The sequence below is a fragment of the Pantoea endophytica genome (assembly GCF_002858935.1).
Classification (GTDB): domain Bacteria; phylum Pseudomonadota; class Gammaproteobacteria; order Enterobacterales; family Enterobacteriaceae; genus Pantoea; species Pantoea leporis.
The window spans coordinates 1-57,671 of sequence record NZ_PJRT01000017.1 but is presented as its reverse complement, the minus strand read 5'-3'; the positions used below and the strand labels follow the sequence as shown (position 1 = coordinate 57,671).

Here is a 57,671-nt window from a genome sequence, read left to right as displayed (position 1 = left end):
CGCATTACGCCACACCACGCACTGAAATCCTCCATCGGCTCCTGAAGCCTGTAAACAAAAACGCCGCGATAATCGCGGCGTTTTTCATGGTGTCTCAACTAGATGTGCAGCTCTTTCAGCTTTTCCGCTGGCAGCTTCAAATCTTCGTTGCGGTTCACGCCGATGTCGTGCGCCAGCACATTGCGCGCGATCTGCTGCGCTTCATCCAGTGAGTGCAGTTTGTAGCTGCCGCACTGGTATTCGTTCAGCTCTGGAATCTGGCCCTGCTCTTTGACTTTCAGGACATCTTCCATCGCGCCTTTCCAGGCTTTCGCTACACGCTGCTCGTCAGGCGTGCCAATCAAACTCATGTAGAAGCCGGTGCGGCAACCCATTGGCGAGATGTCGACGATTTCAACGCCATCACCATTCAGATGATTACGCATGAAGCCAGCAAACAGGTGCTCCAGCGTATGAATGCCACGCTCAGTCAGAATTTCAATATTCGGACGGCAAAAACGCAGGTCGAAAACGGTGATGGTATCGCCATGCGGAGTTTTCATGGTTTTTGCTACGCGTACTGCAGGTGCGCCCATGATGGTGTGATCAACAGTAAAACTATCCAGTAGTGGCATACGTCACCTCCTGTTTTGAGATTTTTTTTTAAAACGATGAAACTTTTCTGTTCGTCCAGCGTCTGAATATATGAAAGACGCGCATTTGTTATCATCATCCCTGACAACAGAGATGTTTATTTTGGCCACATTGATGTGGCCATTTTCTTTTCTAGCCTTCGCGACCCGCAAGGTAGCTTTCGAAATCCAGCGTATCGCTCTGTTCCAGCTTCTCTTGTGCCTGCACCGACTCCAGCGCCTGACGACTAAAATCTTCTTCAGTCAGAATCTCTAACGACTCTTCACACAGCAGATGACGATATTGCTCTGCCAATGCCACGCCCGCGCCGGTCAAACCGTTTTCTTTGATCGCATGCAGGATGCGCGCCGAATAGGTTAGCTCAGGATCGTCGAAAGATGCCACCAGTTGATCGCAAACCTGTTGATATTGCGTGTTGCCGTGATTGCTGTCGAGCACTTCCGCCACGCGACGCAGATCGGCAAACAGCGCTTTACCCACTTCAACCAGCGTATGTTCTTTTTCGCTGCAACCTACTGCAATGACCTGGCCAGGCTTACGCCCTTCCATCACCACGCGATTCCAGTTTTTACGCGTACACAGCAGCTCATCCGCGCTCATTTCTGGCGCATCAGCCAGCGTACACCAAATCAGGAACAGATCGAGGAAGCGCGCCTGATCGGCATCTACGCCAATCGCGGAGAATGGGTTGATGTCCAGCGAACGCACTTCAATGTATTCAATACCGCCACGCAACAGCGCATCGGATGGTGCCTCGCCTGAACGCGTAACGCGTTTCGGACGAATCGGCGCATACAGCTCGTTTTCAATTTGCAGCACATTGGTGTTCAGCTGCAGCCAGTTGCCTTCGGCATCTTTGGTACCCATGGCGGCATACTCTTCCGACGGCGTTTTAATCGCTGCCTTCAGTGCTGCAACGTAACCTTCCAGCGAGTTAAAAGTGATACCCAAACCGCTCTGCGATTTGTTGGTATAACCAAGGTCGCTCAGGCGCAGTGAGGTGGCGTGAGGCAGCCACAGCGTACCCTTGCCATCACCTTCAAACGGCAAATTGCTTTCGCGCCCTTGCAGGAAAGAGGAGCAGATCGCTGGCGATGCACCGAACAGATACGGAATGACCCAGCCAAAACGATAGTAGTTACGAATCAGACGCAGATAGCCGGCAGAGATGGTCTCTTTGCCGCTTTCGGCATCTTTTACATCCGCCCACTCCTGCCAAAACGACAGCGGCAACGAGAAGTTGTAGTGCACGCCAGAGATAATCTGCATCAGCGCGCTATAGCGATTCTTCAGCCCCTGACGATACAGCGTTTTCATTTTGCCAATGTTCGAGCTGCCATACTGCGCCAGCTCGATGCTATCAACGTCATCAATGAAGCCCGGCATGCTGAAAGGCCACAAGCGCTCCTCGCCTAACTCACGCGCCACATGACGGTGAATATCGCGCAGGAACGCCAGTGAACGATCGATGCTCTGATCAACTGGCGTGATGAACTCCATCAGCGTTTCGGCAAAATCGGTGGTGATCCAATCATGCTTAAGCGCCGAACCGAGTGACTCAGGATGTCCTGTGGTTGCCAGGTGACCATCGGGTTTTACGCGTAATGATTCGCGCTCAATACCACGGCCGATACCCTTTAACGCGTCAGGATGCGCCTCCAGCCAGGAAAGTGCCTTAGATACGTCCGGGATCACGTTAACCTCCCGCTGTGTTAATAATTTATTTTTGTTCAGCATAATGTTAGCCGTAGCCTCGAATCTGTGCGAATCAATGCCACCATTGCATTGTTTGCAATGTGGCGGTCGCGATAACGATATAACGCAGCGTTTTACCCATGGCGAGGAACAGCACTGAAGGTAGCCAGGCAAAGCGCAACCAACCTGCGAGCACGCAGAGTAAGTCGCCCACTACCGGCAGCCAGCTAAAAATCAGTGCTGCAGGTCCTAATCGGTGTAACCACGTCATTGCTGTGTCGTGCCATCGCCCTTGCCCTTTTGGCGGCATCAGGCGACCAAGAAGAATGTTGGTCAGGCCACCCAGCGTGTTTCCCACTGATGCAGCCAATAACAATCCATAAACCGAACCTTTTTGGGCGATCAGCAGTGCAACCAGCACCGCTTCCGAGCTTCCTGGTAACAGAGTCGCGCTAAGAAAGCTGCTGCCGAATAACGATCCATAGGTCAGAAATTCATTCACAGTAAACGGACATCAACCACGTCCATGCCTGCTGCTTTGGCGGCTTGTACGCCGAAGTCAGCATCCTCAAACACTACACAGCGCTCGGGTGCGATACCCATTAATTCAGCGCAGCGTAAAAAGGTATCCGGCTGCGGCTTATGACGCTGTACGTCATCCGCTCCGACCACCGCATCAAACAGGTGGTAAACACCTAACTCTTCGAGTAAGGCTTTTGCCAGGCTGTGTTCACTGCCGGTGCCCACCGCCATCGGACGGCGACCATGATAAGCCTTTACCACGTCCATCAACGGCAGCGGACGCACGTCATCCAGCAACATCGCTTTCAGTGCAGCGGTTTTTTCCGCCGCCAGCAGATGCGGATCGTGCGTTGCATTGTTCTGCTCAAGAATGAACTGCGCCAGTTGCCAGGTTGGAGCGCCATTGAAGCCCACCATTTTTTCTTCATCCATGGTGAAACCATAGCGGCCAAGCACCTGCTGCCAGGCTTTTCGATGTGTCGGCTCAGTATCCAGAATTGTGCCGTCCATATCGAAAATCAGGGCGTCATATTGGTCGTACATTGTCACTCCATCGAGCACCACAAAATGAGCCATTACTTTAGCGTAATGCGCTCAGGTTGTCGCCAGGCACGCTTAACCGCAAATGCTTTGAAAGCATTAGTTTTTTTCGTTTTCAGAAAAAGGTCAGAGTGCAATGCCGTGGATAAACGCCGGTAAATTCAGCGATTTTTTTACAAATTGATTTGATTGCTGCAGGATTCAGAAACTGAGAGTCAAAAAAAGAAAGGTATCGAAGAAGAGATGGTGCATCCAGGAGGATTCGAACCTCCGACCGCTCGGTTCGTAGCCGAGTACTCTATCCAGCTGAGCTATGGATGCATTGAGTTACTGCTGAAGAAAATTTTGAGAAGTTTGAAGAGGAATGGTGCATCCAGGAGGATTCGAACCTCCGACCGCTCGGTTCGTAGCCGAGTACTCTATCCAGCTGAGCTATGGATGCATTGAGGTTTTCTTACGATGGACTAACTGAAACAACCTGAGGATGATACGAAGAATGGTGCATCCAGGAGGATTCGAACCTCCGACCGCTCGGTTCGTAGCCGAGTACTCTATCCAGCTGAGCTATGGATGCATCGAGTTAATTCTTGTACAACGCAGGGTGCTAACAACTCACCATGAAAGGAACTGCTCGTTCACTCTTACTTCACCTTTCCAAATGGTGCATCCAGGAGGATTCGAACCTCCGACCGCTCGGTTCGTAGCCGAGTACTCTATCCAGCTGAGCTATGGATGCATCGGAAATGGCGGTGAGGCGGGGATTCGAACCCCGGATGCAGCTTTTGACCGCATACTCCCTTAGCAGGGGAGCGCCTTCAGCCTCTCGGCCACCTCACCTTACGCGTTCTTCCGAACCGTGCTTCTGAACTTGTTTCTGCTCATCGGCACTGCGTGGCGCACATATTACTTTCCCGGACTTATAAGTCAAACATTTATTTCCAGCCTTTTGTTTGATTGCACAAATGACACTCAATTCGGATGCTTTAGCGACAAAAAGAGTGATTTATCAACAAAGAAAGCCTGCTGGAGAACAGAAATGGGCGTTAAAAGAATTGGGAATTGAGAGCGAAAAGCGTGAGATGTGCGGGACTGGAGAGGAAAAACCGGTAGCGCCTCGCTCAGGAGCGAGGCGCTGAATCCGTTAGTAACTCGAGGCTTGAGTTTTTTCGGCTTGAATTCGCTGATAGATCTCTTCGCGATGTACCGAAACTTCTTTAGGCGCGTTAACTCCAATGCGGACCTGGTTACCTTTTACACCCAGCACCGTTACAGTCACCTCATCGCCAATCATGAGGGTTTCACCAACTCGACGAGTTAGAATAAGCATTCTTTGCTCCTTGAAAGATTAAAAGAGTCGGGCTTGTTAGGTCTCCCGGCCGTATCCATCATATAACGCTGAACAATGCCTATGACAAATACACCATTGTGCTTCGCCATGCCAATACATTCTGCTGATAGTTAGTTTAGCCGAAATACACTACATCAACCGGACTTTGTCATTACCTGGTGTGCACCGCGTTAAAAAAGCGCCAGAAAACGGGCTTCTGGCGCTTATCACAATGCGAAGTTTTATACGTTACAGTCGGTTACTGACCCATTCCTGCACGCCTGCCAGCGCGCCCGCTAGCGCCTGCGGATTTGTACCGCCGGCCTGAGCCATATCTGGGCGACCACCGCCTTTACCACCAACCTGAGAGGCCAGTTCGCCAATCAGCTCGCCGGCTTTTACACGGTCAGTAAGATCTTTGGTCACGCCAGCAATCAGTGAAACTTTGCCATCATCAACCGTTGCCAGCACGATAATGGCAGACGTTAACTGGTTCTTCAGATCGTCAACCATGGTACGCAACATTTTCGGTTCAACGTTGCTCAGTTCACTGACCAGCAACTTCGTGCCTTTAACGTCAATCGCCTTACTGCTTAGTGACGCGCTTTCCTGCGCAGCTTGCTGATCGCGCAGTTGCTGCAACTCTTTTTCCAGCGCGCGGACGTGATCAACTAAGCCGCGCACTTTCTCATTCAGGTTACTGCTATTGGCTTTCACCAATTGCGCCACATCCAGCAACTGTTGGCTCTGCGCATTCACTTGTGCCAACGCACCTTCGCCGGTTACAGCTTCAATGCGGCGTACACCTGCAGCAGTACCCGATTCAGACTGAATGCGGAACAGGCCGATATCACCGGTACGCAGCGCGTGAATACCACCACAGAGTTCGGTAGAGAAATCGCCCATGGTCAGCACACGTACGCGCTGATCGTATTTCTCACCAAACAGCGCCATTGCGCCCTTCTGTTTTGCATCATCGAGATCCATGATTTCGGTCTCAACGACAAGGTTGCGGCGAATCTGCGCGTTAACAATATCCTCAACCTGACGGATTTCCTGCGGTTTCATGGCTTCAAAATGAGAGAAGTCGAAACGCAGATATTTATCGTTAACCAGCGAGCCTTTTTGTCCTACGTGATCACCCAACACCTGACGCAGTGCTGCATGCAGTAAGTGCGTGGCGGAGTGATTCAAACGGATGCGCGCGCGACGCGTTTCATCAACCTGCGCATGCAAACGGTCACCAACGCGTAACTGACCGCTGCTCAGCTTACCGATATGACCAATCGCTTTACCATACTTCTGCGTATCCTGAACGCTAAATTCAGCATTCTGCCCAGCCAACACGCCGGTATCGCCAACCTGTCCACCTGACTCGCCGTAGAACGGCGTTTCGTCCAGTACGACCACCGCGTCCTGACCCGCTCTGATCTGCTCAACTTGCTGACCGTCGACGAACAGTGCTTCGACTGTCGCGTTCAGTTCCAGATGGTCATAGCCTTTAAAGTCGGTTGCGGCATCAATGCGAATGACATTGTTATAGTCGGCACCAAAACCGCTGGCTTCACGCGCACGCTGACGCTGCTGCTCCATCGCGGCTTCAAAACCCGCTTCATCAATCTTCAGATTGCGCTCACGGCACACGTCAGCGGTCAAATCCGCCGGGAAACCGAAGGTGTCGTACAGACGGAACACCGTTTCGCCATCAAGCGTATCGCCCTGCAGCTTGGCCAATTCTTCATCCAGCAGCGCGAGTCCACGCTCCAGCGTTTTAGCAAACTGCTCTTCTTCGTTTTTAAGCGCGTTTTCAACATGCTTCTGCTGACGCTTCAGGTCTTCGCCTGCAGCCCCCATCACTTCAATCAGTGGCGCAACGAGTTTATAGAAGAAGGCTTCTTTCGCACCCAGCATATTGCCGTGTCGTACCGCGCGACGAATGATGCGACGCAACACATAGCCGCGGTTTTCGTTTGATGGGATTACGCCATCAGCGATCAGGAAGGCACAAGAGCGAATATGGTCAGCGATAACGCGCAGCGACTTGTTATCCAGATCGGTTGCGCCAGTTACCTGCGCAACTGATTTGATCAATTTGGCAAACAGATCGATTTCATAGTTGGAGTTAACGTGCTGCAACACGGCAGCAATACGCTCCAGACCCATGCCGGTATCCACTGACGGTTTAGGCAGCGGCTCCATGGTGCCGTCGGCCTGACGGTTGAACTGCATGAAGACGATGTTCCAGATCTCGATGTAACGATCGCCATCTTCTTCCGGGCTGCCCGGTGGGCCGCCCCAGATATGATCGCCGTGATCGAAGAAAATTTCGGTACAAGGACCGCAAGGTCCGGTGTCGCCCATCTGCCAGAAGTTATCTGATGCGAAAGCGCTGCCTTTGTTGTCACCGATACGGATAATGCGCTCGCGCGGCACACCAATATCGTTAGCCCAGATTTCGAAGGCTTCATCGTCTGTTTCATAGACGGTCACCCACAGGCGCTCTTTAGGCAGCTTGAACCACTGCTCACCCGTCAGCAGTTCCCATGCATAAGCGATCGCTTCTTTCTTGAAGTAATCACCAAAGCTGAAGTTGCCCAACATTTCAAAGAAGGTGTGGTGACGTGCCGTGTAGCCCACGTTTTCGAGGTCGTTATGCTTGCCGCCGGCACGCACACAGCGCTGCGACGTCGTTGCACGCGCATAGTCGCGCTTATCCTGACCGAGGAAAACGTCTTTAAACTGGACCATCCCGGCATTGGTAAACAGTAAAGTCGGGTCGTTGTTCGGTACGAGGGAGCTGCTGGCTACAACCTGATGTCCCTTGCTATGAAAAAAGTCGAGAAACGCTTGACGGATCTCAGCAGTGCTCTTGCTCATAAAATTCCTGGAATCACGCTAACGAACGTTCCCTTTCGCTGGCAAACCCTATCCATCCGGCCTGCCGCTGACTGAGGAACAAAAAGTGGGAATAAGATAAATTTTCTTCAGTGTGAAGTAAAATCACATCGCCTTTCAGTCGTCACTATTTCTGAAAACAGCCTGAATATCTTCCATCATAAAGCCTTTCGACATTAAAAAACGCTGTACCTTGCTTTTCTCAGTCCAGGTTTGCGGTAAGGGTTCGCCAAATTTGCGTTTGGCAAGATCGGCTGCGCACTGGCTCCAGTCTACTTCGGTATCGAATAGCGCCTGATTGATCTCCTCACGGCCAATGCCCTTTTGCTGCAATTCCATACGCACGCGCTGTGGACCATATCCTTTACGCGCACGGCTTTGAATAAAGCGTTCGGTAAAGCGCTCATCGTTGAGCCAACCGCTCTCCTGACACCAGTCGAGCACTTTTTCCAGTAACTCGTCGGGAATGGGCGTGTTTTCCTGCTGCTGCAGATAAGCCGCACGTTGGGAAGAGAGCTGCAATTTACGCTTCAGCTCTTCACGGCTATGGTCGCGCTGCGAAAGGATGCGCATAGCGCGGTCGAGTAAACGGGAATATGTTGGCACTGGTGCCGCAGATGGTGATGATGACATAGGATCAACCTTGTTCTAACAGTCGTGCAGGGTCGCAGGGTAAAGCAAGAAGGCAGAGAGGAAAAGCGCTGGCGGGGAAAAGCAAAACGGGAGCATCTCGGCTCCCGTTAATATTTTAGAAATCTTCGTTGGTTTCGCTGGCTTCTTCGCGATCATCCGCGGAGATTTTCGCGGTGTCTGCGGCGGCGACATCACCACTTAGCAGTAAGTCACGCAGCTTCTTGTCGATTTCATTCGCAATCGCCGGGTTCTCTTTAAGGAAGTTGGTGGAGTTAGCTTTACCCTGACCAATCTTCTCACCGTTGTAGCTGTACCACGCGCCGGCTTTCTCAACCAGTTTGTGCTTCACGCCAAGATCCACCAGCTCGCCAAAGGTGTTGATACCTTCTCCGTACATGATTTGGAATTCAGCCTGCTTAAACGGTGCCGCAACTTTGTTCTTCACGACTTTCACCCGGGTTTCGCTACCTACCACTTCGTCGCCCTCTTTAATCGCACCGATACGGCGGATATCCAGACGAACAGAAGCGTAGAATTTCAGTGCGTTACCGCCTGTTGTGGTTTCCGGGTTACCGAACATCACACCAATCTTCATACGAATCTGGTTGATGAAGATCAGCAGCGTGTTGGACTGCTTCAGGTTACCCGCCAGCTTACGCATTGCCTGGCTCATCATACGAGCGGCCAGACCCATGTGCGAATCGCCAATCTCGCCTTCGATTTCCGCTTTCGGCGTCAGCGCCGCCACGGAGTCGACGATGATGACGTCAACTGCGCCTGAACGCGCCAGCGCATCACAAATCTCAAGCGCTTGCTCACCGGTATCCGGCTGTGAACACAGCAGGTTATCGATATCAACGCCCAGTTTTTTCGCGTACACCGGATCCAGTGCGTGCTCAGCATCGATAAAGGCACAGGTTTTACCTTTACGCTGTGCAGAAGCAATAACCTGCAGCGTCAGCGTGGTTTTACCCGAAGATTCTGGTCCGTAAATCTCAACGATACGGCCCATCGGCAAGCCACCCGCGCCCAGCGCGATATCCAGTGACAGTGAGCCGGTAGAGATGGTTTCGACATCCATTGAGCGGTCTTCACCCAAGCGCATGATGGAGCCTTTACCAAATTGCTTCTCAATCTGGCCCAGTGCGGCAGCTAAAGCCTTCTGTTTGTTCTCGTCGATCGCCATTTCCACTCCTAATCATGCTGGGTGAGTCGACATCAAGTATGTCGCTCGTTCTGTTGCCGCTAATTATACTGTATAGTCATACAGTATCAAGTTTTAATTTATCAGAAATTCATCAAGCAGCGTTTGCAGCGCCCAAGCCACTGACTGACGGCGTACCGCATCACGGTCGCCAGCAAAGATCTGGCGCTGCGCTAGTACGCGCCCCTCTGGACCCACAATCGCAAACCACACGGTGCCCACCGGTTTATCGGGCGTGCCACCTTCAGGACCGGCAATACCGCTTACGGCGATGGCGTATTCTGCCGCTGCCGCTTTAGCCGCACCGGTAGCCATCTCACGCACCGTCTGTTCACTTACGGCGCCATGCTGCTGCAACGTTGTGTCCTGTACGCCGACCATCTGCTGCTTAGCTTCATTGCTGTAAGTAACGAAACCGCGCTCAAACCAGGCAGAGCTACCGCTGATATCAGTAAATACTTTCGCAATCCAGCCGCCGGTGCAGGATTCTGCAGCGGTCACCGTGGCCTGACGTCTCTTCAGCTGTTCGCCAATACGGTGACTTAGCTGCTGTAACTGTTCATCGTTCATCGCCTTCTCCCGTTGTGGCGCTTCACGTTAGCAGTATATGGTGCGCTGAAAAGCCCTTTTCAACCTTCAGCCATCATTTCTGCGCAGTGGCTTCCAGATACCTTAGCCAGTTTTCACTGCAACCATAAACAGACGCGGGAAGGCTAACAAAACCTGGCCGTTACTGCGTGCGGGGTAAGCCGGAATGAGGGCCTGATGATAATCATGAAGAAATGCTGCCTGCTGCGTTTCATCCAGCCCCGCGAGGAAAGGACGCAGCCCGGTGGCACGCAACCAGGTAATGATGCCCTGCGCATCTGCCATCGGGTGATAATAAGTAGTGCGCCAGACATCAACCTGGCAACCCGCATCGGTCAGCAGATCGTAATAGCGATCGGTGGTTAGCAGGCGTTTGCGATCCGCCGCTTGTGGCGAAATCAGCGCCTGCCATTTTTCATTCGCCGCCACTTCGCGCATCAAACGGTGCGATGGTTCTTCAAGATTATCGGGCATCTGAATCGCTAGCGCGCCACCGATGGCCAATTGATCAACCAGATGCGGCAGCAAGGTGTGATGCTCGGTCAACCACTGCAGCGAGGCGTTGGCATAGATAACCTGCTGCGGCTGTTCAGCCTGCCAGCGACGAATATCGGCCTGCAGGAAATGGCAGTTGGGGAGACGTTCGCGCGCCTGCTCTAACATTGCCGCAGAACTGTCAATGCCGGTTATCTGCGCCTCAGGCCAGGCTTGTGCCAGTAGCTCGGTGCTGTTGCCAGGTCCGCAACCAAGATCGGTGGCAAAGCGCACATCATCGAGCGGAATGCGATCCAATAGCTCGCGCGCCGGGCGGGTTCGCTCTGATTCGAATTGGCGATACAGTTGTGGATTCCAGTCTTGCATGGCAGTGCTCCTGTCTTGGCTGAGGGGTTAAACACTACCTGCTTTTCATGCTTTCATAGAAAGAGAAAAGTGCGATATCTCACCTTTTTGCCCTCGTTAGCTGGTTAGCCTGCGCAGATAGCATTAAGTTAAAACGACGTTTCATTTTCCAAGCAAGGAGCTTGATATGTCTGCACAACCCGCATTGCCCGGCGTATGGTGTCCGTCAGTAACGCCCTTTGATAGCAACAATAATCTGGATATTGATGCGCTTGGCCGCCATTTTTCTCGCCTGAGCCAATCAGGCATTGATACCTTGCTGCTGATGGGCAGTATTGGCGAATTTGCCTCGCTCTCGCAGCAGGAGCGCCTGTTACTGATCCGCGAGGCGCGTCAACTCTCGCCCCTGACCATGGTGGCAAATGTCTCCAGCACCTGTATTGCGGACATGCTGCAACTGGCAGATGCGGCCTGGCAGAACGGATTTGATGCTGTAATGGTGCTGCCTCCTTACTATTACGGGCAGACACATAAACAGCTGCTGCGCTATTTCAAAGCGCTGGATACACAGCTGGGCGGCAAGTGGTTCGCCTACAATTTCCCCGCACGCACCGGCTGTGATTTAACGCCTGCGTTGGTCGCAGAACTGGCGGCAGAGCTGCCCAACTTTATTGGCATCAAAGACACCATGGATTGCTTGTCGCACAACCGCGCAATGATTGAAGAAACGAAGCAGGTGCGCAGCGATTTCACCGTGCTTTCCGGCTATGACGAATATCTGTTGCCCAATCTACTGGCTGGCGGTTCAGGTGTGATTTCCGGCTTGAACAATATTGTGCCGGAGCTATTTGCCCGTGCGATGCAGGCCTGGCGGGCGGGCGATGTAGCGCAGCTCAGTGAGATTCAACAACGTATTGGTAAACTGATGGCGATTTACACTATCGGCGATGATTTTGTTACCACCATAAAAACGGCTGTTGCACGTCGATTTGATTCAATGCGCAGCAACTCGCGCAATTATGGTGGCGAGCTAACAGCGGAACAGTGCGAGGAAGTGGATCGTTTACTGAGTTGAAACAAACAGGACGGCGCAAAGCCGTCCCATAATTAGTTCTTTTTGACGAACTCAGATTTGAGTTTCATCTGGCCAAAACCATCAATTTTGCAATCAATGTTGTGATCGCCTTCGACCAGGCGAATGCTTTTGATTTTGGTACCAATTTTCAACGTCGAAGAGCTGCCTTTAACCTTAAGATCTTTAACGACAGTGACGCTGTCGCCATCGGCTAACAGGTTGCCGTTGGCATCGCGTACCACCAAACCGTCCGATGCATCATCGGCGTTTGCCGTCCAGATATGGCCGCAAGATGGGCAATTCAGGTTCTCGCCATCTTGCCAGGTGTAATCGGCGTGGCAGACAGGACAGGCAGGTAAGGTACTCATAAGCGCTCCTCAGAAGTCGGATGCGGTGAAGATGGCACCGCAAATGGGGGGCCATCTTATACCCTCACACTTTATATGGACAGCATTAAAACAGGCTGCCCTGACGTGCTTTAGCCACGGCTTCACCCAACTGCCACACCGCCATTGCATAGTGGGTGCTATGGTTATAGCGCGTAATGGCATAGAAGTTGGGCAGACCATACCAATATTGATAGCTGGTGCCGAGATCCAAACGCAGCAAACTGACCTGAGTATTACCGTCCAGCGATCCCTGCGGCGTTAAACCACTCGCAGCTAAGGTGCTGACTGGGTACTTGGTTTTAAAGCCATTCTCCAATGCCGGAGCCTGCCCGCTGGCCGGCACCGCAACGTTCTCGCCCGCACGCCAGCCATGTTCTTTGAAGTAGTTGGCTACGCTACCAATCGCATCAACCGGATCCCAAAGGTTGATATGACCATCGCCATTAAAATCGACTGCGTATTGCTTATAAGAGGATGGCATGAACTGTCCATAACCCATCGCACCGGCAAAGGAGCCGCGCAGATCCAGCGGATCGTCTTGCTCTGTTCGCGCCATCAGCAGGAAGGTCTCCAGCTCACCGCTGAAGTAAGCTGCACGACGCGGATAGCTAAATGACAAGGTTGCCAGCGCATCCAGCAAGCGCGTTTTGCCCATTACCCTGCCCCAGCGCGTCTCAACGCCGATAATGCCAACAATGATTTCCGGCGGCACGCCGTAAACCTGCTGCGCACGCTGTAGCGCATCCTGATACTGATTCCAGAATGCCACGCCGTTCTGCACGTTATCCGGCGTAATAAACTTGTTGCGATAGCGAATCCACGCGCCATTCGGTCCGGTTGGCGGCGTATAGCTCGGGGCTTGCTGATCCATCAAACGCAGCACGTAATCCAGACGCTTCGCCTGGCCGATAACCGCATGCAATTGCTCACGGTTAAAACCGTGTTTTGCCACCATTTGATCAATGAACTGTTCAGCTGCGGGGTTACCCGCAAAATCGCCAAACATCGGTTGAACCGCGTGCGAAGGTTCCAGCAAAAAACCGCCTTTCGGTGCAGGCACAACGGCGGGCTGCTGATGGGATGCAGGCTTACTGCTGCAGGCAGCAAGCAGAGTAATAAGCGGAAGAAGAGCAACCTTAAAACGCATTGGATATCCATAAGCCAGGTGAAACCGGAAGCACTCATGGTAATCGTTCATCGGGGTGACATACAGAGCAATATCTTAAAATTTAGCCGTTTCCCGCCCGTTTCAGCCGGTTGCAACGCGAATTTGCGAAACCGCTCCACACTTTACCTTTTTCATTAAATTTTGCTTTTTACCGTTTGCGGCAATTTGTTATGGTCGGCAGCCATAAAGCCCTGCTGGCGGATGAAGGTTACGCGGCAAAAATGGTAATATCCCGCTTTCGTTATCCGCCCAAGTGATAACGACACTTCCGGGCTGCATTGACCCAGCCTCAGGTAATTAAAAGAATGAATGTTGAGTGAGAATGAGATGAAAGGAGCAGAGCAAATGGACTTTAGTGGCCATACGCCGATGATGCAGCAATACCTGCGCCTGAAGGCCGATCATCCTGACATCCTGCTGTTTTATCGCATGGGCGATTTTTACGAGCTGTTTTACGATGACGCGAAACGCGCCTCGCAACTGCTGGAAATCTCTCTGACCAAACGCGGCGCCTCTGCTGGGGAACCGATTCCGATGGCGGGCGTGCCTTACCATGCGGTTGAAGGCTATCTGGCGAAACTGGTCCAGCTCGGCGAATCGGTGGCGATCTGTGAGCAGATTGGCGACCCAGCCTTGAGCAAAGGCCCGGTTGAGCGAAAAGTGGTGCGTATCGTTACACCCGGCACCATCAGCGATGAAGCGTTGCTGCAAGAGCGCCAGGATAACCTGCTCGCCGCCATCTTCCAGAGCCAGCGCGGTTTTGGTTATGCAACGCTGGACATCAGTTCTGGCCGCTTCCGCCTGAGTGAACCCGGCGATCTGGAGACGATGGCAGCAGAACTGCAGCGCACCAATCCGGCTGAACTGCTCTATCCCGAAGATTTCCAGGCAATGACGTTGATCGATCAACGCCGTGGCCTGCGTCGCCGCCCGCTGTGGGAATATGAAATCGATACGGCGCGCCAGCAGCTCAATCTGCAATTTGGCACCCGCGACTTAAGTGGTTTTGGCGTTGAGCAGGCGCATCTGGCGCTACGCGCTGCAGGATGTCTGCTGCAATATGTTAAAGACACGCAACGCACGTCGTTACCGCATATTCGCTCGCTGAGCATGGAGCGTCAGCAGGATAGCGTGATCATGGATGCTGCTACGCGCCGCAACCTGGAAATAACGCAAAACCTGGCCGGCGGCATCGAGAACACACTGGCGGCGATACTGGATAAAACCGTCACGCCGATGGGCAGCCGTATGCTGAAACGCTGGCTGCATATGCCGCTGCGCGATGTCACTACCATTGCCCGGCGTCAGGAGTCTATCGCAGAACTGCAATCACTTAGTCAGGAGCTGCAGCCGGTGCTGCGCCAGGTGGGCGATCTGGAGCGTATTCTGGCGCGACTGGCACTGCGCACCGCGCGCCCACGCGATTTGGCACGTATGCGCCATGCCTTCCAGCAGTTGCCCGAGTTAAACCAACAACTCGAGGGCGTTGAGGCCACGCAGTTAATTAATCTGCGCTCTCAGATGGGCGAATTTACCGAACTGCGTGAGTTGCTGGAACAGGCGATCATTGAATCGCCGCCAGTGCTGGTGCGCGACGGTGGCGTGATCGCTTCGGGATACAACGCTGAACTCGACGAGTGGCGTGCGCTAGCCGATGGTGCCACCGATTATCTTGATCGTCTGGAAATCCGAGAGCGCGAGAAACTCGGGCTGGATACGCTGAAAGTCGGCTTTAACGCGATTCACGGCTACTACATTCAGGTCAGCCGTGGTCAAAGCCATCTGGTGCCGATTCATTACGTTCGCCGCCAGACGCTGAAGAATGCTGAACGCTATATCATTCCTGAACTAAAAGAGTATGAAGATAAGGTCCTGACGTCGAAGGGCAAAGCGCTGGCGCTGGAGAAAGGTCTCTACGATGAGCTGTTTGATCGCTTGCTACCACATCTTGAAGCCCTGCAAATCAGTGCGGCTGCACTCTCTGAGCTGGACGTGCTAGCGAACCTGGCCGAACGTGCATGGACGCTGAATTATTGCCGCCCGGTGCTGCAAGAAAAAGCCGGCATCCGTATTACTGCAGGCCGCCATCCGGTGGTCGAGCAGGTATTGAAAGAGCCGTTTATCGCGAATCCGCTGTCACTCTCACCGCAGCGTCGCATGCTGATCATTACCGGCCCCAATATGGGCGGTAAAAGTACCTACATGCGCCAGACAGCGTTGATCGCGCTGATGGCGTGGATAGGCAGCTATGTGCCAGCAGAAGAGACCGTCATCGGCCCTATCGATCGCATCTTCACGCGCGTCGGGGCTGCTGATGATCTGGCTTCCGGACGCTCAACCTTTATGGTGGAGATGACGGAAACCGCCAACATTCTGCATAACGCTACCGAAAACAGTCTGGTACTGATGGATGAAATCGGGCGCGGCACCTCGACTTATGATGGTTTGTCGCTGGCATGGGCCTGCGCTGAAAGTTTGGCGAATCGCATTAAGGCCATGACGCTGTTTGCCACCCACTATTTCGAGCTGACCACGCTGCCGGAAAAAATGGAAGGTGTCGTGAATGTGCATCTGGATGCGGTCGAACACGGAGACACCATCGCCTTTATGCACAGCGTGCAGGATGGTGCAGCAAGCAAAAGTTATGGTCTCGCGGTGGCGGCGCTGGCGGGCGTGCCGAAGGAAGTGATTAAGCGCGCGCGTAACAAGCTGAAGGAGCTGGAAGCGTTATCTGGCAGCTCCGCCGCATCCACAGTGGAAGGTTCGCAAATGCAGTTGCTGGTGGCAGAAACCTCACCGGCGGTTGATGCGCTTGAGGCACTGGACCCAGACAGCTTAACGCCGAAGCAAGCGCTGGAATGGATCTATCGCTTGAAAACGCTGGTGTAGTTATTCGCCCGCCCAGAAGCAACGTTCTGTGCGGGCCATTTTTTTTACAATTCCCTGGTGTTAAGCAATTTTAGCGGGCTCATTCCAGTCAACTCGCCCGGCTTTAAATCACACTATATCCCCCATCGATCACTAAATTCTCGCCATTGACCATTGCCGCTTCATTGCTGCTGAGATACAACACCGTACTCGCGACTTCGTCAGGTGTGGCAAAACGTCGTGATGGGATTTTTGATTTCATCTGCTCCGCTCGCTCCCCATGCCAGTAACGCTTACCTAATTCCGTCTCAACCACCGTTGGTGAAATGGCATTAGCGGTAATACCAAACGGCCCCAACTCCGCTGCCAACACCCGCGTGAAAGACACCATACCTGATTTGCTGGTGCAATATGCCGCGTGCTCATTGAGTGCAATGACGCTGGCCTGTGAGGCGATGTTAATCAGGCGGCCAAAACCGTGTTCTTTCATATATCGAGCACAATGCTGAGCGAGGAAGAATGGCGCGGTCATGTTAATCAACATCGTGGTATTCCAGCTGGCGAGTTGCACTTCGCCCACGGATTCCAGCATGCCAATACCGGCGTTATTGACCAGGATGTCAATGCGGCCAAAATCATGGTGAATCTGCTCAACCAGTTCGCCAAGCGCTTCGACATTAGCCAGATCGAAAACGTAACCTCGCGCAGGGTTGTCCATCTTGCTGGCAACCGTTTTTACCTCTTCTGCGCGATCGATCATCGCCACTTGGGCACCCGCAGCACTTAAACAGCGGGCAATGGCGTAACCAATTCCCGATGCGGCGCCGGTGACGATGGCGACCTTATTTTGCAGTGAAAATGGTGTTGTCATGTTGTGGTCCTTTTCATTGAGGGTATTTATTCGGATTTGCTGGCCGTGGTCTTGGAAGGAGCGTTACGCTCTATTTTTGGTTGGGGATCACGAATAAAGAATGTCATGACGCCGCCAGCAAAATAGAGAACGGAGAAAGTAATAATCACGTGCTTGATTTCAAATGACAGGCCGAACATTAGTGCGGCAACCGCCGGACCAATTAGATTACCGAAACCACCACCCAGATTTTGCACCGAAACCGCAGCGCCTTTATGCTGCGGCGCCAGCATCGGGAAAATCGCCCCCATTGGCACAAAGGAGGTGAGCGTTAAGGCTAATAACAGCGCGCAGACAATGGCTAACGCCAGATTACCTGGGAAAAATGAGGGTAAAAAATAGAAAGCGGCAGTGGTAATCGTGCATCCGAAGAAACCAAACCAGCGCATCTGAAAAATCCAGCCAATACGATCGCCAATAATGCCCCAAAGCACATTGGTTATTGGTTGAACCAGGAAAAATACGCCCCAGATAGTCGCCCACTCTTTAGTAGAAAATCCTAATTCACGGGTGAAATAGATCGGCATAAATACCGGCAGGCCAAATAATGCCACATTACATAAGATGCGTGTTATCAGCGCAAAGAACATACTGCGGTCTTCGAAGATCAAGGTTATTCCGCGCGATATTTCCCGCAATTTTTCTTTGCGACTGACGCCGTTACTATTTAGATTGTGTTCACTCTGAGTTTTAACCGTAAACAATATAATCACACCGCCCACCGCAGCAAACAGCAGTGAAAGCCAAAGCGTATTGATGAACCCAATTTCAGGCACCAGAAGGCCGGAGAGGAAGGAAGCTGTAATGCCATAACCAATGGTAAACATCGACCATATCCAGCCGGTTGCGGAGGCAAGTCGATGCTCAGGCGTGCGCTGCACCACTAATACATAGAATCCATAAAAGAACAGCGGATAAGCGAAGCCGCGCAACGTATAACTCACCAACATCAAGGTAAAGTTATTTTCACTTACGCCAAAATAAACAAATACGGCATGTAACACCATCCACCAAATAGCGCCGGTGAGCATAATTTTCTTCGGACCATAAATTTCACTCACGGCACCGGAAAGCCAACTTGAAACTGCTGCCGTTAACGCATAAACGGTGAAAACTAATGAAACTTGTTTTTCTCCATAGCCGAGATCGTAGAGATATCGGGAGAGATGAGCCAGTTCGATGCCATCGCCGGTCATGAAGATGGCCATCGCAATATATCCCCATAGCAGAGATATTGGCATCCCAAAAACCACTCTGGAGTATTGTGACTTTGTACTGCTGCTTTGCACACGCATTGTTCTTCTCACTCCCTTTTAGTTATTCATTGCTTGAATATCCTGGTGATACAGCGAGCAAGAAAATGGCATAGCACCGTTTTAAAAACTTTTATCAGAGTGACACGGAGAAAGGAAATAAGGCAAAATTGCAAAGAAAGTCGTGCACAACATTACAAATTGCTAAATGAGAGCAAGATAAATAGAGCATTTATTAGATGTTTAATTAACATCTAATGGATTTAATTTACGGTTATCTATTTAGGTGACGGTTTAAGTGATAGCGTTAAAAGATTTTACTTTGATGAATTAACAAGTGCTGCCTGTATATTTTAACCAATAAAAAAGCGGTGGTTTTCACCACCGCTTCTTGTATTAACCACGTATTCTGTTATTCACGAAACAGTGCTTCGATGTTCAAACCTTGCGTCTGCAGAATCTCACGCAGACGACGCAGTCCTTCCACCTGAATCTGACGTACGCGTTCACGGGTCAAACCGATTTCACGACCGACATCTTCAAGCGTTGCCGCTTCGTAGCCTAACAGGCCGAAACGACGCGCCAGCACTTCACGCTGCTTGGCATTCAGTTCAAACAACCACTTAACGATGCTCTGTTTCATATCATCGTCTTGCGTGGTGTCTTCCGGACCGTTGTCTTTCTCATCGGCCAGGATATCCAGCAGCGCTTTTTCGGAATCGCCACCCAAAGGTGTATCGACCGAGGTAATGCGCTCATTGAGACGCAGCATACGGCTCACGTCATCAACAGGCTTGTCTAGCTGCTCGGCAATCTCTTCAGCACTTGGCTCATGATCAAGCTTGTGCGAAAGTTCACGCGCGGTACGCAGGTAAACATTTAACTCTTTAACGATGTGGATTGGCAGACGGATGGTACGGGTTTGATTCATAATCGCCCGTTCAATTGTCTGACGAATCCACCACGTGGCGTAAGTTGAGAAACGGAACCCACGTTCTGGGTCAAACTTCTCTACGGCGCGAATCAAGCCGAGATTACCCTCTTCAATCAGATCCAGCAGCGCCAGACCACGATTGCTATAACGACGGGCAATCTTTACTACCAAGCGTAAGTTACTTTCAATCATGCGGCGGCGAGATGGAATGTCACCCCGCAGTGCACGGCGCGCAAAGAAGACTTCTTCTTCTGCCGTCAGCAGCGGTGAATAACCAATCTCTCCGAGGTAAAGCTGCGTCGCATCCAAAACGCGTTGCGTCGCACCCTGTGACAACAGCTCTTCTTCCGCTACGTCGTTGTTATCACCAGGTTCGTTCTCAACGAGAGCCTTCTCATCAAAAACCTCAGCTCCGTTGTTTTCCTCGAATTCCGCATCTTCATGTAAATCGTTAACTTTCAGCGTATTCTGGTTCATTAGCGGCTCCTACCCGTGATCCAAGGGCAGAACCAAGGTTCTGCCGGATTATCGCTGCGGTAAATAACGCAACGGGTTTACGGATTTCCCCTTGTAACGAATTTCAAAGTGCAATCGTACTGAACTGGTACCGGTGCTACCCATGGTAGCGATTTTTTGCCCCGCCTTAACTTCCTGTTGTTCCCGGACCAGCATAGAGTCGTTATGGGCGTAGGCGCTCAGGTAGTCATCATTGTGTTTGATGATGATTAAATTACCGTACCCACGGAGCGCGTTGCCTGCGTACACCACTCTTCCCGAAGCTGTGGCGACAACAGGTTGTCCACGCGAACCGGCGATATCGACCCCTTTGTTTCCGCCTTCCGCAGCGGAGAAGTTATCGATGATCTTCCCATCAGTCGGCCAACGCCAGCTTCCCACTGGAGTTGTGCTATTAGTCGTGCTGCTGACTGTAGGTGGTGCGACAACCGGAGCTGTGGTCGTTGCCACATTATTTGCTCCTTTCGACGGCAGCAATTTGCTACCCGACGAATTACCCGAATCATCAGAATACGTAATAACAGGTTGCTGTGCAACAGGGGTGGATTTAATTTGCGTCTGGCTCAGTGTAACTGGCACGCCGCCCTGGGTTGCATCGGCGGCAGTAATCGCGTTTCCACCGGTAATGGTCTGGCCGTTACCATTACCAACCTGCAGCGTTTGCCCAGCGTTCAAGCCATACGGGGCTGCAATATTGTTACGCTGTGCCAGATCGCGGAAATCGTTTCCGGTAATCCAGGCAATGTAGAACAGGGTATCGCCACGTTTTACGGTATAGGTTTCACCACCGTAGCTACCTTTAGGAATATTCCCATAATTGCGATTGTACACAATGCGACCATTTTCCGTGGCTACATTGTTATTGTCACTTACCATTCCACCTGACGGTTGTGCCGATGGTGTGCCGCCGCTTAACATTCCGCCACGTGGCATCGCGGGCACAGCGCTGTTTTGCGAAGAGATCATGCCGCCGCCTGAGGCTGAAGCCATACCGCTATCGCCACTATTACCACCAATCTGGCTAATGGGTGCCTGTGTATTATCGCCAGAACTACAGCCCGCCAGCCAAAAACCTACCAAAGAAAGTGCCGCCAAACGGCGTAATTGAAATGCTGTGCTTCCCATGCTCACTGATCCCCCGTGATGGCAACCCTGAATATAAATGTGTAACGGCGTTAACCGCATTATCCACTGCGCGTAACGTTAAAAACGGTTTTTAGCATTGATAAACAAGGATAGTAACAATATCAACTGTGCCGTGCCATGTAACAGTTGTGAAGAATTGCGTAATGCTGTCCTAGGCCAGATCGCCCTGAACCAACGGCACAAAGCGCACGGGTTCGATGATTTCTTCAATCAATTCATCGCCCTGACGACGCAAACGCTTCAATACCTGCTGATCCTCGCCAACCGGCAGCACCATTTTGCCGCCGTCACCTAATTGCGCTATCAGCAAAGTCGGAATTTCAGGCGGTGCGGCGGTCACGATAATGGCATCAAACGGACCACGCGTCGCCCAGCCCTGCCAGCCATCGCCATGCCGGGTAGAGATATTATGCAGATCGAGTTGCTTGAGGCGACGCTTAGCCTGCCACTGCAAGCCCTTGATGCGTTCGACGGAATAAACATGATTAACCAGATGCGCCAGAATCGCGGTCTGATAGCCAGAACCGGTGCCGATTTCCAGCACGCGCGATTCCGGCGTGAGCTCTAACAAGGCGGTCATGCGCGCCACCATGTAAGGCTGAGAAATGGTCTGGCCGTTGCCAATCGGCAGCGCAACGTTTTCCCACGCTTTATGCTCAAACGCCTCATCGATAAAACGCTCACGAGGCACATCGGCAATGGCTTTCAGCAGGTGTTCATCATGAATGCCCTGCGCGCGCAGCTGCTCCAAAAGCGTTTCGATGCGGCGATTCACCATGCGAGTTTTACCTCTGCCTGGGTCAGCCAGTCACTTAATACTTCTTGTGCAGCATGCGCGGTCAAATCCACATGCAGCGCGGTCAACGAAACGTAGCCCGCATCCACCGCAGCGAAATCGGTATCCGGGCCTGCATCCAGCTTTTGCCCCGGCGGGCCAATCCAGTAAAGCGGCTGGCCGCGCGGGTCTTCGGTGCAGATAACCTGATCGGCGGGATGGCGGCTGCCGCAGCGGGTCACGCGGAAACCTTTGATCTCCGCTAACGGCAAATCAGGCACGTTGATATTAAGAATACGGCCGGTACGCAGCGGAGCGCGCGACAGCGCACGTAACAGCGTACAAGTGATGGATGCGGCGGTGTCGTAATGCTGATGTCCATTGAGTGAAACAGCGAGCGCAGGCAAGCCAAGATGGCGCCCTTCCATTGCCGCAGCGACGGTACCGGAGTAAATCACATCGTCGCCAAGGTTTGGACCGGCGTTGATGCCGGACACGACGATATCGGGACGCGGCTGCATCAGCTTGTTCACGCCGAGGAACACGCAGTCGGTCGGCGTGCCCATCTGCAGCGCGATATCGCCGTTTTCATGTGTAAAGGTACGCAGCGGCGTCTCCAGCGTGAGCGAGTTAGATGCGCCGCTACGATTGCGATCGGGCGCGACAACCTGCACCTCGGCAAACTCACGTAAAGCACGCGCCAGCGTCTGAATACCTGGCGCATGAATTCCATCATCGTTACTCAGCAATATCCGCATCGTTACCTTCTTGTTGGAGAAGCTCACGCACCACGCTGGTGGCAAAACTGCCCGCGGGCAGCCAGAACTGCATCTCCAGCGTCACATCGTCCCACCATTCCCAGCGCAGATCCTTTGGCACCACCAGCATTGCACGACGCGCGGCATCAACCCGCTCGCGCTCAAGCAGTGTAATCAATTCTTCTGCGCCTGCCAGGCTTTGCTGCTCAAAAAGCAGCGCGTCGCCTTGCGGACCCGCATCACCGCGACCCGGCAGCGGCGCAGTGATGCGCAGTTGATGATTATCGATGCGCTGCTGCACGTCAGGCAACTCTTCCGCCTGCGCCACGAACCAGCTGCCGCGACCGGCCAGCTGTACCGCATCGCCCACCTGCACCACATCCAGTGCGCCATCACGCTGCAAACGCGCGCTGGTCACCTGATTAAACAGATGACTGCGGGTCGCTGACAACAGCAAACCTTTCATATTGCGATCGCGCGGACGGAATGTCTCTTGCGCCCACTGTTTCGCCTGCGTTAGGTTGTTGCCGCCACGACCAAAGCGCTGCTCACCAAAGTAGTTCGGCACGCCGCGCTGTTGAATCTGCTGTAAACGTGCGTCGACTTCACGGCGATCGGAGATCTGACGCACCACTAAGCGGAACGCATTGCCCGCCAGCGCGCCGGTACGCAGTTTGCGCTTGTGGCGAATTACCTGCAGGATTTCAACGCCTTCCAGCTGGAATCCGGCCAGATTCGGCATGCCATTGCCCGGTACGCGGAAACAGAGTGTTTGCTCGGTGACGGCATGACGATCTTTCATGCCGGCATAGCTAAGGTCACGCACCGGCACGCCGAGAAATTTGGCGATGGCTTCAGCGACAAAGCGCGTATTGCAGCCAATTTTACGGATGCGCACCAACAGCTGTTCACCTTCGCCATCATAGGGATAGCCAAGATCTTCAATCACCACGAAATCTTCGGGATTGGCTTTGATGACGCCGGTGGCAGTCGGCACGCCGTGCAGGTAATGCAGTTCACTCATGCCTGATCGGCCTTTATCAGCAGCGCAACCGCTTCACAGGCAATGCCTTCGCCACGCCCGGTAAAGCCCAGCTTTTCGGTGGTGGTGGCTTTGACGTTGACGTCATCCATATGGCAACCGAGATCTTCGGCGATATTGACGCGCATCTGCGGCACATGCGGCAACATTTTCGGTGCCTGCGCAATGATGGTCACATCGACGTTACCGATGCGATAGCCTTTCAGCTGAATCCGACGCCAGGCTTCGCGCAGTAAACCGCGGCTGTCAGCGCCTTTAAACGCCGGATCGGTATCCGGGAACAACTTGCCGATATCGCCCATCGCCACCGCGCCGAGCAAGGCATCCGTCAACGCATGCAGCGCCACATCACCATCAGAATGGGCAATAAAACCGTGTTCGAAGGGAATACGCACCCCGCCAATCACTAACGGACCTTCGCCGCCAAAAGCGTGAACGTCAAAACCGTGACCGATACGCATCATGCGCTCTCCTGTAACTGAATCTGGGTAAGATAGAAGGCCGCCAGCGCCAGATCTTCTGGCCGCGTCACCTTAATATTGTCGCTGCGTCCACTCACCAATTCCGGGTGATAACCGCAATACTCCAGCGCCGACGCTTCATCGGTAATGGTAGCGCCTTCATGGAGTGCGCGCGTCAGGCAAGCGGTGAGCAGTTGATGCGGGAAAAATTGCGGCGTTAACGCGTGCCATAAATCCTCGCGTTCAACGGTGTGGGCGATGGCGGTTTTATCCGGTTCGGCGCGTTTCATGGTGTCGCGCACCGGCGCCGCCAGAATTCCGCCAACCTTGCTGTACTCACGTACCGCCAGCAGACGTGCTAAATCGTCCGGATGCAGGCAAGGACGCGCGGCGTCATGCACCAGCACCCATTCGCTGTGGTGAATGGCGTTTAAGCCCGCCAGCACTGATTCGGCGCGCGTGTTGCCACCGGTCACGCGGAGAATACGGGAATCCTGCGCCAGCGGTAGTGAATCGAACCAGCCATCGTCATTGCTGACCGGCACAATTACCTGTTTTACCGCAGGATGTGCCAGCAGACGTGCGACGCTGTGTTCAAGGAGGGTGAATTGACCAATGGTCAGATACTGTTTTGGGCAGGCAGCCTGCATTCGGCTGCCCACACCTGCGGCGGGCACCACGGCAATCACATCCGCAAGGATCGGGCGCTTGTTCATGGCTTATCGTTGTTGATTTTGCGCAGCTTGTTGCGCGTTACGTTTGTTCTGGTCTGGCACCAGACGATAGAAAGTCTCACCGGGCTTAATCATGCCCAGTTCATTACGTGCGCGTTCTTCGATCGCTTCAGAGCCGCCATTGAGATCGTCAATTTCGGCGAATAGCTGATCGTTACGCGCTTTAAGCTTGGCGTTATTCGCCTGTTGTGTCGCGACGTCTTCGTTGACGCGCGTATAGTCATGAATACCGTTCTTACCCAGCCACAGGGAATATTGAAGCCATCCCAGCAGCACGAGTAGCAGTAACGTCAGTTTTCCCATCCCCGCCCCCTGAAAAACGGCCCAATCATCCCATAACTTGACGCTGGACTCCACTGCGACGGCGAAAATGCCGCGCACGGGCGTTTAGCCGTGCAAATAATGCCAGAGTAGGAGGCGAGACGGCAGGTAAAGTTTTGTAACCTGCCGATGCGTTTGCACATCAGCTGGGCGTTACCAACCGGAGAGAAATGAGAACAGCAGCCAGAACAAGCACACCACCACAATCGCCGTGGCGATCCCGCTCCAGAATAAGTGAGTGCGGATCATCAGGCTGAGCACGATGCCAATCAATACCGAAACCGGCAGTAGCGCGAGGAAGAATGGCCAGGTGTAGAGGAAGAAGAACAGCGTGTTGGAGCCGTAGAGCATGAACGGAATCGCCAGTGCGCACCAGTACGAGAGAAAGCCAAACACGCCGCCCGGCAGTGATGAGCGAGACTCATCCGGGGTGCGTTCATCTTTACGGGCTAGCATGGGCGTTACGTTCTGCATAGAGATCCTGTTGACGCTAAGCGCGGCAAACCCAAAGGGATTTGCCGCTGTCGGTTCAGGATCTGATGATATCGCGGTGACGCAGCAGGTCTAACAATTGGCCGGCGAGTTTTGTAACCAATTGTTCGCCATCAAGGTGGATTTCCGGGGCGTCTGGCGCCTCGTAAACGCTATCGATACCGGTGAAATTACGCAGCTCACCGGCACGGGCTTTTTTGTATAAACCTTTGGGGTCGCGCGCTTCGCACACGGCCAACGGCGTATCGACAAACACTTCGATGAACTGCCCTTCAGCCAGCAGATCGCGCACCATGTTGCGTTCCGCGCGATGTGGCGAGATAAATGCGGTCAGCACTACTAAACCGGCATCGACCATCAGTTTCGCCACTTCGCCGACGCGACGAATGTTCTCTTTACGATCGTCATCGCTAAAGCCGAGGTCACGGCACAAACCGTGACGCACGTTGTCGCCATCCAGCAGATAGGTGTTCACACCGGCCCGATGCAGCGCCTGCTCCAGCGCGCCGGCCACGGTGGATTTCCCCGAGCCGGAAAGCCCGGTGAACCACAGCACCACGCCTTGATGGCCGTGCTGCTGTTCGCGCTCCTCGCGCGTTACCGGATGATCGTGCCACACCACGTTTTCATCGTGTTGCGCCATTACTTGCCACCCAGCAGATCGCGCGCGTTCCAGTGTGGGAAGTGACGACGCACCAGCGCGTTCAGCTCCAGCTCGAAATCGCTGAACTGACCCGCTTGCGTACGCACATCGGTCAGCGGCTGATTAATCATGCCCGCGCCCACCGTCACGTTGCTCAGACGATCGATAAAGATCATGCCGCCAGTCACCGGATTCTGGCGATACGCGTCCAGCACCATCGGTTCGTCAAAGGTCAGTTCGACCAGGCCAATGCCGTTAAGCGGCAGGCTGTCCACGGTGCGCTTCTCCAGCGAGTTGATCTCCACCTGATGGATCACTTTCTCAACGCGCGCGCGAGTTTTCTTACCGGCGATCTTCACTTCGTAACTTTGCCCGGGCTGCAGCGGCTGTTCCGCCATCCACACCACGTCAACGGTGGCGGATTGCACCGCTTGCAGCTCGGCTTCCGCATCCACCAGCAGATCGCCACGACTGATGTCGATCTCATCTTTCAGCACCAGCGTAATCGCTTCACCGGCACCCGCTTCAGGCAGGTCGCCATCGAAGGTGACGATGCGCGAGATGGTCGATTCCACGCCCGATGGCAGCACTTTCACGCGCTGACCGACGTTGACCACACCCGACGCCAGCGTACCGGCATAACCACGGAAATCGAGGTTAGGACGGTTCACATACTGCACCGGGAAACGCATTGGCTGATGATCCACCACGCGGTTCAATTCAACGGTTTCTAATACGTCGAGCAGCGTTGGGCCGCTGTACCACGGCATGGTGACGCTGGGCGTTGCCACGTTATCGCCTTCCAGCGCCGACATCGGCACAAAGCGAATATCAAGGTCTTCCGGCAGCTGCGCGGCGAAATCGAGGTAATCCTGTTTGATCTGCTCAAAGGTCTCTTGCTTGTACTCCACCAGATCCATCTTGTTGATGGCGACCACCAGATGCTTAATGCCCAGCAGCGTGGAGATAAAGCTGTGACGACGCGTCTGATCCAGCACGCCTTTACGCGCATCGATCAGCAGGATCGCCAAATCGCAGGTCGATGCACCGGTCGCCATGTTGCGGGTGTACTGCTCGTGTCCTGGCGTGTCGGCAATAATAAATTTGCGCTTCTCAGTGGAGAAATAGCGATACGCCACATCAATGGTGATGCCCTGCTCGCGCTCGGCCTGCAAGCCATCAACCAGTAACGCGAGATCCAGCTTCTCACCCTGCGTCCCGTGACGTTTGCTGTCGTTGTGCAGCGAGGAGAGCTGGTCTTCATAAATTTGACGCGTGTCGTGCAGCAGGCGACCAATCAGCGTACTTTTGCCGTCGTCGACGCTACCGCAGGTCAGGAAACGCAGCAGGCTTTTATGTTGTTGCGCGGTCAGCCAGGCTTCTACGCCGCCCTGATCGGCAATCTGTTGTGCAATAACGGTATTCATCTGCGTCTCCTTAGAAATAACCCTGACGTTTCTTCATTTCCATCGAACCGGCCTGGTCGCGGTCAATCACGCGTCCCTGGCGTTCACTGGTGGTGGAGACCAGCATCTCTTCAATAATTTCCGGCAGCGTCTGCGCCTCTGATTCCACCGCGCCGGTCAACGGCCAGCAGCCGAGCGTACGGAAACGCACCATGCGCTGCTTGATCACTTCACCTGGCTGCAGATCGATACGGTCGTCATCGATCATCATCAGCATGCCATCACGCTCCAGCACCGGACGCGGCGCGGCGAGGTAGAGCGGCACGATCTCGATATTCTCGAGGAAGATGTACTGCCAGATATCCAGCTCGGTCCAGTTGGAGAGCGGGAACACGCGGATGCTTTCGCCTTTGTTAATCTGGCCGTTGTAGTTGTGCCACAGCTCAGGACGCTGGTTTTTCGGGTCCCAGCGGTGGAAGCGATCGCGGAAGGAGTAGATACGCTCTTTCGCGCGCGACTTCTCTTCATCACGACGTGCGCCGCCAAATGCCGCATCAAAACCGTATTTGTTCAGCGCCTGCTTCAGGCCTTCGGTTTTCATGATGTCGGTGTGCTTGGCGCTGCCGTGCACAAACGGGTTGATGCCCATCGCCACGCCTTCCGGGTTGCGATGCACCAGCAACTCCGCGCCCATCGCTTTCACGGTGCGATCGCGGAACTCATACATTTCACGGAATTTCCAGCCGGTATCAACATGCAGCAGCGGAAACGGCAGCGTGCCCGGATAGAAGGCTTTACGCGCCAGATGCAGCATTACCGAGGAGTCTTTACCGATGGAGTACATCATCACCGGATTGCTGAACTCGGCCGCCACCTCGCGGATGATATGGATACTCTCTGCCTCCAGCTGGCGCAGATGAGTAAGTCGATTTTGGTCCATAATTTTTCCTCAAGCCAAATTGACAACGGCGGACTCGCGAGCCCCCTGCTGTGCCGAATGTTGGAACCAGGCCAATTGCCCGTGCAAATTTACGACTTCGCCAATCACTAACAGTGCTGGCGTGGGCGCGGCCGCAGCCAGCGCCTCCAGTTGATCCAATGTGCCGGTCAGCACCTGCTGATCCTGACGCGTGCCGCGCCCAATCACCGCCACCGGCGTGGAGGCGGCGCGGCCATGTTCGATAAGCCCGGCAGCGATTTCCGCCGCTTTCACCGTGCCCATATAAATCGCTAAGGTTTGACGTGCGCGCGCCAGCGACGGCCAATCAATGCCGTCGCCATCCGCGCGACAGTGACCGGTAATAAACAGCACGCTCTGCGCGTGGTCGCGATGGGTCAGTGGAATACCGGCATAGGCGGTTGCGCCTGCTGCAGCGGTGATGCCCGGCACCACCTGGAACGGAATGCCCGCGGCCTGCGCCGCCTGCAGCTCTTCGCCACCGCGGCCAAAAATAAACGGATCGCCGCCTTTCAGGCGCACTACGCGTTTACCCTGTTGCGCCAGCGTCACCAGCATCTGATTGGTCTCTTCCTGCGGCACCGAATGCGCACCAGCGCGTTTACCGACGCAGATGCGGTCGGCATCGCGCCGCACCAGCTCAAGCACTTCGTCGCTGACCAGATGGTCATACAGCACCACATCGGCCAGCTGCATCACCTGCAAGCCACGCAACGTCAGCAAACCGCTGTCGCCTGGACCGGCGCCTACCAGCGTAATTTCGCCCTGATTGTCGCTATCGTTTTCCAGTTCGTGATCCAGCGTGCGCCGCGCTTCATGGACGTTACCCGCCGCCATCTGGCTGGCGAACAGACCGTTAAAGGCGCGCTCCCAGAAGCGACGGCGGTCAGACATGCGGTGATAGCGCTGCTTCACCTTGTCGCGCCACTGCCCGGCCACTTCCGCCATCTGCCCGAGATTGGCCGGCAGTAACGCTTCAATTTTTTCACGCAGCAGACGCGCTAACACCGGCGCGGTGCCGCTGGAGGAGATGGCCACCACCAGCGGTGAACGATCGACAATCGACGGGAAGATAAAGCTGCACTTCGGCTGATCGTCCACCACGTTCACCAGCTTGTGGCGCGCATTGGCGGCATCGAACACCTGCGCGTTAAGCGCGTTGTCATCGGTAGCGGCAATCACGAGGAACACGCCATCCAGCTGTGCCGGATCGAAGCGGTGGGCGATCCATTCAATCGCCTCAATTTCCAGCAGCGCCTGCAGCTCATGACCGAGTTCGCGCGCGGCGACCAGCACGCGCGCACCGGCACGCCGCAGCAGTTCTATTTTGCGCGCCGCGATGTCGCCACCGCCGACAACCAGCACCGGACGGCTTTTGAGATCGGCAAAGAGAGGCAGATAATCCACGTTAACCTTGCTAGTTTTACAATAAGTTAACGCGACTATACGTCCCGGCCTTCCAGCAGATGAAATTACGAATTGGAATGAGTAGTTACCGAATGGAATAACGACCCAGGATTGCTGATAACATTTTGTGCTTAACAAATGATATTGCTGGTGTTTCAGAGCAAATCAAATTGTGCAAGCGTCGTCACAGTTTCATACTAAGTCGGAATTTTTTTAGCATGACCGGATGTCAGAAAAGGACGCTAACTATGTTTGCCACTCTCCGCCGCACTGTGCTGGCTGCACTGCTCGCGGGCGGTTTGCCTTTCTTTGTTCAGGCTGCGAGCAACAACACGCCAGGACATTTTGCCGAACAGCAGCTTCGCCATATCGCCACCTATTTCCCCGGCCGCATGAGCGGCAGTCCCGCCGAGTTGCTGACTGCCGATTATCTGCAGCAGCAGTTTAGCCAGCTGGGATATCAGAGTAATACCCGCCAGTTTAAAACCAGCTATAGCTGGCTGGAGAAAAAGGGTGAGAGCCGCACCCACAAAGTTACGGCCACGTCGGTGATTGCCGCGCGGGCCGGTGAAGTACCGCAGGAGATCCTGATCGTTACGCATCTGGATACCTGGACGCCGCTCAGCCGCCACGAAGCCGATAACAATCTCGGCGGCCTGCGTTTGCAGGGCGTGGATGACAATGCCTCCGGGCTTGGCGTGATGCTGGAGCTGGCGCAGGCGCTCAGCAAAACGCCGCTGCACTACGGCGTGCGCTTTGTGGCGCTGAGCGCCGGTGAAGCGGGTTTGCACGGCATGGATGATTATCTGGCGCGTATGAGCGCGCAGGAGAAGAAGAACACGCTGCTGGTGATCGATCTGAATAGCCTGATTGTCGGCGATCATCTCTACTTTAACAGCGGCATGAATACGCCAGCGGCAGTGCGCAAACAGACCAGCGCGCGTGCCGTGCAGCTGGCGCACCGTTACGGTATCTCCGCCGCCAGCCACGCGATGACCGCACGCGATTATCCTGGCGTCAATCCGTTCGACAAAGCCGGCATGCCACTGATGGATGTCACCGCCGCCAACTGGACGCTGGGCAACAAAGATGGGCAGCAGCAGCGCGCGCGTTCCAGCCACTTCCCGGAAGGCAATGTGCGCCATCAAACCGAGCGCGATAATCTCAACTACCTCGATCACTGGCTGCCTGGCCGCATCACCCAGCGCACGCATGACAGCGTGAAGATTCTGCTGCCGCTGCTGACCGAGCTTGCTAATCCGACAACCTGAGGATTCCCTATGTACGTGGTATATCTAGACTATTTTCGTCCGGTAGAAGAAGTGGAAGCGTTACTGGAACCGCACATTAGCTGGCTGGATCGCTATTTCGCTAACGGCGTGTTTATCGCGGCGGGACGCAAAGATCCACGCACCGGCGGCGTGCTGTTGGTGAAGGATATTGATCGTGCGCGATTAGATACCATCCTGGCGGAAGATCCGTTTGTGGCGGTGGCGCATTATGAAGTGACGAAAGTGAATATGACGCGTGCGGCGGAAGAGTTTGCGGGGTTGCAGGGGGTTTGATTGTGCTGGCTGTACTCATACTTGATTGTGCTGGCTGTCCCCCATCCCGGCCTTCCCCCGCTAGCGGGGGAAGGAGACGCTGCCACATGCAACTTCAACACTCACATGTGGCAGCATCTTCCTCCCCCATTCATGGGGGAGGACCGAGGAGGGGGAAAGCGAGCACAAACCAAGGATGGGGGACAACGAGCACCTACCAATCAACCTTCATGCAACCCGCACTCGCGCTTCAGGCCGAAGAAGCGTGTCTCTTCCTCTGCCATGCCCGGTTCCCACTTTTTGGTGGTATGCGTATCGCCCACTGACAGATAACCTTCATCCCACAGCGGATGGTATTTCAATCCGTGTTGGGTCAGATACTGATGCACCTGACGGTTATCCCAATCAATGATCGGCAGAATCTTGAACACGCCGCGCTGCACCGCCAGCACCGGCAAACTGGCGCGACTGCCAGACTGATCGCGGCGCAGGCCAGCAAACCAGGTTTGCGCGCCCAGCGTTTCCAGCGCGCGGTTCATCGGTTCCACTTTGTTGATCTGGTTATACTGCTCAATCCCTTCGACGCCCTGCTCCCACAGTTTGCCGTAACGCGCTTCCTGCCATGCCGCTGAGGTCTCCGCACGGAAGATTTGCAGGTTGAGATTGAGCTTGTCGGTCAGCTCATCAATAAAGCGGTAAGTTTCCGGGAAAAGATAACCGGTATCGGTCAGGATCACCGGAATGTCCGGCTTCTGCTGCGTCACCATATGCAGCAAAACCGCCGCCTGAATACCGAAGCTGGATGACAGCACAAATGCGCCCGGCAGCTGTTCTAATGCCCAGCCCACGCGTTGTTCAGCGGAGAGTTTCTCCAGCTGCACATTGCTTTCCGCCAGCGCCATGATGCGGTCAACTTTTGATGAACCATTCAGTGCTGCGAGATCGAGTACCGTCATACTGCCTCCGAGTCCCAGAAATCACGGGCGGGATCAACCACGGCTTTAATGATGCCGGTGCGAATCACGAAGTCGCCGAAGCCTTCGTTGGCCTGACGCTCGGTTGCCCAGCGCGCCACCAGCTCATCAATGCTGGCGAGGATTTCGCCTTCGTTGATGTTCTCACGGTACATGCGTGGAATGCGCGTACCTTCGCGGTTGCCGCCAATGTGTAAGTTGTAACGGCCCGGCGCTTTGCCCACCAGACCTAACTCCGCCAGCAAAGCACGGCCACAACCATTTGGGCAACCGGTAACGCGTAACACTATGTGCTCTTCGCCGACACCATGCTTATGCATGATCTCTTCCACTTTGGTCACGAACGACGGCAGGAAGCGCTCGGCTTCTGCCATCGCCAGCGGACAGGTCGGGAACGCCACACACGCCATCGAGTTCTCACGCTGCGGCGTGACCGCTTCCATCAAACCGTGTTCACGGGCGATGGCTTCGATCTGCGCTTTTTGCTTCTCCGGCACGCCAGCCACAATCAGGTTCTGGTTAGCCGTCAGACGGAAATCGCCCTGATGGATTTTGGCAATTTCGGCGATGCCGCGCTTCAGCGGACGGCCAGGATAATCCAGCAGACGGCCGTTCTCAATGAACAGCGTCAGGTGCCATTTCTCATCGATGCCTTTCACCCAGCCAACGCGATCGCCGCGCGAGGTGAACGCATACGGACGAATCGGTTCGAAGGTCAGACCGGCACGCTTTTCCACTTCCGCTTTGAAGGTTTCAACACCGACGCGTTCCAGCGTGTATTTGGTCTTGGCATTTTTACGATCGGTACGATTCCCCCAGTCGCGCTGCGTGGTGACCACCGCAGCCGCCACGTCGAGGATCTTCTCGACCGGCAGAAAGCCGAATTCGCTTGCGGTGCGCGCATACGTTGCTTTGTTGCCGTGATCAATCGACAAGCCACCGCCCACCAGCAGGTTAAAGCCAATCAGCTTGCCCTGCTCGGCGATGGCGATGAAGTTCAGGTCATTGGCGTGCAGATCGACATCGTTATGCGGCGGCACCACCACCGTGGTTTTGAATTTACGCGGCAGATAGGTTTCGCCAAGAATCGGCTCTTTATCGGTGGTGGCGACCTTCTCTTTGTCCCACCAGATTTCCGCGTAAGCGCGGGTTTGCGGCAGCAGATGCTCTGACAGCTTTTTCGCCCACTCATACGCTTCCTGATGCAGCTCTGATTCCACCGGATTCGAGGTGCAAAGCACGTTACGGTTCACGTCGTTGGCGGTCGCCAGCGCATCCAGCCCGACTTCGTGCAGCATCTGGTGCGTCGGCTTGACGTTCTTCTTCAGAATGCCGTGAAACTGGAAGGTCTGGCGGTTGGTCAACCGGATGCTGCCATAAATGGTTTTATCGGTGGCGAATTTATCAATTGCCAGCCACTGCGTTGGCGTGATGATGCCGCCCGGCAGACGGCAACGCAGCATCATGGCGTGACGCGGTTCGAGTTTCTGCGCTACACGCTCGGCACGAATGTCGCGGTCATCCTGCTGGTACATACCGTGGAAACGGATCAGCAGGAAGTTGTCGCCGGTGAAGCCGCCGGTCAGGCCATCGTCGAGATCGTCGAGGATGGTGCCGCGCAGGTAGTTGCTCTGTTTTTTCAGACGCTCAGCGTCGACCAGCTTGCCTTCAACGACCAGCGGTCCAGGATGTTTTTCGCTCATTAGTAAACGTCTCGCTGATAACGGCGCTCAATGCGCAGCTCACTTAAAAATTCGTCAGCCGTTTCACGATCCATGCCGCCGTGTTCGACCACCACATCCAGTAATGCCTGCTCAACGTCTTTCGCCATACGATTGGCGTCGCCGCAGACGTAAAGGTGTGCGCCTTCCTGTAACCAGCTCCACACCTCCGCACCTTTGGCGCGGATTTTATCTTGTACGTAAACCTTCTCGGCCTGATCGCGCGACCATGCCAGATCAATATGGGTCAGCAGGCCATCTTTGACATACTTCTGCCACTCCACCTGATAGAGGAAATCATCGGTGAAATGCGGGTTACCGAAGAACAGCCAGTTTTTACCGCCTGCGCCATCGTTATCGCGCTGCTGCATAAAGGCGCGGAACGGCGCGATGCCGGTGCCCGGACCAATCATGATCACTGGCGTTTCCGGGTTAGCCGGTAAACGGAAGTTATCGTTGTGCTCGATGAAGACGCGAATTTCGCCTTCTTCCTCAATACGATCCGCCAACCATGTTGAGGCGCCGCCGCCGCGCTGACGACCGTCGATTTCAAAGCGCACCGCACCTACGGTGATGTGCACTTCGGTTTCGTTCTCCGCCTGCGATGAGGCGATGGAGTAGAGGCGCGGCGTCAGAGGACGCAGCAGGCCGGTTAATTGTTCGGCATTCAGTTCGGTCGGTGCCTGACGCACCATATCGACAATCGGGAAGCTCTGCGCATAACTCTGCAGCTTCGGCTTGTCACCGGCCAGCGCCAACAGCGCATCATTGCGGGATAGCGCCGCATACTGTTCAACGATTTGTGGCGTGTTAACCGTCAGTTCGAAATGGGTTTTCAGCGCTTCGGCTAGCGGCAGGGTTTTGCCCTGCACCTCAACCTGCTCGTCACCTTTCAGCCACACCAGCTGCAGCAGTTCCTGCACCAGCTTGTCATCGTTTTCAAACCACACGCCGAGTGCGTCGCCCGGCTGGTAGCGCAGGCCAGAATCGCCAAGGTCGATCTCAATGTGACGCACATCTTTATCCGAATCGCGTCCGGTGATCTTCTGGTTGGCCGCCAGGCTGGCCACCAGCGGCTCTTCTTTGGTGTACGGGCTGCTGTCGACCAGGTTAACGCTGCCCGCCGCGGTGATGGCGGCCTGTGCTGGCGATTCGCTCGGCACACGCGCTTTCAGAATCTCGGTGATCTGCTGACGCCAGGCGTTCGCCTGCTCTTTGTATTCAACATCGGCATCCACACGATCCAGCAGACGTTCTGCACCCAGCTCAGCCAGACGTTCATCGAAGTCTTTACCGGCTTTGCTGAAAAACTCATAAGAGGTATCGCCGAGACCGAACACCGCAAACGCTGTGCCTGCAAACTTCGGCGCTTTCTTCGACAGCAGGAATTTATGCAGCGCCACCGCCTCTTCCGGCGGCTCGCCCTCGCCTTGCGTGGAAGTTACCACCACCAGCAGCTTTTCCTGACCGATCTGCTTGAATTTATAATCGCCGGCGTTAACCAGATTGACGCTCAGCTTGGCAGCCAGCAGGTCATCACGCAGTTGCTCAGCCAGGCGACGCGCGTTACCGGTCTGCGAGGCGGAGATCAGCGTAATGGTCGGGGTTTCTGCCTGCACAGGCGCTGGCGCGGCAGCCGCACCCGGCGTCTGATTGACCATGCCCCAGAAATAGCCGGAGAGCCAGGCCATCTGAGTGGTGTTGAAATCCGTGGTCGCCGCCTGTAAGCGCGCGAGTTGCTCCGGTGATAACGGAAGCAGTGAACCTGGTGCCTGAGTCGTCATTGCGTTAAAAATTCCAGTGTCAGAAGTCCGGATCAATATGTTGCGAAAGAGTGCGTAGGTTACCGGGCTGTATATTAACGATTAAATACGCCTTCGACATATTAAATAACCAAAATGACTAAGTGGTTTTTCGGGTAATGTTAACCAGCAAAAGTGGTAAATGAAGGCGATATGATTCAATGAGTTAATTAGGCGTTTTGCTGTCGGCATGGCGCAAAATGCCCTTTTCGTTGCCAGCGGGTGCGAAAAATCTGCAATTCAGGTAGACTTCAGCGGTTTTTAAGTCTGAGAGCCATTATGTCTACCACGTTATTTAAAGAGTTCCAGTTTGAATCTGCCCACCGCTTACCTCACGTGCCGGAAGGCCATAAATGTGGGCGTTTGCACGGCCATTCATTCCTGGTGCGATTAGAAATTACCGGCGAAGTGGATGCGCATACCGGTTGGGTGATGGATTTTGCCGAACTGAAGGCGAAGTTCAAGCCGCTGTATGAACGCCTCGATCATCACTATCTGAATGACATTCCGGGTCTGGAGAATCCTACCAGTGAAGTGCTGGCGAAATGGATTTGGGATCAGATGAAGCCGATTCTGCCGGAATTGAGTGCGGTAATGATTAAAGAGACCTGCACCGCCGGCTGCGTTTATCGCGGTTGAGGTCAGTGAAGCCGTAACCGTGAGTGAGGTCGCCATGCATGGCGACCTTAGAACTCAGGCAATATTCAGGTATTTGTGCGTCTGCATCGAAAGCCGCCAGTTGCGGGCGATACAGGTTTCAATACAGAGTTTCGTTGCCGCATCACCACGGCTGATCGGTTGCAGTGCCACAATACGCTTTTTATCGTCGTGTAATCCTGCCAGCAACGTATCTAACGCTTCCACATCACGCTCACGCGCCACCGGATGTTTAATCTCATCGGCACGCTGCAGTGCCTGCGGCAAAACATCATAGCCACCGCGCATGTTCACCTTGGGTGAAACCGTCACCCATGTTGCGTCGGAACACTGCACGTCGTGCGTGCCGCTGGTTTCGATCTGGCAGGCAAAACCCGCCGCTTCTAATTGTTCCGTCAAAGGGCGCAGATCAAAAATCGCCGGTTCGCCGCCGGTGATCACCACATGACGTGCGGTCCAGCCCTGACGTTGGATGGTGTCGATCAACATGGCCGCATCGGCGCTGCCCCACGCATCGCTTTCCACGGTTTTGACCAGAATATCACCCAGCGAGGTCTCCCGATCCGCCCGCTTTTCCCAGGTATGTTTGGTATCACACCAGCTACAGCCCACCGGACATCCTTGTAAGCGGATGAACAGCGCCGGAACACCGGTGTAAAAACCTTCGCCCTGCAGCGTCTGGAACATTTCGTTAATCGGGTAGAACATTATTTACTCACGTCTAAAATTTGAGGCGCAGATTATGGCAGATCTTATGCGCCAGGTCACAGCTGCTTCGTGCCAAATAAAAGCAAAAGCCCCGCACAAGGCGGGGCTTCATTCAGACGATGCTGCCCTCAGGCAGCATACTCAAGCGATTACGCCTGGCCTTTAACTTCTTTCAGACCGTTGAACGGTGCTTTGCTGCCCAGCGCTTCTTCGATACGAATCAGCTGGTTGTACTTAGCTACACGGTCAGAACGGCTCATAGAACCGGTTTTGATCTGGCCAGCCGCCGTACCTACCGCCAGGTCAGCGATGGTTGCATCTTCGGTTTCACCTGAACGGTGTGAAATCACCGCGGTGTAACCAGCATCTTTCGCCATCTTGATTGCAGCCAGAGTTTCGGTCAGTGAACCGATCTGGTTGAATTTGATCAGGATGGAGTTAGCGATGCCTTTATCGATACCTTCTTTCAAGATCTTGGTGTTGGTTACGAACAGATCGTCACCCACCAGCTGGATTTTGTCGCCCAGCACTTTGGTCTGGTAGGCGAAACCAGTCCAGTCAGATTCATCCAGACCGTCTTCGATAGAAACGATTGGGTACTGTTTGGTCAGGTCTTCCAGGAAGTGGGTGAACTCTTCTGAAGAGAAGGCTTTGTTGCCTTCGCCAGCCAGCACATATTTGCCGTCTTTGTAGAATTCAGATGCTGCGCAGTCCATCGCCAGGGTGATGTCTTTGCCCAGTTCGTAGCCTGCTGCTTTTACCGCTTCAGCGATAACAGCCAGCGCTTCGGCATTAGAACCCAGGTTTGGCGCGTAGCCACCTTCGTCACCAACTGCAGTGCTCATGCCTTTAGACTTCAGCACTTTTGCCAGGTGATGGAAGACTTCAGAACCCATGCGGATCGCTTCTTTCAGGGTTGGCGCGCCAACCGGCTGAATCATGAATTCCTGGATGTCGACGTTGTTGTCGGCGTGCTCACCACCGTTGATGATGTTCATCATTGGCAGCGGCATAGAGTATTTGCCTGGGGTGCCGTTCAGTTCAGCGATGTGTGCGTACAGCGGCAGGCCTTTAGAGGCAGCAGCAGCTTTAGCAGCAGCCAGTGAAACCGCCAGAATGGCGTTAGCACCGAAGTTAGATTTGTTCTCAGTACCGTCCAGCTCGATCATGATCTTATCGATGTTCGCCTGGTCTTTGGCATCTTTACCGGTTACCGCGTTAGCGATTGGACCGTTAACAGCCGCAACCGCTTTGGTTACGCCTTTGCCCAGGAAACGAGATTTGTCACCGTCACGCAGCTCCAGAGCTTCGCGAGAACCGGTTGATGCACCTGATGGCGCAGCAGCCAGACCAACGAAACCGCCTTCCAGATGCACTTCTGCTTCTACAGTTGGGTTGCCACGGGAGTCGATGATTTCGCGACCGATGACTTTTACGATTTTGGACATTCGATTTTCCTCAGTACAAGTTAGTCAATCCTAAGACAAACAACGCGCGAAAAGTTCGCGCGTTGTTCGTGAAACTTACTTCGCTAAACGCTTCTGGTGTTCCTGCGCGGCTTTCACAAAGCCAGCGAACAGCGGATGACCATCGCGTGGGGTCGACGTGAATTCCGGATGGAACTGACAGGCAACAAACCACGGGTGGTTCGGGATCTCAATGATCTCAACCAGCTGATCGTCGCCAGAACGACCGGCAATATGCAGACCCGCCGCTTCAATCGGCTTCAGCAACATATTGTTTACTTCGTAACGATGACGGTGGCGTTCGGTAATGATTTCAGAACCGTACAACTGACGCACTTTGCTTTCCGGCGTCAACTGGCACTGCTGGCTGCCCAGACGCATGGTGCCGCCCAGATCGCTCTGCTCAGTACGCTGTTCAACGTTGCCCTCTTCGTCACGCCATTCGGTGATAAGCGCAACCACCGGATACTTACAGTCTGGCACAAATTCCGTAGAGTTCGCGCCTTCCATACCGGCAACGTTGCGGGCAAATTCCATCAGCGCAACCTGCATACCCAGGCAAATTCCCAGGTAAGGCACGTTGTTCTCACGGGCGTATTGCGCCGTCATCATTTTGCCTTCCACACCGCGGTAGCCAAAGCCGCCAGGGATCAGAATAGCATCCAGATCTTTCAGTAATTCGACACCGCGCGTTTCAACATCCTGCGAGTCGATCAATTTGATATTCACGGTAACGCGATTTTTCAGGCCACCGTGTTTCAAGGCCTCAATCACTGACTTGTACGCATCCGGCAGTTCGACATATTTGCCGACCATACCGATGGTCACTTCGCCGCCCGGATTGGCTTCTTCGTAAATAACCTGTTCCCATTCGGCCAGGTTCGCTTCCGGCGCGTTCAGATTGAAACGCTTGCAGATGTAATCATCCAGACCTTGCGATTTCAGCATGCCTGGAATCTTGTAGATGGAATCCACATCTTTCAGGGAAATAACCGCTTTTTCTGGCACGTTACAGAACAGCGCGATTTTAGCGCGTTCGTTCGCCGGCACCGCGCGGTCAGAGCGGCAGATCAGCACGTCTGGCTGAATCCCGATCGACAGCAGCTCTTTCACTGAATGCTGGGTTGGCTTGGTTTTCACTTCGCCTGCGGCCGCCATATATGGCACCAGCGTCAGGTGCATGTACATGGTGTGTTCACGACCGACATCGACCGCCATCTGACGAATCGCTTCGAGGAACGGCAGGGATTCGATATCACCCACGGTACCGCCGATCTCGACCAGAACCACGTCATGACCTTCGCCGCCTTCAATGATGCGTTCTTTGATGGCGTTGGTGATGTGTGGAATAACCTGAATCGTGGCGCCCAGATAGTCACCGCGACGCTCTTTGCGCAGCACTTCTGAGTAGATACGACCGGTAGTAAAGTTGTTACGGCGCGACATTTTGGTGCGGATGAAGCGCTCGTAGTGACCTAAATCCAGATCGGTTTCGGCCCCATCATCGGTAACAAATACTTCACCGTGCTGCGTTGGGCTCATGGTACCCGGATCGACGTTGATGTACGGATCGAGTTTCATGATGGTCACATTCAGACCACGTGCTTCAAGGATGGCTGCGAGGGAGGCTGCGGCAATGCCTTTGCCCAGAGAGGAAACGACCCCGCCGGTCACAAAAATATAATTCGTTGTCATGCTGAACCTGAGAGTTTAGGTTTAAAGACGGTGGAATAACCAAGACGGGAAAATAGTATACTTGAAGTCGTCTTAAGCCACAATTGATGAATCACACCATCGTCCTCCACAGGTAAGCCGGTAACATAGCGGATAGCATGGTGCGAAATGTTGATGTACGTCACAAAGTCGCCGCAAGGCTGAATCGAGTAAGCTCAAGCGGCGAATTTATGCGCAGCGCTGGAATAATCGCCAGATTCGCTTACTGTTTGTTCTCGCTCACTTTCACCTGCTGCCAGGCGGCTTCCATTTGATCCAGGGTCGCATCGCTCATGGCTAACCCTTGTGAGGCGATGATGGCTTCAACTTCGCGGAAGCGGCGCTCAAATTTATCATTGGCTTTCTGCAAGGCGACTTCCGCTTTGCTGCCTAGATGGCGCGACAAATTGACGGTCGCGAACAGCAAATCACCGATTTCCTCTTCCAGCCTGGCGTTATCCACCACCGCTTGCTGCGCTTCGTGCATCACCTCATCGATCTCTTCATGCACTTTATCCAGCACCGGGCCGAGATTGTTCCAGTCGAAGCCCACCGAGCTGCAACGCTTCTGAATTTTGTGCGCGCGCATCAATGCCGGCAGCGCTTTAGGAATGTCGTCCAGCGCCGAGTGCTGCGATTTTTCTGCGCGTTCGCTGTGCTTGATGGCTTCCCAGTTTTTCAGCACTTCTTCGCTGGTTGCAGCCTGAACATCGCCAAAAATGTGCGGATGACGGCGCTCAAGTTTGTCGCTGATGGCGTTGCAGATGTCATCGAAATTAAAGCGCTGCTGCTCATCGGCCATCTGCGCGTAGAACACCACCTGAAACAGCAGATCGCCAAGTTCACCGCGCAGATCGGCAAAATCTTCACGCTGGATGGCATCGATCACTTCGTAGGTTTCTTCCAGCGTGTAAGGCGCGATCGAGGCGAAGGTTTGCTGACGATCCCACGGGCAGCCGCGCTCCGGGTCGCGCAAGGTTTGCATGATGGTGAGCAGGCGATTTAAGGGCGTCATGAAAGGATCCTTTGGGAAAATTTTGGGAGAGACTGCGCCGGTTACAAATACGGCAGCGTCTTCTTCCCCCGCGAACGGGGGAAGATCGGGATGGGGGACAAACGGCTCTGAATCAATGCAATCGGCGCGCGTCGATAATATCCGGCACCTGATTAAGACGTGCCAGCACGCGGCCAAGCACTTGCTGGTTATAGATCTCAATATCCATATCAATGGTCGCCAGCTGCTTTTTGGTGTCACTGCGGCTGGAGACGCCGAGCACATTGACCTTCTCGTTAGCCAGAATGGTGGTGATATCGCGTAGCAGGCCGCTACGATCGTTGGCGGTAACGCGTACCACCAGCGAATAACCGCTGGAGTAATCCTCGCCCCACACCGCATCAACGATACGTTCCGGTGCGTGCGAAATCAGCTCGGTTAACTGGTCGCAGTCGGCGCGGTGAATCGAAATGCCGCGCCCCTGAGTGATGAAGCCCACGATATCGTCGCCAGGAATCGGCTGGCAGCAGCGGGCGATGTGGTGCAGCAGATTGCCCACGCCTTCCACCACCACGCGACCGCTCTCTTTGCGCGCGGACGGCGCATGTGACTTCTGCGTCAGCAGGCGCAGCGCCTCGCGATCTTCCTCTTCGGCGCTCGGCTTGTTGAGCTTGCCCTGCAGGAAATTCACCATCTGATTGAGGCGAATATCGCCGCCGCCAATCATCGCCAGCAGCTCATCCTGCGAACTGACGTTATAGCGCGGCAGCAGCAGTTTTTCCGCTTCGCGCATGCTGATATCCATCTGATTTAGCTCGCTTTCGAGGATCTGACGGCCAGCAATGATATTTTTGTCACGATCCTGTTTGCGGAACCAGGCGTGAATTTTCGAGCGTCCGCGGCTGGTGGTGATATAGCCGAGGTTCGGGTTCAGCCAGTCGCGGCTTGGGTTTGGCTGTTTCTGGGTGATCACTTCAATCTGATCGCCCATCTGCAACTGATAGGTAAACGGCACGATGCGCCCGCTGATTTTGGCGCCAATGCAGCGGTGGCCGATATCGCTGTGAATATGGTAGGCGAAGTCGAGCGGCGTTGATCCCGCCGGCAGATCGACCACGTCACCTTTCGGGGTAAACACATACACGCGGTCGTCGAATACCTGGCTGCGCACCTCTTCCAGCATCTCGCCGGAATCAGCCATCTCTTCCTGCCAGCTAATCAGCTTACGCAGCCAGGCGATGCGCCCTTCATGTCCTGCCGCGCCGCGCGCGTTGCTGGAGGTTGGACCTTCTTTGTACTTCCAGTGTGCGGCGACGCCCAGCTCGGCATCTTCATGCATCTGGCGCGTACGAATCTGGATTTCCACCGTTTTGCCCTGCGGACCCAGCACCACGGTATGAATCGATTGATAGCCGTTAGGCTTAGGATTGGCAACGTAGTCGTCAAACTCACTCGGCAGATGGCGAAACAGCGTATGCACCGTACCAAGTGCGCCGTAGCAATCCTGCAGACGTTCCGCCACGATACGCACCGCGCGCACGTCAAACAGCTCATCGAACGCTAATGACTTCTTCTGCATCTTGCGCCAGATGCTGTAGATGTGTTTCGGACGGCCATACACTTCAGCACGCACGCCCTCTTTCTGCATCTCGGCACGCAGGTTGGCAACGAAGCTTTCAATATAGCCTTCGCGGTCAATACGGCGTTCATGCAGCAGCTTAGCAATGCGTTTGTATTCATCGGGATGCAGATAGCGGAAGCAGTAATCTTCCAGCTCCCATTTGAGCTGGCCGATACCCAAGCGGTTGGCCAGCGGCGCGTAGATATTGGTGCTCTCTTTCGCCGCGAGCACGCGCTCATCTTCTGGCGCGTCTTTCATTTCACGCAGATGGGCGATACGTTCCGCCAGCTTGATAACCACGCAGCGGAAATCTTCCACCATCGCCAGCAGCATACGGCGCACGTTATCCACCTGCTCGGAGGCCATCGAATCGTTGTGAATCGCTTTCAGCTGGCGAATGGCATCCATGTCGCGCACGCCGTGCACCAACATCACAATCTCTTTGCCAAAGGCTTTTTCGAGATCCTCTTCGCTCACCACATCGGCGTTGGCGAGCGGGAACAGCAGCGCCGCGCGCAGGCTGTCAATGTCCATGCTGAGCATGGTGAGAATTTCCACCATCTCAATACCGCGCCACAGCAGCAGAGCTTGATCAGGATGGTTGTGCGTTTCGGCTTCACAGTAGCGCCACGCATCCGCCAGTCGCTGACAGGATTGCGGATTGTTGATACTCAAACTGGCGATCCACTGGTCGAGGGCAAATTCGCCCGCCGTATTTAAATGCGCACTTCTAACCGCAACCATATCCTCTCCTGCCACAGCGATGTGGACATCGCTTATGCTTTGCTAAACAGCACCATGGATTCGAGATGACTGGTATGGGGGAACATATCCAGCATCGCGACCCTTTCCAAATGGTAGCCCGCTGACAGCAATGTCTGACTGTCACGCGCCAGCGTTGTAGGGTTACAGGAAACATAGACCACACGTTGCGGCGCAAGTTTAACCACATGCGCCATTACGCCCGCGGCCCCAGCACGCGCTGGATCCAGTAACACCTTGTTAAATCCCTGCGTCGCCCACGGCTGACGCGATACATCTTCCTCCAGGTTATGCTGGAAAAAGCGAACATTCTTGAGATTAGTCTGCTCAGCATTATACGCTGCCTGCTGCACTAATGCTGCAACGCCCTCCACACCTACAACATTTTGTACGAACTTTCCTAATGGCAAGGTAAAGTTTCCCATGCCGCAGAACAAATCCAGCACACGATCCTCTGGCTGCAAATCCAGCCATTCAATGGCTTTTGCGACCATCTGCTGATTCACACCATCGTTGACCTGAATAAAATTCTGCGGGCTAAAGGATAGCGGCAAATTCAACGAGTGATAAAAAGGTTCGCGCGCATTCAGCGCCTGCAAACTTTCACTGCCATCAGCCAGATAGAGCGACAGTTGCTGCTCATGCGAAAAGCGTTCCAGTTTTGCGCGGTCGCCGGCAGATAATGCATCAAGATGACGCAGCACCATCAGCGGGCCATTATCCGCCAGCACCAATTCTACGTGGCCTAACCGTTTAACTGCCTGTAAATCGCTGAGGCACTGGTGCAGCGGCTGCAGCAACGCTTCAAGTTCGGGCACCAAAACCGGGCATTGCTTCAGTTCAACCAGATCGTTGCTGGCGGCCTGACGGAACCCCATTTGCAAACGCTGCTGTTTTGGCTGCCACTGCAATCCTAAACGCGCCCGGCGACGATAACCCCACGCGCTGCCGCTGATGATCTCATCGACCTTCACCGGCAGCGGCGCTTCGCGGCTTAACATGCGGCTCAAGGCGCGCGCTTTACTCTCCTGCTGCAAAGCCACCGAGGCATGTTGCTGCTGGCAGCCGCCGCACACGCCAAAATGGACGCAGCGCGGTGTTTCCCGCTGTGGGCTGGGATTAATGATCTTGTTGGCTTTGGCGCGTGCGTATTTGCTTTTATCCTCGAACACCGTCACTTCCGCCTGTTCACCGGGCAGCGCACCGCTAACAAACATCGCCTTGCCTTTATGGCGCGCAACACCTTGTCCGAAAGGATCGAGGTCTTCAATGGTGACGGATATGCGAGCCTTCGTCGTCACACGCTGTTTTGCGGAGTAAAATTGCGCCATAGTATTGTGAAATCTCTACGTTAATTGGGTGTGCAGCTATTAACCGTGCTCGCACAGGGAAAAAATGCCAGGAGTCGCCAGGCCACAATTATGACCAAATACAGCCTGCGGGCGCGAATGATGATTTTGATACTGGCACCAACGCTGATGATTGGTCTGCTGCTCAGTACCTTCTTTGTGGTGCACCGCTACAACGAATTACAGCATCAGGTGCACGACGCGGGAGCGAACATCATCGAACCGCTGGCGGTCTCTAGTGAATACGGCATGACGTGGCACAACCGCGATGCGATTCGCGAGTTAGTCAGTCTGCTGCATCGCCGCCACTCCGATATTGTCCGTGCCATCACCATTTTCGACAACAACAATCACGTCTACGTCACCTCGAATAACAATCAGAATCTGGCGCTGCTGCAAAAAGAGGACATCTCCACGCTGGAAGATGGCGTCTCGGTGGAGCGGCAAGGCACGATTATGATTCTGCGCACGCCGATTATCTCTGAACGCTATTCGGTGGATGAGCTGCCGGGCGAAGATGCCAAACCAGCCGGGAATCCGCTGGGTTATGTGGCGATCGAACTGGATCTGCAATCAGTGCGGCTGGAGCAGTACAAAGAAGTATTTGTCGCCACACTGCTGCTGCTGTTTTGCCTGTGCATCGCCATGCTGTTTGCCTATCGCCTGATGCGCGACGTCACCGGTCCCATTCGCAATATGGTTACCACCGTGGACCGCATTCGTCGTGGCCAGCTGGACAGCCGCGTCGATGGCTACATGCTGGGCGAGCTGAGTATTCTGAAAAACGGCATCAACGCCATGGCGATGTCGCTCACCGCCTATCACGAAGAGATGCAGCAAAACATCGATCAGGCGACTTACGATCTGCGTGAAACGCTGGAGCAGCTGGAGATTCAGAACGTGGAGCTGGATCTGGCGAAGAAGCGCGCGCAGGAAGCGGCGCGCATCAAATCGGAATTCCTCGCCAACATGTCGCATGAGCTGCGTACGCCGCTGAACGGCGTAATTGGCTTTACCCGTCAGATGCTAAAAACCGGGCTGAGCACCAACCAGCGCGACTACATGAGCACCATCGAGCGTTCGGCGAATAACCTGCTGAGCATCATTAATGACGTGCTCGATTTCTCGAAACTGGAAGCCGGCAAGCTGGTGCTGGAGTCGATCCCGTTCCCGCTGCGCGCCACGCTGGATGAAACCCTGGTGCTGCTGGCGCCGTCCGCCCATGACAAAGGGCTGGAAATTACCGTGTGCCTGGAAAAACAGGTGCCGGATAATGTGATTGGCGACCCGCTGCGCCTGCAGCAGATCATGATTAACCTGATTGGTAACGCGATTAAATTCACCGAACACGGTCATATCGATTTGCGCGTTGAGCTGCGCAGCATCGACAATACGCGCGTCGAGCTGGAGATTCAGGTGCATGACACCGGCATCGGTATCTCTGAACAGCAGCAGTCGCAGCTATTCCAGGCGTTTCGTCAGGCCGATGCCAGCATTACGCGCCGTCATGGCGGCACCGGTTTAGGGTTGGTGATCACGCAGAAACTGGTGAGCGAAATGGGCGGCGAAATTGCCTTCCACAGCCGCCCGAATCAGGGTTCGACCTTCTGGGTGCACATTCATCTCGATCTCAATCCCAATGCGCCAGCCATTCCGCGCATGTTGGACGATTTGCGCGCCACGCCGCTGGCGTATATCGAGCCACATCCAGCGGTGGCGAAAGCGGTGCAGGAGATGCTAAGCATCACGCCGCTGCAGGTGCAGCACTTCTCCAGCCTGGAAGAGATGCCCGAGACGCACTTCCCGCTGCTGCTGATGGGTTTGCCGGTCACCGAGCCGCATCCTGCGACGTTGCCGGATGCATTGATTAAACGTCTGCATGCGCGTGCCGACTCGGTGCTGCTGGCGCTGCCGAGTGAAATGATGCTGTTTGCCGATGACTTACGGGCGCGCGGCATTGCCGGGTGTATCGCCAAACCGGTTTCGTTGACGCGCTTGCTGCCGATGCTGCTGGACTTACATGACTGGCAAAGCGATGCGCTGCCGCGCGGCGCACGTCAGCCGCTGACGGTAATGGCGGTGGATGACAATCCCGCCAACCTGAAACTGATTGGCGCGCTGCTGGAGGAGCAGGTGCAGCACATCATTCTGTGTGATAACGCCGAGCAGGCGATTCGTCAGGCGCGCCTGCACAAGCTGGACGTGATTCTGATGGACATTCAGATGCCGGATATCGATGGCATCCGCGCCAGCGAAATCATCCGCACCCTGCCGCTGCACGCCACCACACCGATTGTCGCCGTTACTGCGCATGCGCTGGACGGCGAACGTGCGCAGCTCATCAACGCTGGCATGAATGACTATCTGGCGAAGCCGATTGATGAGGACAAACTGAGCCAACTGCTGCAGCGTTACGCGCCGAACCGGGTCATGCCACAGCCGCAACAGCCACATGTGGCGCCGTCACTGGACTGGACGCTGGCGCTACGTCAGGCCGCCAATAAACCCGATTTAGCCCGCGATTTGCTGCAAATGCTGCTCGATTTCCTGCCGGAAGTGGAAGAGCGCGTAGAGAGTGCCATGGCGAGCAATGATGTGGTGGGATTGCGCGAGATTATCCACAAGCTGCACGGCAGCGCCAGCTACAGCGGCGTGCCGCGCCTGAAGCAGCTGTGTCAGCAGCTGGAGAAGAGTTTGCATCAGGAGAGCGATATCGACGCGCTGGAGCCGGAGCTGCTGGAGTTGAGCGATGAGATGGCGAACGTGGCGCGTGAAGCGAGGAAATTGTTGGCGTTGGGTTAGTGCGGTGCGATTTTCCCCTCACCCCAGCCCTCTCCCGCAAGCGGGCGAGGGAGTTGCCCTGAGCATGCTGAAGTTACGTGCAAACTTATTCCATCGCTCCGATCGGTTCCCTCCCCCTCTGGGAGAGGATTAGGGTGAGGGAAAACTATCTCCCTTTCCCCAGCTTTATCACCGCCGCCACATTGCGCGCCGTCAGGCGCACGTTCTGCGCCGCGTTGGCCAGCGCGTCATCCAATGAGCAGATGCTAAACAGCACGCTGAACACCGCATCCAGCCCATGTTGGTGCACCACGCCGACATCCGCGGTTAAACTTCCGGCAATGCCAATCACCGGTTTATTAAACTGCTTCGCGACCTTTGCCACACCAATCGGCACCTTGCCGTTAATGCTTTGACTATCAATGCGCCCTTCGCCGGTAATCACCAGATCGGCATCTTTCACCTGCTCGGCCAGGCCCAAGGCTTCAGTGACAATCTCAATGCCGCTGCGTAACTCGGCCTGACAAAACGCATGCAGCGCCGCGCCCATGCCGCCCGCCGCGCCGCCACCATCAATGTGTAAAACATCAATATCCAGATCGCGATGAATCAGGGTGGCGTAATGTTCCAGTGCTTTGTCCAGCTGCTGCACCAGTTCCGGCGTCGCGCCTTTCTGCGGACCGAAGATCGCCGAAGCGCCCTCATCACCGGTGAGCGGATTGCTGACATCGCAGGCGACTTCAAAGCGACACTGCTTAATACGCGTATCCAGCTGTTCGATATCGATGCGCGCCAGCTGCGGTAATGCGCCGCCGCCGTAGGCGATTTGCTTGCCGTGCTCATCCAGCAGTTGTGCGCCCAGCGCCTGCATCATGCCGGAACCGCCATCATTGGTGGCGCTGCCGCCAATGCCGATAATGAAGTGATCGACACCGCGATCGAGCGCATCTTTGATCAGCTCGCCGGTGCCGAACGAGGTGGTAATCAGCGGATCGCGCTGTGCCGCGGGCACTAACTCCAGCCCGCTGGCTGCCGCCATTTCGATAAATGCGGTACGCTCATCACCTGACAAACCGTAGAACGCCTCCACTGGCTTGCCGAGCGGTCCAGTAACCGTCAGCCGGACAATGGTTCCCTGCGTTGCCGCCACCATCGCTTCAACCGTGCCTTCACCACCGTCGGCAACCGGTATTTTCACGTACTCAGCTTCGGGAAAAATCTCGCGGAATCCCGCTTCAATCGCCGAAGCCACTTCCAGGGCGGATAAACTCTCTTTATATGAATCCGGTGCGATGACAATTTTCATAGGCAATCCAGCGCGGTTGATGACGGACATCCGTCCTGCGAAGGCAGCGAGCCGCCCGACATCCGTAGACGCCGGACGATTGCACTACCGGGTGATCTCAACTTTCGCTAATTTTTCATAATAGCAGGCCAGCGCGCTATGGTCGGAAGTGCCCTGTCCATCCACTTTCAGCGTCTGCATCATCTCCATCACTGCGGCAGTTAGCGGCAGATGCGCACCAATCTCGTGCGAGGTATCCAGCGCATTGGCCAGATCTTTGATATGCAGATCGATGCGGAAGCCCGGTTTGAAGTTACGATCCAGCACCATCGGCGCTTTGGCATCCAGCACGGTGCTGCCTGCCAGACCACCACGAATCGCCTGATAAACCAGCTCAGGATTAACACCCGCTTTGGTTGCCAGCGACAGCGCTTCTGACATCGCCGCGATGTTAAGCGCCACAATCACCTGATTCGCCAGCTTAGTCACATTCCCCGCACCAATGTCGCCGGTGTGGACCACCGAACCCGCCATCGCTTTCATGATGTCGTAGCACTGATCAAACACCGCTTTATCACCGCCCACCATCACCGACAGCGTGCCTTCAATCGCTTTCGGCTCGCCGCCGCTGACTGGCGCATCGAGCATTTTGATGCCTTTCGCCGCCAGCGCATCATGCACTTCGCGGCTGGCCAACGGCGCAATGGAACTCATGTCGATAACGATCAGGCCCGGCTTCGCGCCTTCGATGATGCCGTTAGCACCGAGGCACACCTCTTTAACCTGTGGCGAGTTCGGTACCATGGTGATCAACACATCCACCTGTTCAGCCACCTCTTTTGGCGTCTTCGCCACGATGGCGCCCAGCTCCACCAGCTCTGCTTCGTTACTAACATTATGGTCGCGCACCACCAGCGAATAACCGGCTTTCACCAGGTTTTTACTCATCGGTTTGCCCATGATGCCGAGGCCGATAAATCCAATTTTCATTGCCTTTCCTCTCAGTCAGTTATTTTTTAAATTTGTCACACAGCGCCTGCGTGGCGTTACGGAACACACCCAGATCGCTGCCTACCGCCACAAAGCTGGCGCCCCACTCCAGATAGCGGCGCGCATCGGCTTCCACCGGCGCCAGAATGCCACTCGGTTTCCCCGCTGCTTTGGCGCGTTCGAAGACGTGTTTAATCACTTTCAATACTTCGGGATGCGCAGGCTGGCCCAGATAGCCGAGCGCGGCCGAGAGATCGCCCGGCCCAACGAAGATGCCATCAACACCTTCCACCGCGGCGATAGCATCGATGTTGTCCACCGCCTGTTGCGTTTCGATCTGCACCAGCACCGTGATGTTGTCGTTAATGGTGCTGTTGTAATCCGGCAGCGTGCCGTACATGTTGCTGCGGTGTGAAACCGACACACCGCGAATGCCCGCCGGTGGATAGCGAGTAGACGCGACCGCGCGAATCGCTTCTTCCTCGGTCTCCACAAATGGCACCAGGAAGTTGTAGAAGCCGATATCCAGCAAGCGCTTAATGATGATCGGTTCGTTGCACGGCGGACGCACCACCGGCGCACTGTGGCTGCCCTTCAGTGCCATCAGTTGCGGCACAAAGGTGGTGATGTCATTCGGCGCGTGTTCGCCATCCAGCACCAGCCAGTCAAAGCCCGCCAGGCCCAGCACTTCAGTGGTAAGAGGATTAGCCAGCGCGCACCAGCTGCCAATCAGGGTTTCTCCTGCCAGCAAACGGCGACGAAAAGGGTTCGGCCAGGCATTGCTCATTGTCTTCACTCCTGTCGGTTACAGCAGGCTCCCGCGCGGGGAGCCGGAAAAGTTAGCGCACCAGGCACGGACGCTTGTTATCAAAGGTCCAGTTCGGTACGAGGAACTGCATGGCTTGCGCATCGTCGCGCGCGCCTAAACCGTGTTTCTGATACAGCGCGTTGGCTTGCATCACCTGATCCATATCCAGCTCGACGCCGAGACCCGGTTTTTGCGGCACCTGCACCATGCCGCCTTTAATCTGTAGCGGCTCTTTAGTCAGGCGCTGATTGCCTTCCTGCCAAATCCAGTGGGTATCGATGGCGGTAATCGCACCCGGTGCGGCGGCGGCAACGTGGGTAAACATCGCCAGTGAAATGTCGAAGTGGTTGTTAGAGTGCGAGCCCCACGTCAGGCCGAAGTCGTGACACATCTGCGCCACGCGTACCGAACCCTGCATCGTCCAGAAGTGCGGATCGGCCAGCGGGATATCGACCGACTGCAGCGACAGCGTGTGGCCCATTTGACGCCAGTCGGTGGCGATCATGTTGGTGGCGGTCGGCATGCCGGTGGCGCGGCGGAATTCCGCCATCACTTCGCGACCGGAATAGCCCTGCTCAGCACCGCACGGATCTTCCGCATAGGCCAGCACACCTTTCAGCTGCTTACCGAGCAGAATCGCCTCGTTGAGCGACCAGGCGCCGTTAGGATCAAGCGTCACACGCGCCTGCGGGAAGCGCTTCGCCAGCGCCGTCACCGCTTCGGCCTCTTCGCCACCGCGCAGCACGCCGCCTTTCAGTTTGAAATCGTTAAAGCCATATTTTTCATAGGCCGCTTCCGCCAGGCGCACCACCTTATCCGGCGTCAGCGCTTCTTCGTGGCGCAGGCGATACCAATCACATTTGTCATTTTCCTGGCTCTGATACGGCAGCGACGTTTTCTTGCGATCGCCGACATAGAACAGATAGCCGAGCATTTCTACCCGGTCGCGCTGCTGACCATCGCCGAGCAACGAGGCGACGTTCACGCCTAAATGCTGTCCCAGCAGATCGAGCAGCGCCGCTTCGATGCCAGTAACCACGTGAATGGTGGTACGCAAATCAAAGGTTTGGTTGCCGCGTCCGCTGGAATCGCGGTCAGCAAAGGTGCTGCGCACCAGGTTGAGGATGTTCTTGTATTCGCCAACGGTTTTCTGCACCACCAGCGCCGCCGCATCCTCCAGCGTCTGACGAATCTTTTCGCCGCCCGGAATCTCACCGACGCCGGTGTGTCCGGCATTGTCTTTAATGATGACGATGTTGCGGGTAAAGAACGGCGAATGCGCGCCACTCAGGTTAAGCAACATGCTGTCGTGACCGGCCACCGGAATGACCTGCAGCGATGTTATTTTCGGTGTCTGACTCATTTCCTGCTCCTTAAACTTAGCCGCGACCAAAGGCTGGACGCTTGCGGTCGAATGCCCAATTGGGAACCAGATACTGCATCGCGGTGGCGTCATTACGTGCGCCCGCCGGCAGTGATTTGTATAACGCGTTGGCCTGATGCAGGCGATCCCAATCCAGCTCGACGCCGAGGCCCGGCTTATCCGGCACGGCGATTTTGCCGTTGCGGATCTGCAGCGGCTCTTTGGTCAGGCGCTGATCGCCCTCCTGCCAAATCCAGTGCGTATCAATCGCGGTGGGTTTACCCGGCGCAGCGGCGCCAACGTGGGTGAACATCGCCAGTGAAATATCGAAGTGGTTATTGGAGTGACAGCCCCACGTCAGCCCCCAGTCATCACACAGCTGCGCCACGCGCACTGCACCGCTCAGCGTCCAGAAGTGCGGATCGGCCAGCGGGATGTCGACGGCATTGAGCATCACCGCGTGGTTCATCTCGCGCCAGTTGGTGGCGATCATGTTGGTGGCGACCGGCAACCCCGTCGCACGGCGGAATTCGGCCATGACTTCGCGGCCGGAATAGCCCTGCTCGGCACCGCACGGATCTTCGGCGTAGGTCAGCACATCGCCCATGCCTTTACACAAGCGAATGGCTTCATCCAGCGTCCAGGCACCGTTGGGATCGACGGTGATGCGCGCATCGGGGAAGCGTTTTTTTAGCGCCGCCGCCGACTCAATCTCCTGCTCGCCCGGCAGCACGCCGCCTTTGAGTTTGAAATCTTTGAAGCCATATTTGTCCTGCGCCGCTTCCGCCAGACGCACCACAGATTCCGGCGTCAGCGCCTCCTGATGACGCAAGTGATACCAGTCGTGGCTGGCATTTTCGCCAGTCAGATACGGCAAATCGGTTTTGCGACGATCGCCGAGATAGAACAGATAGCCGAGCACCGTGACCTCATCGCGCTGCTGGCCCGGACCGAGCAGTTCCGCCACCGGCACGCCGAGACATTGGCCGAGTAAATCCAGTAGCGCCGCTTCCAGCGCGGCCACCGCATTGACGCGCAGCTCGAAGGTCCACGCGCCCTTGCCGAAGGTATCGAAATCCGCCGACTGATTGCCTTTGTGCACCTGCTGCACCAGACGATTCATGCGGGCAACCTGCTGACCTTTTACCTGCGGAATCGCCTCAACCAGCGTTTGGTAGATGGTTTCACCGCCCGGCGCTTCACCGACGCCGGTATGTCCCGCGCTATCCGTGAGCACCACGACATTGCGGGTGAAGCAGGCGCTGTGCGCGCCACCGATGTTGAGCAGCATACTGTCGTAACCGGCAACCGGAATCACCTGCATATCGGTGATGACCGGCGTGCTTTGTGTAGTCATATTCCGTCCTTATGGCCTGGTTTTCAGTTCAACGCGTTTGATATCGCCAGCAATCACCAGGAAGCTAAATGCGGCGACAAAGGCATGGATACCGACATAAATCAGCGCGCCTTCGAAAGATCCGCTGGTGGCGATGATGTAACCGATAGCAATTGGCGTGACGATGCCGGAGAAGTTACCGAACATGTTGAACAAGCCGCCGCTCAAACCGCTGATCTCTTTCGGTGCGGTATCTGCCATCACCGCCCAACCCAGCGCACCAATGCCTTTGCCGAAGAATGCCAGCGCCATAAAGAACACCACCACCCATTCCGTGTCGGTGTAGTTACACATCACCATCGAGATGGAGAGCAGCATACCGAGCACAATGGGCGTTTTACGCGCGATGTTCAGCGAACCGGTTTTACGCATCAGGTAATCAGAAATCACGCCGCCCAATACGCCGCCGAGGAAGCCACACACCGCAGGAATCGAAGCAATAAAGCCGGCCTTCAGAATCGACATGCCGCGCGCCTGCACCAGATACACCGGGAACCAGGTAATAAAGAAGTAGGTTAAGGCGTTGACGCAGTATTGGCCGAGATAGATGCCCAGCATCATGCGTGAGGTCAGTAGCTGTTTGATCTGGAACCACTTCTCGCTCCAGCTCACTTTGCGGTCATCCTTTTTGACGTCCATGTTGATCAGTGCGCCGCCCTGCTCCATGTACTCCAGCTCGGCTTTGTTGACGCCCGGATGATCGGTGGGATCGTGGATCACTTTCAGCCAGATAAAGCTGAGGATGATGCCCAATCCGCCCATGAACCAGAACACGTGCGCCCAGCCCACTTCGGAGACCAGCCAACCCATGATCGGCGCGAAGATTACCGTGGCAAAGTATTGCGCCGAGTTAAAGATTGCGACGGCGGTGCCGCGCTCCTGTGCCGGGAACCAGGCCGCAACAATGCGGCTATTGCCGGGGAAGGATGGCGCTTCAGCCAGGCCGACCAGGAAGCGCAACAGGAACAGCGAAATGATAATGCCAAAACCGCTGAACAGATCGACGAAGCCTTGCAGCAAGGTAAACAGCGACCAGAGGAAGATGCTCCAGAAGTAGACGCGTTTTGAGCCGAAGCGGTCGAGCAGCCAGCCGCCCGGAATCTGCCCAATCACGTACGCCCAGGAAAAGGCGGAGAAGATATAGCCAAGGCCGACCGAATCAAGGCCGATCTCTTTGGACATCGCCGAACCGGCAATCGAAATGGTTGCGCGGTCACCGTAGTTGAACGAGGTGACGATAAATAACATCACCACAATCCAGTAACGGGCATTGGTGCGCTTTTGCACCGCTTCCGCTGTCTGGCTGAAACTATTCATGATGCACTCCTGAAATATAGCGAACGCTACATCCACTCTGACTGCATACACATCGCGTTGGGTATCAGAATGAAGTCGGGTTAAACACGGCGATTTTTATATTTGGCAATACGATGATGCGTCGTGACGAATAACCTAACGTTGAAGAACGAGAATCAGTATAGGAACAGCCTGGCGGCGAAACACTGGAAGAACGCATGAGGATTAGGGTTGAAAGAGAATGATTTTATGGCATCTGCACATAACGCTGCGGCGTGGCTCACGGAACGCTTTTTTGCTCCCTGATTTTGCCTGGTTAACGTACAGGATAACGGCAGTTTGTGAGTCCCTTCACTTGTGTTTGGATAAACGAACCAAATTCCCCTGATAAATCTCCTTAAAGCCAGTCAGTTGCACAATGCATACGGCAAATACCCCTGCATATACTGAGGCTGGCAAAAAACGATGACGTGATGGACGTATTTTAAACCGCGCTGCTACGTACGGTGCGACGAACTGGAAGGTGAGCAATGAACCGTCCTCTGACAGAAAAACCGCTCTATATCAAAGTGCACGATGCCGATAACGTGGCGATCGTGGTCAACAATCAAGGATTACCGTCTGGCACCCGGTTCGACGACGGACTGCAACTGACTGAGCATGTGCCGCAGGGACATAAAGTCGCGCTAAGCGATATCCCGCAAGCAGGCGCGATCCTGCGCTACGGTGAAGTGATTGGCTACGCGCTGCGTCCCATCCCACAAGGTAGCTGGATTGAAGAATCACTGGTAGCGCTGCCCGAAGCGCCGCCACTCAACAGTTTGCCGTTGGCAAACAATGTGCCGCCCGCGCTGCCGCCGCTGGAAGGTTATACCTTCGAAGGCTATCGCAACGCAGATGGCAGCGTGGGCACGCGCAACCTGCTCGGCATCACCACCAGCGTTCACTGCGTGGCGGGCGTGGTGGATTATGTAGTGCAGATCATTGAGCGTGATTTGCTGCCGCGTTATCCCAATGTCGATGGCGTGGTGGCGCTGAATCATCTGTACGGTTGCGGCGTGGCAATCAATGCGCCCGCCGCGGTGGTGCCGATTCGCACCATTCATAACCTGGCGCTGAATCCCAATTTTGGTGGCGAAGTGATGATCGTCAGCCTCGGCTGCGAGAAGTTACAGCCCGAACGTCTGCTGACCGGCACACCGGATGTGCAGGCCATTTCGCTGGATGACAACGACATTGTGCGATTGCAGGATGAGCGGCTGGTGGGCTTCGGCGCGATGGTGGATGAAATCCTGCAGGTCGCCGAACGCCATCTGAAAAAGCTCAATCAACGTCAGCGCGAAACCTGTCCAGCATCGGAATTGGTGATCGGCACGCAGTGCGGCGGCAGCGACGCTTTCTCGGGCGTAACGGCGAACCCCGCCGTGGGATTTGCTTCGGATTTGCTGGTGCGCTGCGGTGCGACGGTGATGTTCTCGGAAGTGACCGAAGTGCGGGATGCTATTCATCTGCTGACACCGCGCGTGGTGGATGAAGCGGTTGGCAAACGGCTGCTGGAAGAGATGGCGTGGTATGACGATTACCTCAGCCAGGGCCAAACCGATCGCAGCGCCAATCCCTCGCCGGGCAACAAAAAAGGCGGGCTGGCGAATGTGGTGGAGAAAGCGCTGGGTTCGATTGCCAAGTCAGGTCGCAGCCCGATTGTTGAAGTGTTATCGCCAGGACAGCGCCCCACCAAACGCGGGCTGATTTATGCGGCCACACCAGCCAGCGATTTCGTGTGTGGCACGCAGCAGATGGCATCAGGCATTACCTTGCAGGTGTTCACTACCGGGCGCGGCACGCCTTATGGTTTGGCCGCCATTCCGGTAATCAAGATGGCAACGCGTAATGCGCTGGCCGAACGCTGGCATGATTTGATGGATATTAATGCCGGAACCATTGCAACGGGCGAAGAGAGTATTGAACAGGTCGGTTGGCGACTGTTTGAGTTGATTCTGGAGATTGCCAGCGGGCGCAAGCAGACATGGTCGGATCGTTGGGGGATTCGTAATCAGCTGGCGGTGTTTAATCCGGCGCCGGTAACGTGATGGTTATTGTCCTCACCCTGGCCCTCTCCCACTTCGCGGGAGAGGGAACAAACCGTGCGGGCTGCACCCTCTAAATATTCCCTCTCCCGCTGGCGGGTGTACAGTCCGGGGACATGGTGAACACTTGTTCGGGGACATGGTAGACACTTACAACTAAGGCATAAGAACCCGTTTATGGAGTCGCTTATGTCCTGGGATGCGAGAGATACCATGTCATT

The 57,671-nt window shown here is 54.9% G+C and carries 50 protein-coding genes and 5 tRNA genes (1 of these 55 running past the window's edge); 8 read left to right on the top strand and 47 right to left on the bottom strand.

Annotation, left to right across the window (positions count from 1 at the left end):
- Nucleotides 1-45 carry the 3' end of an HlyC/CorC family transporter gene (locus PZBJ_RS11820; protein WP_101762622.1) on the top strand. 1,242 nt of this gene lie to the left of the window's left edge, so 45 of the gene's 1,287 nt are visible here — the last part of the coding sequence; its start codon lies beyond the left edge, outside the window; it ends in the stop codon at nt 43-45.
- Between the two features lie 53 nt (nt 46-98).
- Here the strand turns inward: PZBJ_RS11820 and luxS are convergent, their stop codons facing one another.
- The 15 genes from luxS to tam form a co-directional block, all read right to left on the bottom strand.
- The gene (gene luxS / locus PZBJ_RS11815; RefSeq protein ID WP_007893307.1) at nt 99-614 is read right to left on the bottom strand and encodes an S-ribosylhomocysteine lyase; all 516 of its coding nucleotides are present in this window, start codon (nt 612-614) and stop codon (nt 99-101) included.
- A gap of 151 nt (nt 615-765) precedes the next feature.
- Nucleotides 766-2,370 carry a glutamate--cysteine ligase gene (gene gshA, locus PZBJ_RS11810; protein WP_101762621.1) on the bottom strand — a complete coding sequence of 535 codons (1,605 nt, stop codon included), beginning with the start codon at nt 2,368-2,370 and terminating at the stop codon, nt 766-768.
- A 31-nt stretch (nt 2,371-2,401) separates the two neighbouring features.
- Nucleotides 2,402-2,830, bottom strand: coding sequence for a YqaA family protein (locus PZBJ_RS11805; protein ID WP_101762620.1), 429 nt, complete (start codon nt 2,828-2,830; stop codon nt 2,402-2,404).
- On the bottom strand, nt 2,827-3,393 hold the full coding sequence (gene yqaB / locus PZBJ_RS11800) for a fructose-1-phosphate/6-phosphogluconate phosphatase (RefSeq protein ID WP_008108985.1): 567 nt from the start codon (nt 3,391-3,393) through the stop codon (nt 2,827-2,829). The genes PZBJ_RS11805 and yqaB overlap by 4 nt, the downstream gene beginning before the upstream one ends.
- A gap of 241 nt (nt 3,394-3,634) precedes the next feature.
- A tRNA-Arg gene (locus tag PZBJ_RS11795) sits at nt 3,635-3,711 on the bottom strand.
- A gap of 44 nt (nt 3,712-3,755) precedes the next feature.
- Nucleotides 3,756-3,832: transfer RNA gene (locus PZBJ_RS11790), tRNA-Arg, on the bottom strand.
- 55 nt (nt 3,833-3,887) lie between these two features.
- A tRNA-Arg gene (locus PZBJ_RS11785) sits at nt 3,888-3,964 on the bottom strand.
- A gap of 85 nt (nt 3,965-4,049) precedes the next feature.
- Nucleotides 4,050-4,126, bottom strand: a tRNA-Arg gene (locus tag PZBJ_RS11780).
- 8 nt (nt 4,127-4,134) lie between these two features.
- A tRNA-Ser gene (locus tag PZBJ_RS11775) sits at nt 4,135-4,227 on the bottom strand.
- 304 nt (nt 4,228-4,531) lie between these two features.
- Nucleotides 4,532-4,717, bottom strand: coding sequence for a carbon storage regulator CsrA (gene csrA, locus PZBJ_RS11770; RefSeq protein ID WP_008104508.1), 186 nt, complete (start codon nt 4,715-4,717; stop codon nt 4,532-4,534).
- A gap of 249 nt (nt 4,718-4,966) precedes the next feature.
- Complete coding sequence (alaS, locus tag PZBJ_RS11765; RefSeq protein ID WP_101762619.1) at nt 4,967-7,594, bottom strand: alanine--tRNA ligase; 2,628 nt, start codon at nt 7,592-7,594, stop codon at nt 4,967-4,969.
- Between the two features lie 135 nt (nt 7,595-7,729).
- Nucleotides 7,730-8,245 (bottom strand): regulatory protein RecX, encoded by a 516-nt coding sequence (locus tag PZBJ_RS11760; RefSeq protein ID WP_192411988.1) that lies wholly within the window; start codon nt 8,243-8,245, stop codon nt 7,730-7,732.
- 115 nt (nt 8,246-8,360) lie between these two features.
- Nucleotides 8,361-9,431 carry a recombinase RecA gene (gene recA / locus PZBJ_RS11755; RefSeq protein ID WP_101762617.1) on the bottom strand — a complete coding sequence of 357 codons (1,071 nt, stop codon included), beginning with the start codon at nt 9,429-9,431 and terminating at the stop codon, nt 8,361-8,363.
- A 93-nt stretch (nt 9,432-9,524) separates the two neighbouring features.
- Complete coding sequence (gene pncC / locus PZBJ_RS11750) at nt 9,525-10,019, bottom strand: nicotinamide-nucleotide amidase (protein WP_101762616.1); 495 nt, start codon at nt 10,017-10,019, stop codon at nt 9,525-9,527.
- 102 nt (nt 10,020-10,121) lie between these two features.
- Complete coding sequence (gene tam / locus PZBJ_RS11745) at nt 10,122-10,898, bottom strand: trans-aconitate 2-methyltransferase (protein ID WP_101762615.1); 777 nt, start codon at nt 10,896-10,898, stop codon at nt 10,122-10,124.
- A gap of 166 nt (nt 10,899-11,064) precedes the next feature.
- Between tam and PZBJ_RS11740 the strand changes: the two genes are divergently transcribed.
- On the top strand, nt 11,065-11,952 hold the full coding sequence (locus tag PZBJ_RS11740; protein ID WP_101762614.1) for a dihydrodipicolinate synthase family protein: 888 nt from the start codon (nt 11,065-11,067) through the stop codon (nt 11,950-11,952).
- A 32-nt stretch (nt 11,953-11,984) separates the two neighbouring features.
- On the opposite strand, the gene PZBJ_RS11735 is transcribed toward PZBJ_RS11740, so the two are convergent.
- Entirely contained in the window at nt 11,985-12,320 is a 336-nt protein-coding gene (locus tag PZBJ_RS11735) for a zinc ribbon domain-containing protein YjdM (protein WP_101762613.1), read from the bottom strand.
- A gap of 85 nt (nt 12,321-12,405) precedes the next feature.
- Entirely contained in the window at nt 12,406-13,488 is a 1,083-nt protein-coding gene (gene mltB, locus PZBJ_RS11730) for a lytic murein transglycosylase B (RefSeq protein WP_101762612.1), read from the bottom strand.
- A 366-nt stretch (nt 13,489-13,854) separates the two neighbouring features.
- Between mltB and mutS the strand changes: the two genes are divergently transcribed.
- Nucleotides 13,855-16,398 (top strand): DNA mismatch repair protein MutS, encoded by a 2,544-nt coding sequence (gene mutS / locus PZBJ_RS11725; RefSeq protein WP_101762611.1) that lies wholly within the window; start codon nt 13,855-13,857, stop codon nt 16,396-16,398.
- Nucleotides 16,399-16,501: 103 nt separating this feature from the next.
- Here mutS and PZBJ_RS11720 read toward each other — a convergent pair whose 3' ends face one another.
- The 15 genes from PZBJ_RS11720 to cysG form a co-directional block, all read right to left on the bottom strand.
- Nucleotides 16,502-17,248 carry a GolD/DthD family dehydrogenase gene (locus PZBJ_RS11720; RefSeq protein WP_101762610.1) on the bottom strand — a complete coding sequence of 249 codons (747 nt, stop codon included), beginning with the start codon at nt 17,246-17,248 and terminating at the stop codon, nt 16,502-16,504.
- 26 nt (nt 17,249-17,274) lie between these two features.
- Complete coding sequence (locus PZBJ_RS11715) at nt 17,275-18,528, bottom strand: MFS transporter (RefSeq protein ID WP_167391192.1); 1,254 nt, start codon at nt 18,526-18,528, stop codon at nt 17,275-17,277.
- A 424-nt stretch (nt 18,529-18,952) separates the two neighbouring features.
- Nucleotides 18,953-19,951: an RNA polymerase sigma factor RpoS gene (gene rpoS, locus PZBJ_RS11710; protein ID WP_007893257.1), complete on the bottom strand. Its 999-nt coding sequence runs from the start codon at nt 19,949-19,951 to the stop codon at nt 18,953-18,955.
- Between the two features lie 48 nt (nt 19,952-19,999).
- Nucleotides 20,000-21,121 carry a murein hydrolase activator NlpD gene (nlpD, locus tag PZBJ_RS11705; protein WP_206098214.1) on the bottom strand — a complete coding sequence of 374 codons (1,122 nt, stop codon included), beginning with the start codon at nt 21,119-21,121 and terminating at the stop codon, nt 20,000-20,002.
- Nucleotides 21,122-21,287: 166 nt separating this feature from the next.
- Complete coding sequence (locus PZBJ_RS11700) at nt 21,288-21,914, bottom strand: protein-L-isoaspartate(D-aspartate) O-methyltransferase (protein WP_008104533.1); 627 nt, start codon at nt 21,912-21,914, stop codon at nt 21,288-21,290.
- Nucleotides 21,908-22,669, bottom strand: a complete 762-nt coding sequence (gene surE, locus PZBJ_RS11695; protein WP_101762607.1) for a 5'/3'-nucleotidase SurE — start codon at nt 22,667-22,669, stop codon at nt 21,908-21,910. The genes PZBJ_RS11700 and surE overlap by 7 nt, the downstream gene beginning before the upstream one ends.
- Entirely contained in the window at nt 22,650-23,693 is a 1,044-nt protein-coding gene (truD, locus tag PZBJ_RS11690) for a tRNA pseudouridine(13) synthase TruD (protein ID WP_101762606.1), read from the bottom strand. Before truD ends, surE begins: the two co-directional genes overlap by 20 nt.
- The gene (ispF, locus tag PZBJ_RS11685; protein WP_061719965.1) at nt 23,690-24,172 is read right to left on the bottom strand and encodes a 2-C-methyl-D-erythritol 2,4-cyclodiphosphate synthase; all 483 of its coding nucleotides are present in this window, start codon (nt 24,170-24,172) and stop codon (nt 23,690-23,692) included. The genes truD and ispF overlap by 4 nt, the downstream gene beginning before the upstream one ends.
- Nucleotides 24,172-24,888 carry a 2-C-methyl-D-erythritol 4-phosphate cytidylyltransferase gene (gene ispD, locus PZBJ_RS11680; RefSeq protein WP_101762605.1) on the bottom strand — a complete coding sequence of 239 codons (717 nt, stop codon included), beginning with the start codon at nt 24,886-24,888 and terminating at the stop codon, nt 24,172-24,174. Before ispD ends, ispF begins: the two co-directional genes overlap by 1 nt.
- A gap of 3 nt (nt 24,889-24,891) precedes the next feature.
- A complete protein-coding gene (gene ftsB, locus PZBJ_RS11675) occupies nt 24,892-25,209 on the bottom strand; it encodes a cell division protein FtsB (RefSeq protein ID WP_101762604.1) in 318 nt (105 codons plus the stop codon).
- 171 nt (nt 25,210-25,380) lie between these two features.
- A complete protein-coding gene (locus tag PZBJ_RS11670; protein WP_101762603.1) occupies nt 25,381-25,701 on the bottom strand; it encodes a DUF3561 family protein in 321 nt (106 codons plus the stop codon).
- Between the two features lie 55 nt (nt 25,702-25,756).
- On the bottom strand, nt 25,757-26,362 hold the full coding sequence (gene cysC / locus PZBJ_RS11665) for an adenylyl-sulfate kinase (protein ID WP_008104549.1): 606 nt from the start codon (nt 26,360-26,362) through the stop codon (nt 25,757-25,759).
- Nucleotides 26,362-27,789 (bottom strand): sulfate adenylyltransferase subunit CysN, encoded by a 1,428-nt coding sequence (gene cysN, locus PZBJ_RS11660; protein ID WP_101762602.1) that lies wholly within the window; start codon nt 27,787-27,789, stop codon nt 26,362-26,364. Before cysN ends, cysC begins: the two co-directional genes overlap by 1 nt.
- 10 nt (nt 27,790-27,799) lie before the next feature.
- Nucleotides 27,800-28,708 carry a sulfate adenylyltransferase subunit CysD gene (cysD, locus tag PZBJ_RS11655; RefSeq protein WP_007893231.1) on the bottom strand — a complete coding sequence of 303 codons (909 nt, stop codon included), beginning with the start codon at nt 28,706-28,708 and terminating at the stop codon, nt 27,800-27,802.
- A 9-nt stretch (nt 28,709-28,717) separates the two neighbouring features.
- Complete coding sequence (gene cysG, locus PZBJ_RS11650; RefSeq protein ID WP_101762601.1) at nt 28,718-30,133, bottom strand: siroheme synthase CysG; 1,416 nt, start codon at nt 30,131-30,133, stop codon at nt 28,718-28,720.
- A 248-nt stretch (nt 30,134-30,381) separates the two neighbouring features.
- Here cysG and PZBJ_RS11645 point away from each other — a divergent pair, with 248 nt between their 5' ends.
- Together PZBJ_RS11645 and PZBJ_RS11640 are read left to right on the top strand one after the other, a co-directional pair.
- On the top strand, nt 30,382-31,404 hold the full coding sequence (locus PZBJ_RS11645) for an aminopeptidase (RefSeq protein ID WP_101762600.1): 1,023 nt from the start codon (nt 30,382-30,384) through the stop codon (nt 31,402-31,404).
- A gap of 9 nt (nt 31,405-31,413) precedes the next feature.
- Nucleotides 31,414-31,698 (top strand): YciI family protein, encoded by a 285-nt coding sequence (locus PZBJ_RS11640; RefSeq protein ID WP_101762599.1) that lies wholly within the window; start codon nt 31,414-31,416, stop codon nt 31,696-31,698.
- A gap of 200 nt (nt 31,699-31,898) precedes the next feature.
- Here the strand turns inward: PZBJ_RS11640 and PZBJ_RS11635 are convergent, their stop codons facing one another.
- The 3 genes from PZBJ_RS11635 to cysJ are packed head-to-tail and all read right to left on the bottom strand — an operon-like array spanning nt 31,899 to nt 36,156.
- Nucleotides 31,899-32,633 carry a phosphoadenylyl-sulfate reductase gene (locus PZBJ_RS11635; RefSeq protein ID WP_101762598.1) on the bottom strand — a complete coding sequence of 245 codons (735 nt, stop codon included), beginning with the start codon at nt 32,631-32,633 and terminating at the stop codon, nt 31,899-31,901.
- A complete protein-coding gene (gene cysI / locus PZBJ_RS11630) occupies nt 32,630-34,354 on the bottom strand; it encodes an assimilatory sulfite reductase (NADPH) hemoprotein subunit (RefSeq protein ID WP_101762597.1) in 1,725 nt (574 codons plus the stop codon). Before cysI ends, PZBJ_RS11635 begins: the two co-directional genes overlap by 4 nt.
- Entirely contained in the window at nt 34,354-36,156 is a 1,803-nt protein-coding gene (cysJ, locus tag PZBJ_RS11625) for an NADPH-dependent assimilatory sulfite reductase flavoprotein subunit (protein WP_101762596.1), read from the bottom strand. The genes cysI and cysJ overlap by 1 nt, the downstream gene beginning before the upstream one ends.
- Before the next feature lie 297 nt (nt 36,157-36,453).
- On the opposite strand from cysJ, the gene queD reads away from it, so the two are divergent.
- Nucleotides 36,454-36,813: a 6-carboxytetrahydropterin synthase QueD gene (gene queD / locus PZBJ_RS11620; RefSeq protein WP_167391191.1), complete on the top strand. Its 360-nt coding sequence runs from the start codon at nt 36,454-36,456 to the stop codon at nt 36,811-36,813.
- A gap of 54 nt (nt 36,814-36,867) precedes the next feature.
- Here queD and queE read toward each other — a convergent pair whose 3' ends face one another.
- The 6 genes from queE to rlmD form a co-directional block, all read right to left on the bottom strand.
- Nucleotides 36,868-37,539, bottom strand: coding sequence for a 7-carboxy-7-deazaguanine synthase QueE (gene queE, locus PZBJ_RS11615; protein WP_101762595.1), 672 nt, complete (start codon nt 37,537-37,539; stop codon nt 36,868-36,870).
- 149 nt (nt 37,540-37,688) lie between these two features.
- A complete protein-coding gene (gene eno, locus PZBJ_RS11610; protein WP_101762594.1) occupies nt 37,689-38,987 on the bottom strand; it encodes a phosphopyruvate hydratase in 1,299 nt (432 codons plus the stop codon).
- Between the two features lie 75 nt (nt 38,988-39,062).
- Nucleotides 39,063-40,700 carry a glutamine hydrolyzing CTP synthase gene (pyrG, locus tag PZBJ_RS11605; RefSeq protein WP_007891723.1) on the bottom strand — a complete coding sequence of 546 codons (1,638 nt, stop codon included), beginning with the start codon at nt 40,698-40,700 and terminating at the stop codon, nt 39,063-39,065.
- 241 nt (nt 40,701-40,941) lie between these two features.
- The gene (gene mazG, locus PZBJ_RS11600; RefSeq protein WP_101762593.1) at nt 40,942-41,733 is read right to left on the bottom strand and encodes a nucleoside triphosphate pyrophosphohydrolase; all 792 of its coding nucleotides are present in this window, start codon (nt 41,731-41,733) and stop codon (nt 40,942-40,944) included.
- A gap of 112 nt (nt 41,734-41,845) precedes the next feature.
- Entirely contained in the window at nt 41,846-44,077 is a 2,232-nt protein-coding gene (gene relA, locus PZBJ_RS11595; protein WP_101762592.1) for a GTP diphosphokinase, read from the bottom strand.
- Nucleotides 44,078-44,109: 32 nt separating this feature from the next.
- Nucleotides 44,110-45,426, bottom strand: a complete 1,317-nt coding sequence (gene rlmD / locus PZBJ_RS11590) for a 23S rRNA (uracil(1939)-C(5))-methyltransferase RlmD (protein ID WP_101762591.1) — start codon at nt 45,424-45,426, stop codon at nt 44,110-44,112.
- Between the two features lie 90 nt (nt 45,427-45,516).
- On the opposite strand from rlmD, the gene barA reads away from it, so the two are divergent.
- On the top strand, nt 45,517-48,246 hold the full coding sequence (gene barA / locus PZBJ_RS11585) for a two-component sensor histidine kinase BarA (RefSeq protein WP_101762590.1): 2,730 nt from the start codon (nt 45,517-45,519) through the stop codon (nt 48,244-48,246).
- A 145-nt stretch (nt 48,247-48,391) separates the two neighbouring features.
- Here the strand turns inward: barA and PZBJ_RS11580 are convergent, their stop codons facing one another.
- The 6 genes from PZBJ_RS11580 to PZBJ_RS11555 form a co-directional block, all read right to left on the bottom strand.
- Entirely contained in the window at nt 48,392-49,531 is a 1,140-nt protein-coding gene (locus PZBJ_RS11580) for a glycerate kinase (protein ID WP_101762589.1), read from the bottom strand.
- A gap of 84 nt (nt 49,532-49,615) precedes the next feature.
- On the bottom strand, nt 49,616-50,500 hold the full coding sequence (gene garR, locus PZBJ_RS11575) for a 2-hydroxy-3-oxopropionate reductase (protein ID WP_101762588.1): 885 nt from the start codon (nt 50,498-50,500) through the stop codon (nt 49,616-49,618).
- 19 nt (nt 50,501-50,519) lie between these two features.
- Nucleotides 50,520-51,287: a 2-dehydro-3-deoxyglucarate aldolase gene (gene garL / locus PZBJ_RS11570; protein WP_101762587.1), complete on the bottom strand. Its 768-nt coding sequence runs from the start codon at nt 51,285-51,287 to the stop codon at nt 50,520-50,522.
- A 52-nt stretch (nt 51,288-51,339) separates the two neighbouring features.
- On the bottom strand, nt 51,340-52,671 hold the full coding sequence (gene gudD / locus PZBJ_RS11565) for a glucarate dehydratase (RefSeq protein ID WP_101762586.1): 1,332 nt from the start codon (nt 52,669-52,671) through the stop codon (nt 51,340-51,342).
- 16 nt (nt 52,672-52,687) lie between these two features.
- Nucleotides 52,688-54,028: an enolase C-terminal domain-like protein gene (locus PZBJ_RS11560; RefSeq protein ID WP_101762585.1), complete on the bottom strand. Its 1,341-nt coding sequence runs from the start codon at nt 54,026-54,028 to the stop codon at nt 52,688-52,690.
- A gap of 9 nt (nt 54,029-54,037) precedes the next feature.
- A complete protein-coding gene (locus tag PZBJ_RS11555) occupies nt 54,038-55,384 on the bottom strand; it encodes an MFS transporter (RefSeq protein WP_101762584.1) in 1,347 nt (448 codons plus the stop codon).
- Between the two features lie 509 nt (nt 55,385-55,893).
- Between PZBJ_RS11555 and garD the strand changes: the two genes are divergently transcribed.
- Nucleotides 55,894-57,453: a galactarate dehydratase gene (gene garD, locus PZBJ_RS11550; RefSeq protein WP_061719913.1), complete on the top strand. Its 1,560-nt coding sequence runs from the start codon at nt 55,894-55,896 to the stop codon at nt 57,451-57,453.
- Nucleotides 57,454-57,671: the final 218 nt, after the last annotated feature.

Bases quoted from the DNA above. Each gene is read 5' to 3' on its own strand.
- PZBJ_RS11700 (WP_008104533.1), bottom strand. From the start codon at position 21,914: ATGGTGAATCGCCGCATCGAAACGCTTTTGGAGCAGCTGCGCGCGCAG.
- rlmD (WP_101762591.1), bottom strand. From the start codon at position 45,426: ATGGCGCAATTTTACTCCGCAAAACAGCGTGTGACGACGAAGGCTCGC.
- PZBJ_RS11720 (WP_101762610.1), bottom strand. From the start codon at position 17,248: ATGACAACACCATTTTCACTGCAAAATAAGGTCGCCATCGTCACCGGC.
- cysJ (WP_101762596.1), bottom strand. From the start codon at position 36,156: ATGACGACTCAGGCACCAGGTTCACTGCTTCCGTTATCACCGGAGCAA.
- PZBJ_RS11560 (WP_101762585.1), bottom strand. From the start codon at position 54,028: ATGACTACACAAAGCACGCCGGTCATCACCGATATGCAGGTGATTCCG.
- surE (WP_101762607.1), bottom strand. From the start codon at position 22,669: ATGCGGATATTGCTGAGTAACGATGATGGAATTCATGCGCCAGGTATT.
- eno (WP_101762594.1), bottom strand. From the start codon at position 38,987: ATGTCCAAAATCGTAAAAGTCATCGGTCGCGAAATCATCGACTCCCGT.
- PZBJ_RS11670 (WP_101762603.1), bottom strand. From the start codon at position 25,701: ATGCAGAACGTAACGCCCATGCTAGCCCGTAAAGATGAACGCACCCCG.
- truD (WP_101762606.1), bottom strand. From the start codon at position 23,693: ATGAGTGAACTGCATTACCTGCACGGCGTGCCGACTGCCACCGGCGTC.
- PZBJ_RS11555 (WP_101762584.1), bottom strand. From the start codon at position 55,384: ATGAATAGTTTCAGCCAGACAGCGGAAGCGGTGCAAAAGCGCACCAAT.
- PZBJ_RS11760 (WP_192411988.1), bottom strand. From the start codon at position 8,245: ATGTCATCATCACCATCTGCGGCACCAGTGCCAACATATTCCCGTTTA.
- ispD (WP_101762605.1), bottom strand. From the start codon at position 24,888: ATGAACAAGCGCCCGATCCTTGCGGATGTGATTGCCGTGGTGCCCGCC.
- queE (WP_101762595.1), bottom strand. From the start codon at position 37,539: ATGTTCTACCCGATTAACGAAATGTTCCAGACGCTGCAGGGCGAAGGT.
- pyrG (WP_007891723.1), bottom strand. From the start codon at position 40,700: ATGACAACGAATTATATTTTTGTGACCGGCGGGGTCGTTTCCTCTCTG.
- PZBJ_RS11635 (WP_101762598.1), bottom strand. From the start codon at position 32,633: ATGACGGTACTCGATCTCGCAGCACTGAATGGTTCATCAAAAGTTGAC.
- tam (WP_101762615.1), bottom strand. From the start codon at position 10,898: ATGCAAGACTGGAATCCACAACTGTATCGCCAATTCGAATCAGAGCGA.
- gudD (WP_101762586.1), bottom strand. From the start codon at position 52,671: ATGAGTCAGACACCGAAAATAACATCGCTGCAGGTCATTCCGGTGGCC.
- mazG (WP_101762593.1), bottom strand. From the start codon at position 41,733: ATGACGCCCTTAAATCGCCTGCTCACCATCATGCAAACCTTGCGCGAC.
- cysC (WP_008104549.1), bottom strand. From the start codon at position 26,362: ATGGCGCAACACGATGAAAACGTGGTGTGGCACGATCATCCGGTAACG.
- luxS (WP_007893307.1), bottom strand. From the start codon at position 614: ATGCCACTACTGGATAGTTTTACTGTTGATCACACCATCATGGGCGCA.
- mltB (WP_101762612.1), bottom strand. From the start codon at position 13,488: ATGCGTTTTAAGGTTGCTCTTCTTCCGCTTATTACTCTGCTTGCTGCC.
- PZBJ_RS11735 (WP_101762613.1), bottom strand. From the start codon at position 12,320: ATGAGTACCTTACCTGCCTGTCCTGTCTGCCACGCCGATTACACCTGG.
- PZBJ_RS11740 (WP_101762614.1), top strand. From the start codon at position 11,065: ATGTCTGCACAACCCGCATTGCCCGGCGTATGGTGTCCGTCAGTAACG.
- PZBJ_RS11715 (WP_167391192.1), bottom strand. From the start codon at position 18,528: ATGCCAATATCTCTGCTATGGGGATATATTGCGATGGCCATCTTCATG.
- garR (WP_101762588.1), bottom strand. From the start codon at position 50,500: ATGAAAATTGGATTTATCGGCCTCGGCATCATGGGCAAACCGATGAGT.
- queD (WP_167391191.1), top strand. From the start codon at position 36,454: ATGTCTACCACGTTATTTAAAGAGTTCCAGTTTGAATCTGCCCACCGC.
- pncC (WP_101762616.1), bottom strand. From the start codon at position 10,019: ATGAACGATGAACAGTTACAGCAGCTAAGTCACCGTATTGGCGAACAG.
- ispF (WP_061719965.1), bottom strand. From the start codon at position 24,172: ATGCGTATCGGTCACGGTTTTGACGTTCACGCTTTTGGCGGCGAAGGT.
- cysI (WP_101762597.1), bottom strand. From the start codon at position 34,354: ATGAGCGAAAAACATCCTGGACCGCTGGTCGTTGAAGGCAAGCTGGTC.
- mutS (WP_101762611.1), top strand. From the start codon at position 13,855: ATGGACTTTAGTGGCCATACGCCGATGATGCAGCAATACCTGCGCCTG.
- garL (WP_101762587.1), bottom strand. From the start codon at position 51,287: ATGAGCAATGCCTGGCCGAACCCTTTTCGTCGCCGTTTGCTGGCAGGA.
- relA (WP_101762592.1), bottom strand. From the start codon at position 44,077: ATGGTTGCGGTTAGAAGTGCGCATTTAAATACGGCGGGCGAATTTGCC.
- csrA (WP_008104508.1), bottom strand. From the start codon at position 4,717: ATGCTTATTCTAACTCGTCGAGTTGGTGAAACCCTCATGATTGGCGAT.
- cysN (WP_101762602.1), bottom strand. From the start codon at position 27,789: ATGAATACCGTTATTGCACAACAGATTGCCGATCAGGGCGGCGTAGAA.
- rpoS (WP_007893257.1), bottom strand. From the start codon at position 19,951: ATGAACCAGAATACGCTGAAAGTTAACGATTTACATGAAGATGCGGAA.
- recA (WP_101762617.1), bottom strand. From the start codon at position 9,431: ATGGCGATCGACGAGAACAAACAGAAGGCTTTAGCTGCCGCACTGGGC.
- yqaB (WP_008108985.1), bottom strand. From the start codon at position 3,393: ATGTACGACCAATATGACGCCCTGATTTTCGATATGGACGGCACAATT.
- barA (WP_101762590.1), top strand. From the start codon at position 45,517: ATGACCAAATACAGCCTGCGGGCGCGAATGATGATTTTGATACTGGCA.
- PZBJ_RS11640 (WP_101762599.1), top strand. From the start codon at position 31,414: ATGTACGTGGTATATCTAGACTATTTTCGTCCGGTAGAAGAAGTGGAA.
- PZBJ_RS11580 (WP_101762589.1), bottom strand. From the start codon at position 49,531: ATGAAAATTGTCATCGCACCGGATTCATATAAAGAGAGTTTATCCGCC.
- gshA (WP_101762621.1), bottom strand. From the start codon at position 2,370: ATGCTGAACAAAAATAAATTATTAACACAGCGGGAGGTTAACGTGATC.
- PZBJ_RS11645 (WP_101762600.1), top strand. From the start codon at position 30,382: ATGTTTGCCACTCTCCGCCGCACTGTGCTGGCTGCACTGCTCGCGGGC.
- cysD (WP_007893231.1), bottom strand. From the start codon at position 28,708: ATGGACCAAAATCGACTTACTCATCTGCGCCAGCTGGAGGCAGAGAGT.
- alaS (WP_101762619.1), bottom strand. From the start codon at position 7,594: ATGAGCAAGAGCACTGCTGAGATCCGTCAAGCGTTTCTCGACTTTTTT.
- garD (WP_061719913.1), top strand. From the start codon at position 55,894: ATGAACCGTCCTCTGACAGAAAAACCGCTCTATATCAAAGTGCACGAT.
- ftsB (WP_101762604.1), bottom strand. From the start codon at position 25,209: ATGGGAAAACTGACGTTACTGCTACTCGTGCTGCTGGGATGGCTTCAA.